The 57671-nt window shown below is 62.4% G+C and carries 38 protein-coding genes, 1 tRNA gene and 2 pseudogenes (1 of these 41 running past the window's edge); 24 read left to right on the top strand and 17 right to left on the bottom strand.

All coding sequences use genetic code 11. The features are described from left to right. Nucleotides 1-388, bottom strand: the 5' end (the start) of a protein-coding gene (gene dapD / locus HMPREF2710_RS03415; protein ID WP_049359053.1) for a 2,3,4,5-tetrahydropyridine-2,6-dicarboxylate N-succinyltransferase. 578 nt of this gene lie to the left of the window's left edge; the window shows 388 of its 966 coding nt (coding positions 1-388); the start codon lies at nt 386-388; its stop codon lies off the left edge, out of view. 101 nt (nt 389-489) lie between these two features. Between dapD and dapE the strand changes: the two genes are divergently transcribed. The 4 genes from dapE to HMPREF2710_RS03395 all read left to right on the top strand — a co-directional run bounded on the left by dapE (nt 490) and on the right by HMPREF2710_RS03395 (nt 4238). Then, nucleotides 490-1683, top strand: a complete 1194-nt coding sequence (dapE, locus tag HMPREF2710_RS03410) for a succinyl-diaminopimelate desuccinylase (protein WP_049359056.1) — start codon at nt 490-492, stop codon at nt 1681-1683. An 89-nt stretch (nt 1684-1772) separates the two neighbouring features. After that, the gene (locus HMPREF2710_RS03405) at nt 1773-2171 is read left to right on the top strand and encodes a taurine ABC transporter substrate-binding protein (protein WP_070599514.1); all 399 of its coding nucleotides are present in this window, start codon (nt 1773-1775) and stop codon (nt 2169-2171) included. After that, nucleotides 2171-3544, top strand: coding sequence for a hypothetical protein (locus HMPREF2710_RS03400; RefSeq protein WP_070599512.1), 1374 nt, complete (start codon nt 2171-2173; stop codon nt 3542-3544). The genes HMPREF2710_RS03405 and HMPREF2710_RS03400 overlap by 1 nt, the downstream gene beginning before the upstream one ends. Before the next feature lie 316 nt (nt 3545-3860). Then, nucleotides 3861-4238 (top strand): twin-arginine translocase TatA/TatE family subunit, encoded by a 378-nt coding sequence (locus HMPREF2710_RS03395; RefSeq protein ID WP_012903155.1) that lies wholly within the window; start codon nt 3861-3863, stop codon nt 4236-4238. Between the two features lie 88 nt (nt 4239-4326). Here the strand turns inward: HMPREF2710_RS03395 and HMPREF2710_RS03390 are convergent, their stop codons facing one another. The 3 genes from HMPREF2710_RS03390 to HMPREF2710_RS03380 are packed head-to-tail and all read right to left on the bottom strand — an operon-like array spanning nt 4327 to nt 7730. Beyond that, nucleotides 4327-5529 carry a P-loop NTPase gene (locus tag HMPREF2710_RS03390; protein ID WP_070599509.1) on the bottom strand — a complete coding sequence of 401 codons (1203 nt, stop codon included), beginning with the start codon at nt 5527-5529 and terminating at the stop codon, nt 4327-4329. Continuing rightward, complete coding sequence (locus tag HMPREF2710_RS03385; protein ID WP_070599507.1) at nt 5519-6409, bottom strand: DUF1003 domain-containing protein; 891 nt, start codon at nt 6407-6409, stop codon at nt 5519-5521. Before HMPREF2710_RS03385 ends, HMPREF2710_RS03390 begins: the two co-directional genes overlap by 11 nt. After that, nucleotides 6402-7730: a magnesium transporter MgtE N-terminal domain-containing protein gene (locus tag HMPREF2710_RS03380; protein WP_070541581.1), complete on the bottom strand. Its 1329-nt coding sequence runs from the start codon at nt 7728-7730 to the stop codon at nt 6402-6404. Before HMPREF2710_RS03380 ends, HMPREF2710_RS03385 begins: the two co-directional genes overlap by 8 nt. Before the next feature lie 131 nt (nt 7731-7861). Here HMPREF2710_RS03380 and HMPREF2710_RS03375 point away from each other — a divergent pair, with 131 nt between their 5' ends. Continuing rightward, nucleotides 7862-8821 (top strand): hypothetical protein, encoded by a 960-nt coding sequence (locus HMPREF2710_RS03375; protein ID WP_070599503.1) that lies wholly within the window; start codon nt 7862-7864, stop codon nt 8819-8821. Between the two features lie 149 nt (nt 8822-8970). On the opposite strand, the gene HMPREF2710_RS03370 is transcribed toward HMPREF2710_RS03375, so the two are convergent. Continuing rightward, nucleotides 8971-10500, bottom strand: coding sequence for an aminopeptidase P family protein (locus HMPREF2710_RS03370; protein ID WP_070599501.1), 1530 nt, complete (start codon nt 10498-10500; stop codon nt 8971-8973). Nucleotides 10501-10715: 215 nt separating this feature from the next. On the opposite strand from HMPREF2710_RS03370, the gene HMPREF2710_RS03365 reads away from it, so the two are divergent. After that, entirely contained in the window at nt 10716-11684 is a 969-nt protein-coding gene (locus HMPREF2710_RS03365) for a PHP domain-containing protein (protein ID WP_083303480.1), read from the top strand. A gap of 89 nt (nt 11685-11773) precedes the next feature. Here the strand turns inward: HMPREF2710_RS03365 and HMPREF2710_RS03360 are convergent, their stop codons facing one another. From HMPREF2710_RS03360 to HMPREF2710_RS03345, 4 genes are all read right to left on the bottom strand, one after another. Further along, nucleotides 11774-13045, bottom strand: coding sequence for a DNA-methyltransferase (locus HMPREF2710_RS03360; protein WP_049362559.1), 1272 nt, complete (start codon nt 13043-13045; stop codon nt 11774-11776). Between the two features lie 8 nt (nt 13046-13053). Beyond that, a complete protein-coding gene (locus HMPREF2710_RS03355; protein WP_070599499.1) occupies nt 13054-14787 on the bottom strand; it encodes a DEAD/DEAH box helicase in 1734 nt (577 codons plus the stop codon). 506 nt (nt 14788-15293) lie between these two features. Beyond that, a complete protein-coding gene (locus tag HMPREF2710_RS03350) occupies nt 15294-15521 on the bottom strand; it encodes a DUF3107 domain-containing protein (RefSeq protein WP_005505268.1) in 228 nt (75 codons plus the stop codon). A 275-nt stretch (nt 15522-15796) separates the two neighbouring features. Continuing rightward, nucleotides 15797-17059: a glutamyl-tRNA reductase gene (locus HMPREF2710_RS03345; protein ID WP_070599498.1), complete on the bottom strand. Its 1263-nt coding sequence runs from the start codon at nt 17057-17059 to the stop codon at nt 15797-15799. 222 nt (nt 17060-17281) lie between these two features. Between HMPREF2710_RS03345 and hemE the strand changes: the two genes are divergently transcribed. The 8 genes from hemE to HMPREF2710_RS03305 all read left to right on the top strand — a co-directional run bounded on the left by hemE (nt 17282) and on the right by HMPREF2710_RS03305 (nt 26605). Next, nucleotides 17282-18481, top strand: a complete 1200-nt coding sequence (gene hemE, locus HMPREF2710_RS03340; protein WP_070599496.1) for a uroporphyrinogen decarboxylase — start codon at nt 17282-17284, stop codon at nt 18479-18481. 140 nt (nt 18482-18621) lie between these two features. After that, the gene (gene hemG / locus HMPREF2710_RS03335; RefSeq protein ID WP_070599495.1) at nt 18622-20172 is read left to right on the top strand and encodes a protoporphyrinogen oxidase; all 1551 of its coding nucleotides are present in this window, start codon (nt 18622-18624) and stop codon (nt 20170-20172) included. 134 nt (nt 20173-20306) lie between these two features. Next, nucleotides 20307-21128 (top strand): hydrogen peroxide-dependent heme synthase, encoded by an 822-nt coding sequence (gene hemQ / locus HMPREF2710_RS03330; protein ID WP_070599493.1) that lies wholly within the window; start codon nt 20307-20309, stop codon nt 21126-21128. After that, a complete protein-coding gene (locus HMPREF2710_RS03325; protein WP_070599491.1) occupies nt 21125-22573 on the top strand; it encodes a ferrochelatase in 1449 nt (482 codons plus the stop codon). Before hemQ ends, HMPREF2710_RS03325 begins: the two co-directional genes overlap by 4 nt. A 177-nt stretch (nt 22574-22750) precedes the next feature. Then, a complete protein-coding gene (locus HMPREF2710_RS03320) occupies nt 22751-23884 on the top strand; it encodes a hydroxymethylbilane synthase (RefSeq protein WP_070599489.1) in 1134 nt (377 codons plus the stop codon). Nucleotides 23885-23889: 5 nt separating this feature from the next. Continuing rightward, entirely contained in the window at nt 23890-24780 is an 891-nt protein-coding gene (locus tag HMPREF2710_RS03315) for a uroporphyrinogen-III synthase (RefSeq protein ID WP_083303478.1), read from the top strand. Between the two features lie 55 nt (nt 24781-24835). Then, the gene (gene hemB, locus HMPREF2710_RS03310) at nt 24836-25837 is read left to right on the top strand and encodes a porphobilinogen synthase (protein WP_070599487.1); all 1002 of its coding nucleotides are present in this window, start codon (nt 24836-24838) and stop codon (nt 25835-25837) included. Between the two features lie 573 nt (nt 25838-26410). Next, nucleotides 26411-26605, top strand: a complete 195-nt coding sequence (locus HMPREF2710_RS03305; RefSeq protein WP_070541620.1) for a hypothetical protein — start codon at nt 26411-26413, stop codon at nt 26603-26605. A 112-nt stretch (nt 26606-26717) separates the two neighbouring features. On the opposite strand, the gene HMPREF2710_RS03300 is transcribed toward HMPREF2710_RS03305, so the two are convergent. The 6 genes from HMPREF2710_RS03300 to HMPREF2710_RS03275 form a co-directional block, all read right to left on the bottom strand. Then, nucleotides 26718-27365 carry a hypothetical protein gene (locus HMPREF2710_RS03300; RefSeq protein ID WP_246822898.1) on the bottom strand — a complete coding sequence of 216 codons (648 nt, stop codon included), beginning with the start codon at nt 27363-27365 and terminating at the stop codon, nt 26718-26720. A gap of 65 nt (nt 27366-27430) precedes the next feature. Then, a complete protein-coding gene (locus tag HMPREF2710_RS03295; RefSeq protein WP_070541623.1) occupies nt 27431-28624 on the bottom strand; it encodes a carboxylate transporter in 1194 nt (397 codons plus the stop codon). 146 nt (nt 28625-28770) lie between these two features. Next, nucleotides 28771-29952 (bottom strand): hypothetical protein, encoded by a 1182-nt coding sequence (locus HMPREF2710_RS03290; protein WP_049349425.1) that lies wholly within the window; start codon nt 29950-29952, stop codon nt 28771-28773. Between the two features lie 32 nt (nt 29953-29984). Further along, on the bottom strand, nt 29985-31334 hold the full coding sequence (gene hemL / locus HMPREF2710_RS03285; RefSeq protein WP_070599484.1) for a glutamate-1-semialdehyde 2,1-aminomutase: 1350 nt from the start codon (nt 31332-31334) through the stop codon (nt 29985-29987). Between the two features lie 225 nt (nt 31335-31559). Continuing rightward, entirely contained in the window at nt 31560-32927 is a 1368-nt protein-coding gene (locus HMPREF2710_RS03280) for a threonine/serine exporter family protein (RefSeq protein ID WP_070599482.1), read from the bottom strand. A 152-nt stretch (nt 32928-33079) separates the two neighbouring features. Then, nucleotides 33080-33775 carry a 3'-5' exonuclease gene (locus tag HMPREF2710_RS03275; protein ID WP_012903182.1) on the bottom strand — a complete coding sequence of 232 codons (696 nt, stop codon included), beginning with the start codon at nt 33773-33775 and terminating at the stop codon, nt 33080-33082. Between the two features lie 171 nt (nt 33776-33946). Here HMPREF2710_RS03275 and HMPREF2710_RS03270 point away from each other — a divergent pair, with 171 nt between their 5' ends. Together HMPREF2710_RS03270 and HMPREF2710_RS03265 are read left to right on the top strand one after the other, a co-directional pair. Further along, a complete protein-coding gene (locus HMPREF2710_RS03270) occupies nt 33947-37780 on the top strand; it encodes a UrvD/REP family ATP-dependent DNA helicase (RefSeq protein ID WP_070599480.1) in 3834 nt (1277 codons plus the stop codon). A 79-nt stretch (nt 37781-37859) separates the two neighbouring features. Continuing rightward, entirely contained in the window at nt 37860-42614 is a 4755-nt protein-coding gene (locus HMPREF2710_RS03265) for an ATP-dependent DNA helicase (protein WP_070599478.1), read from the top strand. A gap of 1060 nt (nt 42615-43674) precedes the next feature. Here HMPREF2710_RS03265 and HMPREF2710_RS03260 read toward each other — a convergent pair. After that, nucleotides 43675-44676: a phosphotransferase gene (locus HMPREF2710_RS03260; protein ID WP_070599476.1), complete on the bottom strand. Its 1002-nt coding sequence runs from the start codon at nt 44674-44676 to the stop codon at nt 43675-43677. Between the two features lie 327 nt (nt 44677-45003). Here HMPREF2710_RS03260 and HMPREF2710_RS03255 point away from each other — a divergent pair, with 327 nt between their 5' ends. Then, nucleotides 45004-46938 (top strand): ATP-dependent helicase, encoded by a 1935-nt coding sequence (locus HMPREF2710_RS03255; protein ID WP_070599474.1) that lies wholly within the window; start codon nt 45004-45006, stop codon nt 46936-46938. After that, entirely contained in the window at nt 46922-47560 is a 639-nt protein-coding gene (locus tag HMPREF2710_RS03250) for a M48 metallopeptidase family protein (RefSeq protein WP_049362521.1), read from the top strand. Before HMPREF2710_RS03255 ends, HMPREF2710_RS03250 begins: the two co-directional genes overlap by 17 nt. 148 nt (nt 47561-47708) lie before the next feature. Here the strand turns inward: HMPREF2710_RS03250 and HMPREF2710_RS03245 are convergent, their stop codons facing one another. Beyond that, nucleotides 47709-49172 carry a zinc-dependent metalloprotease gene (locus tag HMPREF2710_RS03245; RefSeq protein WP_049362518.1) on the bottom strand — a complete coding sequence of 488 codons (1464 nt, stop codon included), beginning with the start codon at nt 49170-49172 and terminating at the stop codon, nt 47709-47711. A gap of 321 nt (nt 49173-49493) precedes the next feature. Between HMPREF2710_RS03245 and HMPREF2710_RS03240 the strand changes: the two genes are divergently transcribed. From HMPREF2710_RS03240 to HMPREF2710_RS03215, 6 genes and pseudogenes are all read left to right on the top strand, one after another. Continuing rightward, nucleotides 49494-50717 (top strand): YlbL family protein, encoded by a 1224-nt coding sequence (locus HMPREF2710_RS03240; protein ID WP_049362516.1) that lies wholly within the window; start codon nt 49494-49496, stop codon nt 50715-50717. A gap of 273 nt (nt 50718-50990) precedes the next feature. Beyond that, nucleotides 50991-54143: a UPF0182 family membrane protein gene (locus tag HMPREF2710_RS03235; protein WP_070599472.1), complete on the top strand. Its 3153-nt coding sequence runs from the start codon at nt 50991-50993 to the stop codon at nt 54141-54143. Between the two features lie 318 nt (nt 54144-54461). Continuing rightward, a tRNA-Met gene (locus HMPREF2710_RS03230) sits at nt 54462-54538 on the top strand. A 639-nt stretch (nt 54539-55177) separates the two neighbouring features. After that, a pseudogene (locus tag HMPREF2710_RS03225) lies at nt 55178-55891 on the top strand (IS256 family transposase); the annotation flags it as partial. A 53-nt stretch (nt 55892-55944) separates the two neighbouring features. Further along, nucleotides 55945-57294 (top strand): IS256 family transposase, encoded by a 1350-nt coding sequence (locus tag HMPREF2710_RS03220; protein WP_049341892.1) that lies wholly within the window; start codon nt 55945-55947, stop codon nt 57292-57294. A gap of 33 nt (nt 57295-57327) precedes the next feature. After that, a pseudogene (locus tag HMPREF2710_RS03215) lies at nt 57328-57671 on the top strand (transposase); the annotation flags it as partial.

The following is a 57671-nucleotide window of genomic DNA, read 5'->3' as shown; positions in this document are numbered from 1 at the left end:
GCTTCTGGAACTCGGCGGCAAGCACCGGGCCGTGGTTGGTCCACGCCACGTTCGCGAGGGTGCCGAACAGGCCGTCCAGGTTCAGCTCGTTGGGGCGAACCAGGGTGTGGGAGAGCAGGTGCAGACGCAGGTATGCGTCGAGTGCGTCTTCGGGTGCCTCATCCAGGTTGATGGAGGCGCTACGCACCTCGGTACGGGCGTTGCGCGCCGGATGCTCAACGGCCAGGTCCTCCAGCTCGTCCGCGATGGATAGGTCGGGGGTCTGGGTGAGGGAGGGGGCGGGGAACCAAGCATCCAGGACGGTGCCGGCGTGCTCGCCAGAGATAACAACATTGACCAGTGCAACGCCGGAGGCGTAACGGGGAGTGTTTTCAGACATGCCTCCCATTATAGTTTTGGGAGTGAGAGCCCCTTCAAGACCGTCTCATATGCTCGATATGGAAGTTGCGGGCGCGGGTGTGTGTACCGGGGAACCTGTAAGGTGGAAGGATGAGCGTTTCCCCGAATACTTCTGAACGTCACCCGGTTCCGGCACCGCCCCTGAATTTGGACGTGTCTATGCCCGAGCTGACGCGTGCCCTGCTGGATCTTGAGTCGGTTTCTGGTAACGAACGAACGATTGCTGATGCCGTGCACACGGCGCTGTCGTTCTGCCCCCACCTGCACCTGACCCGTGACGGGGACGCCATCATTGCCCGCACCGAATTCCCGCCGCTGCCTGGAGCTGAGGGGGAGAGTGCTGAGGGGGAGCGTACCCGCATTATCCTCGCCGGTCACCTGGATACCGTGCCCCTGCCTACCGTCGAGGGTTCCCTGGGTACTGTGCCCTCTACGGTGCGTGAAGAGGACGGGCACAGCGTGCTGTACGGTCGCGGCGCAACCGATATGAAGGGCGGCGTGGCGGTCCAGTTGAAACTTGCCGCCGAACTGACCGCGCAGGACACCGACTACAACCTGACCTATATCTTCTACGACAACGAAGAGGTCGCCAGCGAGCTCTCCGGCCTGGCGCGTCTGATCCGCAACCACGGTGAGCTCATCACTGACGCAGACTTCGGCGTGCTACTTGAACCGACCAACGGCACCATTGAGGGCGGCTGCAACGGCACCATGCGTTTCTTCGTGCGCACCCGCGGCCTTGCCGCCCACTCGGGGCGTGCATGGCGTGGCGAGAACGCAATTCACGCCCTGGCACCGGCGTTGGCGGCGCTCGCCTCCTACGAGCCGAAGACCATCGCGGTGGAGGGCCTGGACTATCGTGAGGGTCTGAATGCGGTGCAGATTTCTGGTGGCGTTGCCGGTAACGTGATTCCTGATGCGGCGGCAATGCACGTGAACTACCGGTTCGCCCCGGATAAGACCCTGGACGAGGCGGTCGCCCACGTGCGTGAGGTCTTCACCGGTTACGAGCTGGATTTTGTGGATCTTTCCCCGGCGGCTCGCCCCGGACTGGACACCCCGCTGGCGGCTTCCCTGATTGAGGCGGTGGGGCAGGAGCCTCAGCCGAAGTACGGTTGGACGGATGTGGCTCGCCTGAGCGAGATTGGTATTCCCGCCGTGAACTTTGGGCCCGGTGACGCCCTGCTGGCTCACACCGATAATGAGCATGTGAGCTTTAGCCAGCTGACCCGTTGCCACGCGGATTTGCGTGCCTGGCTGCTCAGCGACCGTGACGAGGACTAACCGCGACGCTGATTCTGCCGGTGCTGGCGCTACTATTTGAATTTAGGTGACCGTCAGGGGTTGACGGTCCTGCATGATATGAGATTGACATGAACTTTCTTCTGATTCTGCTTGCCCTGCTGATTTCGGGCATTGCGGTGCTCTCCGTTGTGGCGCTCTCCGGTGAGCGTGCCGTGCCCGGTGCCGCGTTCTTCAGCGGCGTGGGCCGTGACGGTTTAGGAACTTTCGACCGTGTGGAGGATTTGACTACCTCGGTTCGTTTCTTCGGCAATCCCGAGGGCGAAAAGGTGTCGGCGAGTGAGTCAGCATCCAGTGATGCTTCTGCCGAAGCAGCCGCAGAATCCGCTGAGGGTGCTGCTGAGCCCGTGCGTCGCGTCGCGGTTCCGCTGGCTGATGATGCGGAGAGCACCTTGAGCGCCCATGACTTTGTGGAGAAGCGAAAGAACCCGCAGGCTGAGGGTGCGCTTTCGGTGGCTGAGGGGAGCTAGTGCCGGTGAGTGTTCCTTCTGCGCACACTAGCCCTGTTCCGCCTGCCCGCGCTGACTCTGCCGCTGACTCGGTACCTCGCACCGCCTCCACGAAGGAGCAGAGCGAGTCCTTTGATGAGCTGCTGACCTGGGCGTACACCGCCGCCGGTGAGCGCCTGCACCGGGTGGGGGAGCGTCTGCGTGCCCTGCCCGCGTGGCTGTCAGTACTGTTGATTTACGGTCTGTCCCGCGTGTGGGGTTTCATCGTGTTTGCCGTGGTCGGTCAGCAGCAGCTGCGCAGCCCGTGGGGTCAGCACCTGGATTACCTGTCGTTCATTAGCATCTGGGATGCCGGCTGGTATGAGCAGATCGCGGTACAGGGCTACCCGAGTGAGCTGCCGGTGAACGCGGCGGGTGTGATTCAGCAGAATCAGTGGGCGTTTTACCCGATTTTCCCGCAGCTTTCCGGCGCTATTAGCCATGCGACGGGCATCGGGTACTACCCGGTGGCGGCGACGGTTGCTCTGATTGCCGGTTTCGCGGCGGCGTGGGTGATTTACCTGCTGTTTGAGGCGTCGTTGAAGGCGACCGGTTTCAAGAGCGAGGAGTCGCCTTCTGCGCTGTCCATGTGGGCTGTGGCGTTGGTGTCGTTCTTGCCGGTGGCGCCGGTGCTTCAGGTTCCGTATGCGGAGTCGCTGAACCTGGTGTTCCTTGCCGGTGCCTTGCTGTGCCTGGTTCAGGGACGCTACGGCCTGCTGGTTCCTGTGGCGGCGTTGGCGTGCCTGTCCCGCCCGGTGGGTGTGCCCCTGGGCGCGGCTGCCGGCCTGTGGTGGTTTGCATGCTGGGTGCGTTCGAGCCGCCAGTCGGGCATGGGCACGGCGTTTGTGCGTCATCTGGGGCAGCTGGTCAGCGCCTTGGTGGTGTGTGCGTGTGCGCTGGTGTGGCCTGCGATTGCGTGGTGGGCTACGGGCCGTGTGGATGCGTACACCGCCACGGAGACGGCGTGGCGCGGTACCCATTTGGCGCCGATTCAGCCGTGGCTTTCGCAGGGGTACCTGTACTTTGGGTATGCGGCTCCGGTGCTGCTGACTGTGCTGATTTTGGGTTTTATTGCTTTGTGTTTGAGCCCTCTGGTGCGTAGGGTTTTGGCGGCTCCGTTGAACCTGTGGTGCCTGAGCTATTTTGCGTATTTGATTCTGTTTTTGAATCCGCAGTCGTCGACGTTCCGTCTGCTGTTGCCGTTGTTCCCGTTGGTGATTGTGGCGGCGGCGGCGAGCCGTTCGCGGGCGTATCGTTGGGCGTTGCTGGTGGCGGGTGCGTGTGCGCAGTGGGGCTGGGTTGGCTGGCTGTGGCATTGGAAGCAGCTCCCCGGCGGTGGGGACTACCCGCCGTAAACCGCTGATTCTTTCCAACAGGTGCTTGAGACCGCCGGTGTGCTGCCGGCGGTCTTTTGCGTTCGGGAGGCGGGCGTGCCTGCGGCTGGAGCCGCAGCGTTTTAACCCGGCGGTGGAGAACTACCCGCCGTAAACCGAATATTGTGTCAGGAGATCGCCGGTGTGCTGCCGGCGGTCTTTTGTGTTCTTAGCCGTGAGCGCAATGCTCCTCCGCGGTGCTGTAGCGTACGCCTTCTGCTTGTCCAGAGCTTAAAGACACGTCCAGAAAGCGCTGCGGGTTCGGCGGTGCTGGCTCGGAACTGATAATCTATATTCTGTGTTTGGTATTAGTGGCACCGAGTTGATTATTTTGGCCATCATCACGTTTGTGGTGATTGGCCCCGAACGCATGCCCGAATACGCCCGACAGATCCGTGAATTCGTCAAGACCGTGCGCCGCATGGCGTTCGACGCGAAGGACGACTTCAAGGAAGCCCTGGGCGAGACGGGTCTGGAAGATATTAACTGGCGCCAGTACGACCCCCGCCAGTACGATCCGCGCGTGATTGTGAAGCAGGCGTTCGCTGAGGATGACGCCGAGCGTGAGCGTGAGGCGAGGGAACGTGAAGAGGCGCTGCTGAAGGAGAAGGAAAAGTCGGAGAGCCGTGCTCTTCCGCGAGGCGCATACGCCCCCTTCGACGTGGACGCCACCTAAGATTTTGAAACGAAAGAACCCCGCACCGTGATGGTGCGGGGTTCTTTCTGTTCTCAGCTTTTGCCGTCAGCTTCTAGATGCTCAATCTCTAGACGAAGAGCGGCAGGCTCTGACCCGCCCGCGACTCGCCCGACTGCAGCAACTGCGAGGCGATGGACTGAATCTCTTCGGCGGTGGGGGAGTCCGGGTGGCTCCAGACCACCGGGGTGCCCTCGTCGCCGCCGGTACGCAGGTTCACATCCAGCGGGACGGAACCGAGCAGCGGTACCGGGTAGGAGAGCGCCTCCGAAAGACGCTCAGCGAGCACCTGACCGCCGCCAGAACCGAACATGTCGAGCACGGTACCGTCCGGCAGGGTCATGGCAGCCATGTTCTCCACCACGCCCACGACCTTCTGACCGGTCTGTAGGCTCAGGGTACCGGCACGCTCCGCCACATCCACCGCGGCGTGCTGCGGGGTGGAAATGAGCACCAGCTCCGCATTCGGCAGCAGCTGAGCCATAGAGATGGCAATATCGCCGGTGCCGGGCGGCAAATCGAGTAGCAACACATCCAGGGCGCCGAAGTGCACGTCCATGATGAACTGCTCCAGGGCACGGTGCAGCATGGGGCCGCGCCACGCCACCGGCTCGTTGCCCTTGAGGAACATGCCGATAGAAATCACGCGAATAAAGCCGCCGCTGACCTTCTGCTCACCCCAACGCTGGGCGGGGGCGGGAACATCCACGGTCGGCGGAAGAATCAGATCATCCAGGCGGGTCGGGGCGTCGGTAATACCCAGCAGACCCGGAATCGAGAAGCCGTGCACATCCGCGTCAATAATGCCCACCGCAAGCCCGCGCGAGGCGAACGCGGCGGCAAGATTCGCGGTCATGGAGGACTTACCCACGCCACCCTTACCGGACACCACACCGAACACGCGGGTCAGCGAACCGGGCGCGGTAAACGGGTTGGAACGCTCCGGTTTGAGCATCGAACGCAGGGCGGAACGCTGCTGCGGGTTCATCGCACCCACCTGCAGCTGCACACGCTCGATACCCTCAACGGTGGCGGCGGTGTCACGAACCTGCTGCTCGATGGTGTTCTTCAGCGGGCAACCCTCAATGGTGAGTAGCACCGTGACCTCAGCCCAGTGGCGGCCGGGAATCGGCTCACCGTGCTCATCCAGTTCAGGATGCACGAGCGCAGTCTCCACCATGCCCAGCTCCGTAATGGGGCGGCGCAGTTCGGGGTCCTCGACGCGGGCGAGTGCCGCGTAGAGCGCATCCTGCAGGGGTGAATTAGCGGTCACGGGCGCCTCCCTCACGGGTGCGCTCTGCCTGCTGGGATTCGCGGCTCTGAGGCTGGCTCAAATCGCCTCGGTGGGAATCCTGTGTGGAGTCCTTCGCAGAGCGTTCAGCCTTGTCAGAAGCCTGCTCGGTACCGTTCTCGGTGCCCTCGGAGCCCTGCTCCTCAGCGTCCTTTTCCTCGCCCTCGGAGGTATCAATATCGTCGATAGCCTCCTCCAGGTCCTCAATGTCCTCACTGATGTCCTGCAGCTGCTCGGCGTGACGCTCCTGCTCCTGCGCAATGTTCTGCAGTTCCTCAAGAATGTCACGCAGCTCGCTACGAACGAAGTCACGGGTCGCAACCTCACGCAGAGCAATACGCAGCGAAGCAATCTCGCGGGTCAGGTACTGGGTCTCCTCCAGGTTCTGCTGGTCACGCTTACGGTCCTCAGAGGCCACCACGCGGTCGCGGTCATCCTGACGGTTCTGCGCCAACAGCAGCAGGGGAGCAGCGTAAGAAGCCTGCAGGGACAGCATCAGGGTCAGCAGGGTGAAGTTCAGGCTACGCGGGTCGAACTGCATCTCCTCCGGCGCCAGGGAGTTCCACGCCAGCCACACGCCACAGAAAATGGTCATCCACATCAGGAACTGCGGGGTACCCATGTAGCGTGCAAAACCCTCGGTCATGCGGCCGAAAGCGTCCGGGTTGGGGCTCGAGAACAGCTTCGGCTTGCGGGTGCCGGGGGTGCTCAGCTGCGAGTCGCTACGCTGCGGGCGGGAGTCGCCGCGCTCGCGGTTGCGTTCAGCGTACTTTTTCTCCAGGCGGTCCTTGAGGATGCGCGCCTTATCGATGCGGGGGTTCTCTTCGGTACGGTTTGCGTCGCGGCGGTTCGATTCAGGCAAAGCGTCGTCCTACCTTTCGTACGGGAGTTCCATCATCGTAAGTGCGCCAGTCTTCGGGCAGGAGCGCATCGAGCACGTCGTCGATGGTCACTGCGCCTACCAGGCGGTGCGATTCGTTCACAATGGGAACGATGGTCAGGTCATAGGTCGCCAGCACGCGTGCCAGCTCTTCCAAACTTGCCTGGTCAGAGACAGGCTCAGTGTCAGTATCGAGGATGTGACCAATCGGCTCACTCGGCGGCACACGCAGCAGCTTCTGCATGTGCACCAGACCCAGGTACTTGCCGGTCGGCGTTTCCAGGGGCGGGCGCGTCACCATGACGGCAGCCGCCATCGCCGGAGGAATCTCCTCGGCGCGGATGTGTGCGAGCGCCTCCGCAACGGTCGCCTCCGGGGAGAGGATGATTGGCACCGGGTTCATGAGCGAACCGGCGGTACCCTCGTCGTATTCGAGCAGTCGACGCACGTCGTCTGCTTCGTCGGGTTCCATGAGCTCGAGTAGCTTCTCGCGCTGGGCGTCGTCCAGCTCGATGAGCAGGTCGGCGGCGTCGTCCGGTTCCATCTCTTCGAGGACCTGCGCGGCACGCTCGTCGTCCAGGTGCGAGAGAATCTGCACCTGGTCCTCGGCGGGCAGCTCCTGCAGAACGTCCGCGAGGCGTTCATCCTGCAGCTCGGCGGCGATTTCGACCATGCGCTTATCGCTCATCTCGTGGATAGCGTCCGCAAGGTCGGCGGGCTTGGAGTTCTCATGGTTCGCCACGAACGCGGTTGCCGCCTGCGGCTCCACGTCGGTGGAGAGCAGAGCCTCGTCCCAGTCGACGATGAGGGTCTCCTTGGAGCGGCGGCGCCACGTGCTGGAGGAGGAGCTGACGCGGGAAACGAACAGTTCGGTCACGCCCCAGTCGCCGTTGCGGCGCTGCTCAATGGCGACGTCCTCAATGACGGCGTCGCCGCTGCCGTCGAGCAGACGCACGCGGCGGTCGAAGAGCTCACCGACGATGAGAGTCTCAGAGTTGCGCTGTTCGAAGCGGCGCAGGTTCACCAGGCCGGTTGAAATAATCTGGGAGGCGTCGATGCTACGCACTCGGGTCATGGGCATGAACACGCGTTTCTTGCCGAGCACCTCAACGATGATGCCGACAACAATGGGTTCGCTGCCCTTGGCGGGGCGGGCGCCCGCAATGGATGCGCCCAGGCCGCGTTTGAGCACGACGACGTCTCGGAGACGGCCGAGGCGGTCACCGAAGGGGTCAAAAACGTCGAGGCCCAAAAGGCGGGCAATGTAAATCTTGCTGGGGGTGCTGAACTTCGAATTGCTCACCTCTCTAGGGTACGCTCCGCCGCGGGGATTCGCACTTTGAGAAGCCGAAATTGAACGGGTGTTCGCTACGCCTATAGAGGAGCTAACTGCCCACCGGGTCCAGGGTTGGGGCGGGCGGTAGAATAGAAGCCATGACTTCTAACCTGCCGAATATTCCCTCGACCCCGACTTCTTCTTTCGTTGCCTCGCGCCTGGCGCAGGCTCAAGGCAAGCCCCTGCCCGCCGGTGAGGCGATCGCCTCCTTCGTGCGTCACGATGATGCGCTCGCCGCTTTTGATGTGCTCAGCGAACAGGATTACCCGGTCACGGCGCTGTACCTGGTCAATGACGGTATCCGCCAGGTGGAGTACCCGGTACCGTTGCCGTATGGCCGTATCTTGACTTTTGCATCGCTTCGAGGGGCAGGATTCGGTGCGTTTTTTGCACTGCTGGTTATAGCCTCGACTAATGACTCCTCTGCGTTTGAGGTAATAAAGTATGTGCTGCTGTCGATGGCTATGTTTGTGCTCTGGCAGATGTTCGTTTTGCGTCGCTCTCATGGGAGCCGCCATCCGATGCGTGCCGAATCAATTCCCTCGCGTACCGTGATGTACGCTCTGCCGGAGTACGCTCAGGATGCGCGCCGCGTGCTGGGTGCGCATCCTCGCTTTTCGGCGGCGGTTGCGGCTGCTCGTGCGGCGGCTGCCCCGGAGGCTTCGCAGGCTCGTGCGGCTCAGAGCACCGTCTCGATGAATGGTGCACCGGTTCCGACCGGTGCGCCGAAGGCTCCTTCGTACCGTGCGCAGGCGGGTAGCCAGCCGGCACCGAACCAGACCCTGCCCGAGCGTGACACTACCGCGCAGAATGCGGTGTCTCAGAGCGCGGCGCAGAACATGCCCGCACAGGCTGCACAGTCCACTCAGCCTGCAGAACAGGCAAGTACTGGCCAGGTGACCGCTCAGAAGTCAGATACGCAGAAGCGTCCGGCTCAGCGGTACGGTCTGCGCGTGGACGACCCGGAAGAATACGCGAAGCTGATTCAGCCCAAGCCGCAACGTCCGACTCCGCGCCCGCAGGGCCTGCAGGATAAGTCCTCGAAGGACTCCGAATAGCCGTAAGGCACAACGGCGGGAAACAGGCATAGAAGATACGCAGCGCAGAAGATACGCGAAAAGCCCCTCACCGAAACGAATCGGTGAGGGGCTTTCGCTATGCACATACAACCGGCACTAACCGGTGCTGGTGGTGTGAAGAGTCAGGCTTACTTCGCCAGCTTCGCCATCCACTCCTCAATGCCCTCAACGGTGCGGGGCAGTGCAGCAGACAGGTTCACGTTGCCGTCCTTGGTGCAGAGCACGTCGTCCTCAAGGCGGATACCGATACCGCGGTACTCCTCGGGAACCGACAGGTCCTCGTCCTTGAAGTACAGGGCCGGCTCAATGGTGAAGACCATGCCCGGCTCCAGCTCAGCCCACATGTACAGCTCAGCCTTAGCCTGTGCGCAGTCGTGCACATCCAGGCCCAGGTGGTGGCTGGTGCCGTGCGGCATCCAGCGGCGGTGCTGACCGCCCTCAACGGTGAGCGAAACATCAGCGGAAACCGGCAGCAGGCCCCACTCTTCCAGACGGTGCGCCAGAACGTTCATGGCTGCCTCGTGAATCTCGTAGAACTTGGTGCCCGGCTTAGCCACAGCGAATGCAGCGTCAGCGGCATCCAGCACAGCGTTGTAGACCTTCGCCTGAACCTCGGTGAACTTACCGTTCACGGGGAAGGTGCGGGTCACGTCTGCGGTGTACAGGGTGTCGTCCTCAACGCCTGCGTCCAGCAGCAGCAGCTTGCCGTCATCGACGGTGCCGTTGTTACGGATCCAGTGCAGGATGGTTGCGTTGTTACCGCACGCTGCGATGGTGTCGTAGCCCAGGTCGTTACCGTCGGTACGTGCCACGGAGAAGAACGCAGTCTCAACGACGCGCTCACCGCGGTGGTGCTCCTTAGCCTTCGGCAGTGCACGAATGACCTCTTCGAAGCCCTTGACGGTCATGTCAACGGAACGCTGCAGGTTCTCAACCTCGATAGCGTCCTTAATCAGGCGAGCCTCGGAGAGAGCCACAGCCAGCTCGGAGTCCAGCTTGTCAGCCTGCTCCAGCTCCACGCCGGTGTTGTAGCGGGAGGTGTCAACCAGCGCGTCAACAGCCGGGTCAACGTTGCGGACCAGGCGGATGTTCACGCCGCCCAGGCCCTGGTTACCGGCGTTCTTGGTGATAGCAACCTCAAGCTCGGACAGGTCGCGGGTACGCAGACCGAAGCGCTCGGAGAATTCCTTCAGGGTGGGGCGGGGACCAACCCAGAACTCGCCGTAGCGTGCATCCGCGTAGAACTCGGTGGTGTCGCGGCCAGCCAGCGGGCGGAAGTACAGGGTGACCTCGTGGTTGGAGCCGTTGTCGCCGGTACCCTCTTCGACGGGCTCGAAGATCAGCACGGCGTCAGGCTCGTGGTCGATGCCCAGGCCGGTCTGGTGCGCAAACGCCGAGTGGGGGCGGAAGCGGTAGTCGCAGTCGTTGGAGCGGACCTTCAGCGGGCCTGCAGGCAGGACGAGGCGCTCGCCGGGGAATGCCTTGGAGATCTTGGCGCGGCGCTCAGCTGCGTAGTCTGCTACGGGCTCGCGGGTGTAGCCGTCATCTTCGGCCTTGGCCCAGTCCTTAGCAATGAATTCGGTGAACGCAGACGCCTTAGGGGTGCTGCGGTGGTCGTTCTTCTGAGCTTCGGTGCTCTTCTCGTTGTTCTCAGTCATGGGTTAATCATATCTCCTTCACCACAGGTGGGCAGGTGTTTTAGCGCTTTTGACCATAAGAGGGGCGCGGTGGGGCAGAATATATCTTTGACTTGCGACCGGGTGCCTGATATTGCGCCGCCGATATTGGTAGGGTTGAATCAGAAGAGTAGATGACATACCTTAAAACCCCGCTGAGGTGGCGACGAACTAGCAGGGGCGGGGAAGGAGAGAATATGACGCAGACAGAACACCGAAATAGTGCACCTAATGCGCAGCAGGCACTGCAGCCCGCTGAATCGGGTGCGCCTGAAAATCTGAACCGTGCCGGGCGTTACGATTTGCATATTCACTCCGCTATTTCTGACGGCACGCAGAGTCTGACCGAGCTGGTGCCGCTGATTGCTCGCGCCGGGTTGGCTGGGTTTGCGCTGACTGATCACGATACGACGGCTGGTTGGGCGCAGGCGGCTCAGCTGGCGGATGAGCACGGTCTGGATTTTCTGCCGGGTGCCGAGTTCTCCTGCCGTTATCGGTACACCGATGGTGAGGGCCGCGCACGCACGAAGACTATTCATCTGCTCGCTTATGGTTTTGACCCGGTGGGTTCGGAGTTGGCGCGCCGTGTGGAGGCGATTCGCGCCAGCCGTGAAGGTCGTGCGCAGGCTATTGTGAGCCGTCTTGCCGCTGACTACCCGCTGACCTGGGATGACGTGTTGGCGCAGGTGGGGGAGGGGAACACGGCGGTGGGCCGCCCCCATATTGCTGATGCGCTGGTTGCTGCTGGTGTGGTTGCTGATCGTTCTGAGGCTTTTGCGAAGCTGCTGTACACGGGCAGCCCCTACTATGTGCCGCAGGACGCGCTGGACCCGTTGGAGGCGGTGCATCTGGTGCGTGAGGCTGGGGGTGTGCCGGTGATTGCGCATCCGATGAGTACGATGCGTGGACCCGCGTTGAGCCTGGAGTACCTGGGTTTGATGGTGGAGGCTGGCCTGGCGGGCGTGGAGGTGTATCACCGTGAGAATTCGGTGGAGGATCGCGCGCGCCTGCTGGAGTTCATTGAGCGTCAGCGTGCGGCGGGCCGTGAGGTGCTGGTGACGGGTTCGAGCGATTATCACGGCGCGGGTAAGCCGAACCTGCTGGGTGAGAATACGACGGATGCGGCGACGGTGGCACGTATCCGCGAGCAGCTGGCTTCTCAGTAGTAAGACGAAAGAGTGTGGGGCGGGTTCCTTATTGGGAATCCGCCCCACACTCTTAACACGTGCTCTCACGAACGCGCAGACAAGACAGCCTAGACGCTCTCACGCGAGGCATGATGCTGCAACACCGCACCCGCAGCCGCCGCATCCATCTGAGCAGCCGCCCGCGCCGCACGAGCCTTAGCCCGCGCCTGATGCTGACGCTGACGACGCAACTCATCACGCCCATCAATACGCATCTTCTTATCCACCGCATCCATCGACCAGTGACGCACAAACCGGCAGGACGCACCCTCAACCGGTTGCGTAGTCTCCGTGAGCGTATCCAACACGGCCTTCAACGCATGACGGCTCGCCGCCGTCAACGCATCACGACTCGTACCGCCACGAACACCCACCGTACGCTTCGGCGTGAACAGCACACTCGCCCCACGCGGAACACCACGATACTCAGCGAACGACACCGGATCCACACCCAGGCGCTTAGCCATCACCTCAATAGCCGGCGGATTCTGATCCACACACACGAACTTACGACCCAGCTGAGCCGCCGCCGCACCCGTAGAACCAGAACCAGCGAAGAAATCCAACACCCAATCACCCGGACGGGAACTCGCCGCAATCATACGACGCAACAGACCCGTAGGCTTCTGCGTAGGATAACCCGTCTTCTCCTTACCCGTAGGCGACACAATCGTATGCCACCACACATCCGTAGGGAGCTTACCGCGAGAAGCCTTCTCCTCAGTCACCAGACCCGGAGCCATATACGGTTCACGATCAACCTCCGCAGTATTGAAGTAATAGCTACGGTGATCCTTCGCATACACCAGAATATTGTCGTGCTTCGTCGGCCAGCGGCGCGTAGACTTCGCACCGTAGTCATACGCCCAAATCAGCTCATTAATGAAGTTCTCACGACCAAAAATCATGTCGCACATAATCTTCACATAATGAACCTCACGCCAATCCAGGTGCAGGTACAGGGTGCCGTCCTGCGCAAGCAGACGATGCGCCTGCTCAATACGCGGCGCTAGGAACGCCCAATAATCCTCGAACGAGTCGTTATAGCTCGCCAGAGTCTGCAGGGTGCTCGAATAGCTCTTGCCCTTAAAACCGGTGCGGTCACCCTTCTCAGAAGCCTCCGCGCTCAACGTGCGGCGCGTCTGCTTCTTACCCGTATTGAACGGCGGGTCAATATAAATCACGGTGAACGCACCATCGGGTAGTTCACGCAGATACTCCAGGTTATCTGCCTGCACCAGCAGCGACGGGCCCTGCGGATCGAAAACAGTCGAATCCGTGCGGTTCGCCTCAGCGGCGGGGGAAGGCGCGGCGGGCGCCGGGGATGCTGAAATACCCAACCCCGGCCCTAGCCTTCAGAACCAGCACGGTCAGCGCCACGGCCCTTACCGCGAGAACCCTCAGAACGAGAGCCCTCAGCACGCGAGCCTTCAGAACGGCGACGGGTACGGCGGCGACCCTCACCCTCCACGGGCTGACCCTCAACACGGCGGGTACGGCGACGCTGACGAGGTGCACGCTCAGAACGCTCAGCAGAACGTTCGGTACGCTCGGATGCGGCCTGCTCGTTACGCTCGGAAGAACGCTCAGTGCGCTTGCGGCCCTCGGAGCGGCTACGGCGCTCGCCGCGGCCCTCACCGGAACGACCCTCACGGCCACCGTCACGACCGCCGCGAGAACGGCGCGAACCCTTCTCACCGTCACGACCGCCAGAACGACCACCCTCACGGGAACCGTCGCGGCCACCGCGAGAACGAGCCGGGCGGCCATCACGCGAGTCGCGGGCGCCCTCAAAGAACTCATCGCCCATGCCCTCAGCCACACGCTCCTCGCGCGGCAGGCGGCCCTTAGTGCCAGCCGGAATGTTCAGGTCGTAGAACAGGTGCTCAGAGGAAGAGTAGGTCTCAACCGGCTCAGGAACACCCAACTCCAGGGCGTCGTTAATGACCTTCCAACGCGGCAGGTCATCCCAGTCCACCAGGGTGATGGCGGTACCCTCATTGCCCGCACGACCGGTACGACCGGTACGGTGCAGGTAGGTCTTCTCATCCTCAGGCACGCGGTGGTTAATCACGTGGGTCACGTCTTCAACGTCAATACCGCGAGCCGCCACGTCGGTCGCGACCAGAATGTCGACCTTGCCGGTGCGGAACGCCTTCAGCGCCTGCTCACGCGCAACCTGGTTCAAATCACCGTGCAGGGGAGCGGCAGCGAAGCCGCGGTTCACCAGCTCCTCCGCCACGCGGGCAGCATCACGCTTGGTCTTGGTGAAGATGACGGTACGGCCGCGGCCGGTAGCGCGCAGAATGCGGCCAATCATCTCGTCCTTATCCAGGTGGTGCGCACGGTAGACGACCTGGCGGATCGACGCCTTAGTCTTTGAGGCGTCCTCGGGGTCAGCGGCGCTAATGCGCATGGGCTTGGTCATGTACTGGCGTGCCATCGCAATGACCGGGCCGGGCATGGTTGCGGAGAACAGCATGCTCTGGCGGTCCTCCGGCAGGTAGCTGAGGATCTTCTCAACCGACGGCTGGAAACCCAAATCCAGCATCTCGTCAGCCTCATCGAGGACCACAATCTTAACCTGCTTCAGGTTCAGGAAGCCCTGCTGGTACAGGTCGATAATGCGGCCGGGGGTGCCCACCGCAACCTCCAGGCCGCGGCGCAGCAGCTCAGCCTGAGGCTCAATCGGCACACCACCGTACAGGGTCGCGACGCGGGCGTTGCGCAGCTTCGCAGCAATCGCCAGGTCCTCGCCCACCTGAATGGCAAGCTCACGGGTCGGAACCAGAATCAGCGCCTGAGGTGCGCCGGGGTGCTCCAAATCAGCCCAACCCTCATCCTCGCGGCCGACCACACGCTGAATAGTGGGCAGACCGAAGCCGAGGGTCTTACCGGTACCGGTCTTTGCCTGACCAATGATGTCCTGGCCAGACAGAGCCACGGGAAGAGTCAGCTCCTGGATGGGGAAGGGGGAGGTAATGCCAACCGCCGCGAGGGCGTCGCTAATATCCTGGCGAACGCCGAAGTCGGCGAAGGACTTTGCAGTCTGAGTGGTTTCCTGCGTGTTCGTTTCAGTCACTGGACCGTATCTTTCTACCCCTGCTCGGGGTGTGTTTCTCCCCGTAATGGGGGATGTACCAGCCAGCGCCTCGGTAGTGGAGGCGGTGACGGGCGGGCGTCGAAAGCCGGCCGCGGGAAATTCTTACACGGGAAATTCTTACCGAGACGCCGCCTGCACGCATGGTTATTACTCATGGTTCATTCATGATGAGAAGGCGGTGCAGCCTCGGGGTCTTGAAAGGGGTACGACCGGTCATTCACTTAACCCCTCAATATTAACCTGGATTTGCTTCCGGCGCACCCCCGACCGGTTGTGGTTTGCGCCCGTGATGGGCGATATACCGCCTCAAAACCGGGTATCGCAAGGTTTTTGTGTAGGCGGTTTAAAACGCAAAACCCCGCATTCGGCACGGCGTAACCACGTGGTGCATACAGCGCACGCACACAGCGCATAAAGCGCGGTTACGCATCGTGACGGATGCGGGGGAAAGCTCAAGCTAAAGGGTAAACAGCTACCGAAACTAATTAGGCGCCGATACCGAAACCAACGTGACGCTTAGCGTCGGAACCCAGCTCGACGTAGCCAATCTGAGCGCCAGAAATCAGGGTGGTGTTGCCCTTATCATCCATAATCTGCAGCAGCGAGCCATCCTCAATAGCCTTCGAGACCTTCTCCATGAGGATTTCCTTAGCCTCACTGGTCTCAACAACGATTTCACGAGCAATGTGGCGAATGCCAATCTTGATTTCCATGAGTCTCCTCGCAGAATAGTCCGGCGCAACCAAACGTGCGCCGGGTATGGGAACTGTCTTATCTAGCATCTACTCTAGCGTGAATGCGCCCATCGGCACCGTGAACGGGCGGTACTTCGCCGGGGGCTAATAAAATACTCGCCGCCGGATGCGTGAAAATACGCGCAAAACCCCACGCAAAACCCGTGTGAAAACGGGGGTGGGCATGCGAAAAACGCCAGAAAAATACCGGAAAACGCCGGAAAATACCGGGAAGAGCGGGGGAGAAGAAGCTCTTAAGAGTCCTCCACCTGAATACCGTAGAGAGTCTCCAGCGCCTGCACGTAATCCTCTGCGCGGCCCTCCGACGCCAGCTTCTTGGCGCGCACTGTCGGGGTGTGCAGCAGGGACTTCACCATGCGGCGCATCGCCAGCTCAAACTGCTCCGTCGCCGCACCGCAACCAAACTGGTTACGTACCTTCTCCAGCTCAGAATCCAGCACATCCATAGTGTGCGAGCGCAGCGCAACAATCGCGGAGTCAATCGTGCGGGAACGCTGACGAGACACAAACGCCGCCAGCTCAGACTCCACAATGCGCGTAGCCGTCGCCACGGATTCCTCGGTCTCCTCGGGGGCGGCAAGGCGCACCGACTCGAGCGTAATCAGCTCAACATTCGGCAGGTCAGCGACCGACGGATCAAAGTCACGTGAAAGAGCAAGGTCAAGAATCGTGTGGTGACCGCCCGGAATCTGCTCGGGAAGCAGCGGGTCGGATCCGCCGGAGCAGCCAATAATGACGTCGGCAGAAGCCATGGCCTGTTCCATGCCGTCCACCGGCACCGCAGAAACTTCGCGCTTTGCCGCGAATTCGGCGGCACGACCCGAACGGGAATTGACCCAAATATCGGTGCAACCGCGCTCACGCAGAGCCGCAATGGTCGCGCCCGCGTAAGCACCTGTACCAAAAATCAGGGCGCGTCGGGTCGACCAGTCCTTCTCGGCAACCTCATCCGCAAGATCCAGGGCAACAGACACAATCGAGCGGCCCTGGGCGCCAAGCGCCGTATGCTGACCCACCTGACGAGCCGTATGCGCCGCATGCTCAAACAGCTGAACCAGCTCACCGGGAAGGGGTACGCCGTCCTCTTGCGCCTTCGCCTGCGCGGCGGCCAGGGCACGGCGTACCTGACCGGCGATTTCGCGCTCGCCAACCACGGCAGACTCCAGGCCGGAGGCGACCGTCAGCAGGTGGCGTGCCGCCTCCTCATCTTCGAACAGGTCGAAGCTGGAGGCAACTAGCTCCTTATCCAGGCCGGAGGTTTGCGCAATCGAATCAACAATCAGCTCACGAACCATGTGCACATGCGCAGAGACGTGCAGCTGAACATACATTTCAAGGCGGTTACAGGTGGCAAGAACTACTGCACCCTTAACACCGAGTTGACGTGCGATATCCGCCGCCAGAACATCGGGTACGCCAGAGGCACCGGCGCTCAACGCAGCGACGGTGGTCAAATCAACGGTGTGGTGCGATGCCACAAATGCATAAGTACTCACTAGAGACTAATCATAACCACGCCGACTAAGCCCCTGTAAAGCTCATAGAACCTAAGTTCCATCATCGTAGGGGGCAAGAAAATCTGCGCGGTGGGGGATGCGGGCACGAAGAGTAGGCACGAACTAAGGTGTCCCTCACTGCTAAGAAAGCCATCATTAGGTAAGAGTCACCATGACATAGTGTCGCAAAAACGCCCACATAAACCTGTCACACTAGAGACTATGAGCGAAAACCAGCACACCACCCCCGCATCGGAAAAGGGCCCCGCGTCGGCACAGGGCACCGCACAGGCACCTTCCCTGCCCGCACACCCCACTGACGCCCAGCGACCCCTGCTCACCGACGAGCAGCTCGCACACCTACCCGCCAACCACCCCCTGCGCGCAGGCACTACCGCCGACTCGCCCATGCTCCGTGCCCTCACCGGCCGCCCCTCCAGCCACCGACCCGTCTGGTTCATGCGCCAGGCAGGCCGCTCCCTGCCCGAATACCGCCAGGTACGCGAAGGCATCCCCATGCTGGACGCATGCCTCACCCCCGACCTCGCCGCAGAAATCACCGTGCAGCCCGTCCGTCGCCACAAGGTCGACGCCGGCATCTTCTTCTCCGACATCGTCATCCCCATGAAGCTCGCGGGCGTCAACGTCGACATCGTGCCCGGTAGGGGCCCCGTGCTCGATCAGCCCGTACGCACCCTCGACGAGGTGCGCGCCCTGCCCGAACTCAAAGACAGCGACCTCGACCCCATCCGCGAAGCCGTCGCCGCCACCGTAGAAATGCTCGGCGACACCCCGCTCATAGGCTTCGCTGGAGCCCCCTTCACCGTCGCCGCATACATGGTCGAAGGCGGCCCCTCCCGCGACCACCTGCGCCCGCGCACCATGATGCACTCCGACCCCGCCGCCTGGCACGAACTCGCCGCCTGGGCAGCCCGCACCGCAGGCCAGTTCCTGCGCGCACAGATCGAGGCAGGCGCATCCGCCGTGCAGCTCTTCGACTCCTGGGCTGGTTCCCTCGGCGAAAGCGACTACCGCCGCTACGTGCAGGCGCACTCCGCAACCGCCCTCGATATGGTGCGCGAATACGGTGTGCCGCGCATCCACTTCGGCACCGGCACCACCGCGCTACTGCCCGCCATGCACGAAGCCGGCGCAGACGTCATCGGCGTGGACTACCGCCTGCCGCTCTCGGCAGCGAACACCCTGCTCAACGGCGCCGTACCCCTGCAGGGCAACATCGACCCGGCACTGCTCGCCGCAGGTAGCGAAAACCTCTACGCACACGTGGACGAAGTGCTCGCAGAAGGCAATGCCGCCCCCTCGCACGTGGTCAACCTCGGCCACGGCGTACCCCCGACCACCGACCCGCAGGTGCTCACCGACCTCGTGGCATATATCCACGAACGCACCGCGCAGGCCTAGGATAAATAACGATAAATAGACGGCGCAGATGCCGGACACCCCCCCCGGCATCTGCACCGAACATCTGCACCCCGAACCAACCACCACACCCGTTACCGCAATGGGCAACTCCACTGCAGGCAGACCAAAGGAGAACCACCATGGGCCACACCAACCAGGCACCGCACCGCACCGCACAGGTCAGTTCCTCCGCCGCGCCCCAGAACGCACGAGCTTTCACCCGCAACGAGAAGGCACCCACCGCCATCGTCATCGGCGGCGGCCCCTCCGGCCTGATCTCCGCACGCCGCCTCGCCGCAGCCGGTATGCGCGTCACCCTGCTCGAACAGCGCCACCACCTCGGCGGTGCCGTTGGTGCCCACGAAGTTGGCGGCCTTCTGCTGGACTCCGGCGCAGAATCCTTCGCAACCCGCAGCCCCATTGTCAGCGACCTCGTCAAGGAACTCGGCCTGGGCGACCAGATCGTCACCCCCAACTCCTACGGCTCCTGGCTGTACCTGCCGCAGGGCGCCCGTCGCACCCCCAGCACCGGCATCATGGGCATCCCCGGCAATGTGAACGATAAGTCGCTGATCCCCGTCATCGGTAAGAACGGTCTGCGCCGCGCCCAGGTGGACAAGTTCCTGCCCGTCTCCGCAGGCGAGAACGCGAAGACCCTCGGTGAGCTCGTGCGCATCCGCATGGGCCAGAAAGTGCTCGACAACCTCGTCGCACCCGTCGTCTCCGGCGTGTACTCCACCCACCCCGATAAGCTCGACGTCGATGCGACCATCCCCGGTCTGCGCGAAGCCTTCCGCAAGCACCGCTCCCTCGCCGCCGCAGCGCACGCTTTCCGCTCGGCAGCCCCCGCAGGCTCACAGGTCGCCGGTATTGTGGGCGGCATGAACCAGCTGTCCGAACGTCTCGTCGAAGACCTGTACGCCTCCGGTGTTCGCATCGTCACCGGATTCGATGTCATCGCCGTTGACCGCGACGAATCCACCGGCCAGTGGTTCATCATCCAGCGCCACACCACCGACGGCGAAAACACCCCCCTCTACGCCGACTACCTGGTGCTCGCCACCGACGGCCCGACCGTGGCACGACTCATCGGCCCGCACGTCTCCACCGCCCTACCCGCCATGGAACCCGGCCCCGAAGTCGCCCTCGTCACCCTCGTCGTTGATGCCCCCGCCCTGGACAAGCACCCCCGCGGTACCGGCCTGCTCGTCTCCGAAGAAGCCACCGCCGTACGCGCCAAGGCACTCACCCACGCCACCGCCAAATGGCAGTGGGTCGCCGAGGCCGCAGGCCCCGGACGCCACGTGGTACGCCTGTCCTACGGCCGAGGCGGCGAAGACTCCCGCTTCTCCGAAGTCGCCCTCGCAGACGAGCAGCTCATCACCCTCGCCCTGCGCGACGCAAGCCGCATGATGGACGTAGCCCTCACCCACAACAACCTCGTCGACGCGGACGTCGTACGCTGGCGCGGTGTACTACCCGCCTCCACCCCCGGCCACCGCGACCGAGTCAAAGAATTCCGCGAACGCGCCAGCGAACTCGGAACCCTTAGCACCGTCGGCTCCTGGGCGGCAGGCTCCGGCCTGGTCTTAACCGTCAAAGACACCTACGAGCAGATGGACCGCCTCATCTACCACGCGGCGCAGGACTGGGAAGGCGTCACCTCCCCGAAAGCCGCAACCGCCAAGTAGACGGCGCAGCGGCGGCAGAAGCTCAGCCAATAACTCAGCTCAGCCAGTAACTAGACCAAAAAATTGAGAAAACGCGCAGCTACGGAAGCCGCGCCTCCAGCACAGCGAACCCTCGCTGAAGAAAGGAACACACAATGTCTCACGATCACGCAGCACACGGCCACGGCGGCGCACACGGCGCAGGTCAGGGCGGCTACACCCACGCAGGCCACGGCTACGGCGGCGCACCCAAGGGCTACGCAGTCCAGCACTCCGCAGCCGACGAGAACCGCCGCGGCCGCGAAGAAGGCGAAACCCTGCACTACGCCCTGTACACCGTGTTCGCACGCTCCGGCGCACGCCCGGCAGAGGCTAACACCGACGAGGCTCGTGCCGAATTCGAGAAGGTTGTTGAGCAGCTGGCCGCCGAGGGCGTGACCCTGCGCGGCATCTACGACGTCTCCGCAATGCGCGACAACGCCGACATCATGATTTGGACCCACGGCCAGAACCCCGAAAAGCTGCAGGCAGCAGTCCGCAAGATTCGCCGCACCGCACTGTTCGCAGGCACCACCATCGTCTGGTCCACCATGGGCGTACACCGCGAAGCAGAATTCACCCGCAACCACGCCCCCGCCTACGCACGCGGCAAGGCACCTGAAACCTGGGTCTGCGTCTACCCCTTCGTACGCTCCTACGACTGGTACTACATGAACCCCGAACGACGTGCAGAAATGCTCAAGAACCACGGCATGAAGGCAATCGACTTCCCGCAGGTTCTGGCAAACACCGTCGCATCGTTCGGCCTGAACGACTACGAATGGGTCCTCGCCCTCGAAGCACCCGAACTCGTGGACCTCGTCGACCTGATGCGTCACTTCCGCAACACTGAAGCACGCCTGCACGTTCGCGAAGACACCCCCTTCTACACCGGCCGCCGCATCGGCGCAGACGAAGTAGCAGAGGTCCTGGCGTGAGCCATCAGCCGAACGACGGCGTAACCCTCAACGGCACGCTCCTGCCGGACGACGTGGTACCCAACCGCACCGACCCGGCGAACACCGCCTCCAACGGCCCCGCCGCGCTCAACGAGCAGACCCTCGGTGACTACCGAAGCGAACGCAGCATCACCCGTGAACGTGCCGAAGAGGCGCGCCCCTACGACCTGGTGATTCTCTCCTCCTTCGGTGGCCCCGAGGGGCAGGAGGACGTCATCCCGTTCCTGCGCAACGTCACCGCTGGCCGCGGCATCCCGGATGAGCGCCTCGAAGAGGTCGCCACCCACTACCGCGCCAACGGCGGCATCTCGCCCATTAACGAGCAGAACCGTGCCCTGCTCGCCGCACTGCAGCAGGCGCTCGCTGAACGCGGCCCGCACATCCCGATCACCTGGGCGAACCGCAACTGGAAGCCCTACGTGAAGGACGTGCTCGCCGAAGCCTACGAGAACGGCCACCGCAACGTGCTCGTGCTGGCGACCAGCGCCTACCCGGGCTACTCGAGCTGCCGCCAGTACCGTGAAGACTACGGCATGGCGATCGAGCAGCTCGGCCTGGAAGGTCGCGTACACGTGGGCAAGATTCGTCAGTTCTTTGACGTGCCCGGCTTCTCCCGCGCCTTCGCTGACGGGCTGAAGGACGGCCTCGCCACGGTGCGTGAGCAGCTTGCCGCACGCGATAGCGGTTCGCTGAACCCGCGCCTGCGGATCATGTTCTGCACCCACTCGGTGCCGACCTCCGCAGCGAACGAGGCTGGCCCGCGCGGCGTGAACTATGAGGGCGGCTCCGCCTACGTGGAGAAGCACCTGCAGGTCGCCCGCGCCGTGCTTTCGCTGGTTCGCGATGAGGCTCCGCAGCTTCTGCAGAACGTCGAATGGGAGCTGGTGTACCAGTCCCGCTCCGGCCCGCCGTCCATGCCTTGGCTGGAACCGGACGTCAACGACGCCCTGGAGGCGCTGCCCACCCCCGCCAACCCCGGCGAGGACGGCGAGGCCCCCGTGGAGGGCGTCGTGCTGGTGCCCCTCGGCTTCGTCTCCGACCACATGGAAGTCAAGTGGGACCTGGACACCGAGGCGCTGGACACCTGCGAGCGCCTGGGCGTGGTCGCCGTGCGCACCCCCACCCCCGGCACGCATCCGGCGTACGTGGAGTCGCTGCGCCGCCTCATCGAGGAGCGCGTGGAGAACGGCGTTTCAGCCGACCTGCGCCCCGAACGTGAGAGCGTCCTCGCCCTGAGCGCGAGCGGTCAGTACGGCTGGTTCGACGAGTGCGAACCCGGCTGTTGCAAGCCCGGTCGCGGCGCGCCGAAGCCGGTCATCGCAGAGTACGCACCCGGCACTACCGGCGCTGAGGACAGCGCTTCTGAGAACGCACCCGCCAGCCGCTCCGGTGGATGCGGCTCCGGCGGATGCTGCTCCCACTAACACCACCCCTGTAGCTCCGGCTCGCCCCAGCACCCCCTGACCGGGGTGTGCGGGCGGGTCGGAGCCGCACTGCCTACAAGCCCACACACAGCTGCGGCGCACACAGTTGCAGGCACAGCTCAACGCACAGACACACACGCCTACGGGCTATCACACACCTCACCGAAAAGGAGAGATATGAGCCATCACGAGTACATCTTGGGCACCCGCGGGTCTGCTCTCGCCCTGACCCAAAGCCGTATTGCCGCTGAAACCGTCACCTCCCTCTACACCGAACACCAGGCACACCACGGCGCCGCAGATGCCGAGGTCGTGGATTTCACCCTGCGCACCGTCAAAACCGAAGGCGACGTGCTCACCGGACCCCTGGCGACCCTTGGCGGCACCGGCGTATTCGCTGCGGCACTGCGCCAGCGCCTGCTCGACGGCGAGAACGCCTCCGAAGAAAACCGCGTGGACATGGCGGTACACTCCCTCAAGGACCTGCCCTCCGCGCCCTGCCCCGGCCTGGTGGTCGCCGCAACCCTCAAGCGTGAAGACCCCCGCGACGCCCTCGTGGCACGCGACGGCCTGACCATCGACACCCTGCCGGAAAGCTCCCGCGTGGGCACCGGCTCACCCCGCCGCGCCGCACAGCTGCGCGCCCTGCGCCCCGACCTGGAAATCGTCGACATTCGCGGTAACGTGGGCACCCGCATCGGCCGCGTGAAGGGCCTGGAAGAGCACGCCGGCAAGCAGGTCGTGCTCCGCCAGAACACCGAAACTTCCGAACGCGCCGACCACGGCGTAGGCACCGAACGCAGCGGCGACTGCGACGCCGTGGTGCTCGCCGTCTCCGGCTTGAAGCGCCTGGGCAAGGAAGAACTCATCACCGAGTACCTAGACCCCACCCGCATGTTGCCCGCCCCCGGCCAGGGCGCGCTCGCCTTGGAAGTGCGCGAAAGCGAGTTCGAGAACCCGGACCCCGCCGTGCTTGCCGACCCCGAGGTGGCGCGCCCGGTGCGTGCCCTCGGCCGTGCCCTGCTCGCCGCAAACCACCACGAAACCCGCCTCGCCGTCAGCGCCGAACGTGCCCTGCTGCGCCGCCTCGAAGCCGGATGCGCCGCCCCCATCGGCGCGTACGCGCACGTGGTTGAAGGCGACCTGGTGCTTAACGTTGTGGTGGCGTCCCCCGACGGCACCGACATGCTGCGCCACACCTCGGCAACCGCCGAACTGGACGTGCCCGGCGCCGAACGCTTGGGCGTGCGCGTGGCGGAAGACCTGTTGCAGATGGGTGCCGCCGCACTGGCTGGATTGGACCTGAAGTAGGCATCATGTCTGCCTCGTGTTCTGAACCTCAGCTGGCTGATGCCCCGCAGGTTGATGCCCCGCCTTCTGAAACCCCGCGCACGGTTCTGCTGACCCGCTCCGCCATCCAGGGCGCCGCCTTCGAACGCGCCCTCGCCGAAGAATGCGCACAGAACGGGCTGGGGGAGTGCCGGGTACTCTTCGCACCGCTGCAGCAGGCACGCACCGTCGAGCCCGGCGAAGACCACGCCGCCGCGCTGGAGGCGCTCGCCTCCGGCCACTATGCGTGGGTGAGCTTCACGAGCGCCAACACGGTTCGCGCCTGCGCCGAGCTGTGGGGTGACAAGTTCGCCCGCGCCTGCGCGAGCGGTGGAGTGTGTATCGCTTGCGTGGGTACGGCAACCGCCCGTGCCGTACACGCCCAGCTCGGGCTGGATGCAGATTTTCAGCCGCAGGTGCAGAGCGCCGCGGGAATGCTCGCGGAGTTCGAGCAGCCCGTAGCTGAAGCCCCCGCTGTGCTGGTTTTGGAGGGCTCCAACGCCCGCCCGACCCTGCGGGAAGGCCTCAAGGACCTGGGCTGGGACAGCCGCCGCTGCGTGCTCTACGACATGGTGCCCGCCGAGCAGGTGGCGCCCGGCGAGCTGAGCCTCAGCACCGCCCGCGCGCTCGTACAGGGGAATGCCGTAGATGCCGCCGCCCCGGAAACCCCCTCGCCGGATGTGCTGGTGGTGACCGCCCCCTCCCGCCTGCACGCCCTACTCGACGGCGCACCCGCGCTACCGCCCGAATCCGTGCCGCCGGTGGTGGCAATTGGGGCGAGTACCGCCTCCGCATGCCGCGCCCTGAACCTGCGCTACGTGCAGGCCGATTCGCCGTCACCGCAGGATTTGGCGCGCGCCGCCGCGTCCCTCATGTAGGCGCATCCCTCATCTACTAAGACCACATATTTTTATCGAGTTTTCAGGAGAGATCATGAACCTCACCCGCCGCCCGCGCCGCCTGCGCACCACCGCAGCCATGCGCTCCCTCGTCGCCGAGACCACCCTGCGCCCCGCGCAGCTGATTCAGGTGTTCTTCGTTCGCGACGGCATCGACGAGCCGCAGCCGATTCGTTCGATGCCCGGTCAGTACCAGCACACCCTGGAGAGCATCATCCCCGCCGTGCGTGAGGCGTACGAGGCGGGCATCCGTTGCATTGACCTGTTCGGCATTCCTCGCGATGAGGATAAGGACGAGGTCGGCTCGACCGCCTGGGATCCGCAGGGCATCCTGAACCGTGCCATTGCGGTGTGCCGTGAGGAGTTCGGCGACGACCTGGTGGTTATGGCTGACACCTGCCTGGATGAGTTCACGAGCCACGGCCACTGCGGCGTGCTGGTCGATGACGGCCACGGCACCCTCGTGGTGGATAATGACGAGACTGTGGAGCTGTACTGCAAGATGGCGGTTTCGCAGGCTCGCGCGGGTGCGCACACGGTGTCCCCGTCGGGCATGATGGACGGCCAGATCGCGGCGATGCGTGCTGCCCTGGACGAGGCCGGCTTTGAGGATGTGTCGATTCTGGCGTATTCGGCAAAGTACGCTTCGGCGTTCTTCGGCCCGTTCCGTGACGCGGTGGAGTCCAGCTTCACGGGTGACCGTAAGACCTATCAGCAGGACCCGGCGAACCGCCGTGAGTCTCTGCTGGAGGTGCGCGCTGACCTGGAGGAAGGCGCGGATATGGTCATGGTGAAGCCTGCCGGCAGCTACCTGGATATTGTGCGTGAGGTGGCGGAGTTTTCGCCGGTGCCGGTGGCGGCGTATCAGGTGTCGGGTGAGTACGCGATGATTGAGGCGGCTGCGGCGAACGGCTGGATTGACCGTAAGGCTGTGGTGTTGGAGTCGTTGCGTTCGATTCACCGCGCCGGTGCGGACGTCATCCTGACTTATTACGGTACGGAGGCGGCGGGCTGGCTCCGCGAGCTGGACGCCTAACCCCCTCCCTCCTTGAACGCTGAGAAGCCACATGTGTTTCGAAAAGCCACGTCTTTGGTGGCTTCTCGAAACACATGTGGCTTCTCGCTTTCCGTGACTAAAACTGGGAGTAAAAATAGAAAAATATAATAAGATTTTCAGGTTGTATTAGGGTGCAACCGGATGAGATGAAAATGTAAAAAATCTGTTGCAATGAAGATGTAGGCGGACTACTGCAGTATGAGTGCTTTGCGGCGTTGGGGATGTTGGATGCAAAATTATTTATCTTACGAGAGAACTAGTCAGCGGATGAGATCTAACTCGTAACCTCTGGAAGGAAGTGTGGGGTCTAAGGGGAATTAGTCACTTTGCAGAGAAGCGTGGGCCATTTCCGCGGGAGGCTCCGAGGAAGATATCTCACTAGAACCAGGTTTAGGGGCCTAGGGAGCATAAATGTATTTCTATAGTAATTGCGTTATCGTAACTCTGGTTTCCCCCGAGCTATTCATGGTTGACTTGGGGATATGTTCATAGTAGACTTCAGATGTGGTTGCGATATGTAACTGCATCTCAACTTCAAAGGAGAACAATATCATGGCAGATTTGCAACGAGGCGACGAAGTCATCGCTGTACAGGATATTTCTGTAGGTATCTTCAGCAGTGTCCCCAAGGGTACGCGTGGAGTAGTGACTGATACCAGCGGTTTCTTTACTACTCAGTACACCGTTTCTTTTGAGAATGGTCAGAAGGCTGAAAACGTCGACGGAAATGCAATTCGAGCTATTTAAATTTAGCTAATACGTTTGCATTTAGTTGGTTGTATATACAACTGGCAAACAAACTTGGTTTTTAACCGAGAGAAGCCACATGCTGTACGAACAGCATGTGGCTTTTCGCCGTTTATGCTTGTTCTTCGCTGACTGGCTTGTACCCGAGGGAGGTGCACACAATGTTGCCGTTGGTGAAGTACTCCGCCAGCATCTCGCGGTCGGCGGGGGAGCGCAGGTCCGCCCAGCGTTCCTGCTCCAGGTAGAACGCAACCTGGGAGGTCAGGCAGACGACACGCTCATCGTGCACCGCCACAATGTGCCTGCGCAGCCACGGCATGCGCTGAGCGAGGTTCGGCGGGATTCTGGACGGCACCTTGATTTCTATCTGCCATTGCGAGGGCTCGTAGAAGGTCGGCTTGATCTGTTTGGGGTTCTTCGGGAAGACGCAGAACTCCTCAATATCGGTGTAACGGTACTTCTTCGCGGGCAGGAAAAGCCGCCCGACGTAGAACGAATCGGGGTTGAACAGCAGGTACCGCCTCTTGCAATACCAGCGAGTCGCAAAGGTTATAGCGGCGACAAGCCCCAACATGATGGACGCGTCACGGCGAGACATCGGGCGAACACCCAGAATGGTCCAGCCAACGAGTGCATAGAAGAAAACACAGAAAGCCAGAAACAGCACAAAGTGGGTTTCAAAATAGAACTGGTTTCTTTTCCAGACTCGTCTGGCTCGGGGAGGAATCTCCTCCAGGGGTGCGGAAGCGCTTAGCTCCATGAGTCGTCCTCTCTACGGGTCTCGGTGATGGTGTGTGGCTTTTCGCCGTTTATGCTAATCAGCCGCTAATCCACTGCGCGGAAGGACGCGATACGCGCCGCCTTTTCCGTGAGCTCATTCGCCGGCTTGTAGCCCAGCGTCAGGCAGATAGCGCGCCCCTCCACGAAATACAGGGGCAGTTTCTCGCGGTCCGCCGGGGAATCCACATCTGCCCAGCGTTCCTGCTCCAGCTTGAACGCAATATGTGCCACCAAACAATCGATGCGGTAATCCCCGAAGCCAAAAGTCTCTAGGGAACCGTTAGAGAAAGTGACGGCAATACGCCAATCACTGGGCATCTGCTGATCAGGGTCTATATCCTCGGGATCGCCCGTGTACCAGGGGTAAACCTTGAACCGCTCAATATCGGAGTACTGATAGACCTTGGGCGAACGGAAAATACGCCCACGCTTCACCACGGTCGGCGTGAACCGGTAGTACGAACGCACCGTACACCACAGGTACGGAATGGCGAACACGTAGACAACAAGAAACGCTATTGAGGTCTTGCCGATGTAGGTGGGTACATACTCGAGCAGCTCGGTGTTCGCGAGCGAATGAAGGTAGCAGAGCAGGAAGAAACCACCGACAGGAAGAGCCACAAAGAGGAAGATTCCCTGCCCCTTCCAATCAACTTGAATGGGCTCACTACTGGGCATGGCAACCGTGCCGCGGAACGGGGCACTGAGCCGACCCAGCGTCCTGGTGTAAATAGCGGGCATGCCCAGATGACGTTCATTGGGGCTGAAACCGCGTGCGACGCGCCAGCCGCGGCGACCCCAGCGCGCCGCCCAATATACCATGAGGAACGGCAGAAGCAGCCCCGGAATTAGGATTCCGTCGTACGCCATATCCCAGTACAGAACGAACGTCGAATAGACGATGACACACGCCCAGCCGTACACGAGGATATGCCCGAAATCCATAATGGCGTTTGAGCCTTTGATGCTTTCCAGCTGGGCTTCAGCCCTGCGGAATGCCGCTTCTTCCTGCTCGGACGTGAGGTGAGTGCCAGCATCCGCGAGCTCTGTAATTGCCTCCTTCACATCCTCGACGGGGGAACCCATGACCGAGGTGTAGACTTCGCGCGCTCGCGAGGCGCTAATGAGCGTCGGGTAGGCGACCTCCACCAGCAGGCAGCACGCCAGGTAGATGAAGAACGCCACCAGCCACACGTTGCGCACCTGCTCCAGGGGCAGGCCCAGGGCTGCAAGGTCCATGAATTGTCCTCTCTATCGGTGTCTCTTTACGGGGGATCGGTGATGGTGTGTCTACGGTGCTGAGAAGCCACATGTGTTTCGAAAAGCAACATAAAACGTGGCTTCTCGAAACACATGTGGCTTCTCGCGGTATTAAAGCAACTCGCTTACTTGTACTGCGCCTTCTGGAAGGACGCGCGGCGTGCCGCCTCCTCCGCATGCTTACCGGCAGGCTTGTACCCCATGGTCGTGCAGATGACGCGGCCGTCCACGAAGTACTTCGCCAACATTTCACGGTCCGCCGGCGAATCCAGCTGCGCCCAGCGTCCCTGCTCAATGTTGAACGCAATCTGCGCCACCAAACAATCAATCTGGTGCTCATTCAGCGAATAGTCGTGCTTGCGGCCGCCGGGGAGCAGAATCTCCAGCGTCCACTGGCTCGCGTCCTTTGGGTTCAGCTTGATAGCGTCCGGGTTCTTCGGGTACACACGGAATGCGCGAACCTCAGAGTAGGGGCGGGACTTCGCCGGAAGGAGCAGACGCCCAGCCTGGAACGAATCCGGGTTGTACAGCACGTAATCGCGGCTACGCATCAGCAATATGATGATCAGCAGAACGCCCGCCGCCAGCAAGAACCAGGATGCGTGACCGATATAGATCGCTTCCCAATCCTCGTCGATGCTCCAGCCCGCCAGCGAAACTAAGAAGACCGAGGCGAGCAGGAACGCAATACCGCCGAGGATCCAGTAGGCGGTGCGGTCGTCACGGATCGGCTCTACACCCGGCACCGTGCCGCGCACACGGAACGGTGCGCTCAGCTTACCCAGCGTCGCCGAGTAGATGCGCGGCATGCCCAGCACACGGTCGTCCTTGCTGTATCCGCGAACTGCACGCCACTGACGGCGGCCAATACGCGCACCCAGGTACACCATGAGGAACGGCAGAATCAGCGCCGGTAGTACAACACCGTCGTACACGATATCCCAGTACAGGGTGAAGATAGAGACCGCCACAATCCAGCCCCACAGGTACATGACCACGTGGAACCAGCCGCTAAACACGCCGGCGCCCTCAATAGAATCCAGCTTCTTCTTCGCCTTCTTCGTGGCGCTACCCTTGCGGGAGGAGCTCAGCGGCGCACCCATCGCGGTGCGTTCCGCGGTGGCGCGGCGCGCCTCATCAACGGGCGAACCGGACACCTCAAGGTACAGTTCGGCTGCCTTCTCCTTCTTGATGGGCACCGGGTAGGCGATATCCACCAGCAGGCACAAGCCCAGGTACACCATGAAGGCGATCAGCCACACGTCGCGTAGCTGCTCCATAGGCAGTCCCAGAGCGCTCAGATCCATGAGCGGCTCACCTCCTTACGTCTCTCGAACCCCTAAGCGGATGCGGCAGCAGCTGCGGCAGCCGGAAGAGCCGAGATGATACGGTCCATCGCCTCATCATTGTGGGCGGCAGAAACGAACCACGCCTCGAACGCGCTCGGCGGCAGGTACACGCCGGATTCGAGCATGGAGTGGAAGAACGCGTTGTAGCGGCTGGTTGCCGACGCCTTGATGTCGGCGTAGTTGTGCACGCCCGCCTCGGAGGTGCCGAACGCGACCGAGAAGAGGTTACCGGCGCTCTGGATGGAGTGGTCCACACCGGCGGCGTTGAACGCCTCGGTCAGAGCCTGCTGCAGCTGGGCGCTACGCGAATCCAGGTGCGCGTAGACGGCAGCATCAGCCAGGGTCAGGGTCGTAATGCCCGCCGCAACCGACAGCGGGTTACCGGAGAGAGTACCCGCCTGGTAGACCGGACCGACCGGCGCCAGGTGCTCCATGACCTCACGCTTACCGGCCAGCGCCGCGATGGGCATACCGCCACCAATGACCTTGCCGAACGTGAAAATATCGGGAACCCAGCCGCCATCCTCGGGAGCCGCGTAACCCCAGTAACCAGCCGAAGACACACGGAAACCGGTCAGCACCTCATCAAAAATGACGAGCGCACCATTCGCGTGAGCAATCTCGTGCAGGCCACGGTTGAAACCGGGCTCGGGGGTCACCACGCCCATGTTGCAGGGCGCCGCCTCAGTAATAATTGCGGCAATCTGACCCTCGTGGTTTGCGAACGCCTCACGTACAGCGTCCAGGTCGTTATAGGGCAGAACGATGGTCTCCGCGGCGGTTGCGGCAGTCACGCCAGCAGAACCCGGCAGCGCCAGGGTAGCCACACCCGAACCAGCCTCGGAAAGCAGCGCATCCACGTGACCGTGGTAGCAGCCCGCAAACTTAATAATCTTGTCGCGACCGGTCACACCACGCGCCAGACGAATCGCAGTCATGGTCGCCTCAGTACCGGTCGACACCATACGCACCTGATCAATAGCGCCGGGAATCGCCGCGTTAATACGGTTGACCACCAGCTCAGCCAGCTCAGCCTCCGGCGCGCTCGCCGCACCAAAGGACAGGCCGCGCTCAGCCGCCTGCTGAACCGCCTCAACTACCTGCGGATGCGCGTGACCCAGAATCGACGGACCCCACGAGCAGACCAGGTCAACGTACTCGTTGCCGTCCGCATCGTACAGGTACGCGCCCTTAGCCTTCGCGGCAAACGCGGGGGTGCCGCCCACAGAATTGAAAGCACGCACCGGGGAATTCACGCCACCGGGAATCACCGCGCGAGAACGTTCAAACAGCTTCTCGCTGGCTTCGTGGTGCAGCGGGTGGGTAGAGGAAGGAGTCATCGTATCGGTGCCTTTCAAACGAGACGGCGAACTAAAGAATTACAAGGGACGATGCGCACCAGGCAACGGAGCCCGCACGCTATGAGCGTCCCGTACCCTAACCATCATAGGCGCTACAGATGAACCGCAGGTGACAAGCACCTGAACGTACCGAAAGGTGACGATAAAACACAACAGACAAGTTAGGGAACAGAGAAAAATAAAGAACAGGGGGGGCGCAACGCGCTAACGCAGGTGCCGGTCAGTGTCCAGACGGTTCAGCACCTGAGTGTCCTGATCGAACAGCCAGTTCTTATCAAAGAGCAGACGCACAAACGCCAGGCCCATACCCAATGCCATGAAAATCAGCATGGATTGCACAAAACCGGTCGTCGCCGAGTACATGTCACCGCTGGCAAAATGCGACATCGAACGGTAGAACGGAACACCCGGAACCATCGTCACCACCGCCGGAACCGACAGGGAAATACGCGTGTACTTACGCTGATGCAGCGGCGCCACAATCTCAGCCAAAATACCCACACCAAACACGGCAATCGTTGCCGCCATATGCGCGGGCATGCCCGCCTCCACCATGTGGATACGGGCGGGGTTCGCCACCGCAGCAATCACGCCACCCCACAGGCACGCCACCGGGGATGCGGCAAAAAGCATCGCGAAGCCAGCCGCCGCAACACCCGAGGAAAGCACCTGCAACACCAAATACAGGATTGGATCCAGGTTAAGAGGCGCCGGGGCAGCCAGCGGCAAATGGAAGAGCGAGCCCAAAACCCACACCGCAAACGACGCACTCAGCAACAACAAACCCACATAGGTTAGACGCGAAATACCCGCCAAAAAGTCCATGCGGGAAATATCGAGCATGCCCGTCACCATGGGGAAACCGGGCACCAAGAACAGTACCGACGAAATGAAACCAATCATATGGTTCGGGCTAATCCAACCCGCCGCGACCAGCACATTAACAAGCGCAATGTACAGGCCCGCCGCCAGGAAGCCGCACGCCATCCACGTTGCCAAATGGCTCACCCCGCGCTTGAGCAGGGTCGAACGCAAAAACTGGCCGGCACCCGCCGCGAAGAACACCACCGTGCACTCCACCAGACCGCCACGGTTCAAGAACGCGAACCCGGCACACGCCACCGCCGACGCCAGCGCCAACATCCAGCGGGTGTACAGAGGCTTCGCCGAATCGATACGGTCCAGCTCAGCATTCGCCTCCGCCGGAGTAATCTTTTCAGGAAGCTCAGAAATGAACTTACCCAACTGATCCAGCTTATGAGCGTTAATGCCCATCGTGCGCTGCTCAGCCACCTCAGTACGGAAATTACCGTCAGTGTACGAAGAAGTCGAAATTTCGGTGAAGGTCACCTGCGCGTGATGCTCCTTCAACCCCACAGCCTTCGCCAAACGCGCCATCGACGCCTTAATACGGTATGCGCTCGCACCCGACTTCATCAGGATGCGGCCCAGGCGGAGCACCACCTGCGACTGCGCCACCAAATGCTCATGAGCCAGACGGGTAGACCCCAGATAAATACTGCGCGTATTAGTGTCAGGGTACGGCTCGGTAGTGCGGGGCTGATCATCCATGAGAGGCCTTCCGGGTCGTGCTATTCACGTGCTATTCGTGTAGGTGTGGTTCCTTATCTAGCATAGGGGAGAAGCCCAAACGGGGATAGTGTCAGCCCGTCAGCAAAGGAGAAGTGTTTGGGGATGCTGCCTAGGTTTTTAGCGGCGCAGTTTTATCGGCGCACAGGCCAGCGGCCGTCAATAACCTCAGATTCCTTACCCGGCTGCGTACGCAACCACGCCTGGAAGCTCGCCGCCTGCTCCGCCGCCCACTGAATCTGCTGCTCGTGCAGCTGGCGCGCATCCACGTTGAGGACCTCGGGGAACTGCTCGGTCAGCTTCACCAGCAGACGCTCCGCCGCCAGGGCATCATCAGCGGAGGTGTGGGCGTTCTCCAGGGAGACACCGTACTCGGCGGCAAGAACCTCCAGGGTGCGCTTGCCGCGCTTACGCGGAATCACGTGCTTATGCAGAACGTACGGGTCGAGCACCACACCCGGCGGCAGCTCACCATTGGCAATATTGTGGCGCAGCATCTCGTGGTGCAGCACCGAGAAATCGTAGGCGGCATTGAACGCAATAATCGGCACACCGTCAAGGTTCAGCGCACCAATCGCGCCGGCTAGCTCCCACACGACCTCGCGGGCGGGACGGCCGTGCTCACGCGCGTACTCAGTCGTAATACCGTGCACGGCGGCGGCACCGGCAGGGATCTCAACGCCGGGGTCGGCAAGCCACTCGCCACGGCGCACCACATTACCCTGAGGGTCCAGCAGGATCAGGGAAGCAGTCACGATGCGGGCGGTGGTGACGTCCACACCGGTGGTTTCAAGGTCAAAAGTGGCGCGCAGGCCGTTCATCCAGGTCATGCTATAAGACTAACCCAGCGGAGAAGGAGGCGCGCGCCTGGTCGTCACCCGGCTGTGGATAAGCCCTTGGCGAGGCGGCATATTAAGTCACCGAGGCGGCACATAAGTAGCTGACGAGCCCGAATGACCGTCGACAAGGTACAACCGCGCTACAGCCGATAGACTGAAACCATGACAACCCAACTTCTCACCGGCATCCCCGGAACCGGTAAAACCCACCACCTCACAGAGCGCGCCCTGCGCTACCTCGCCGACGGGAACGACCCCGCCCGCCTGCTCATCCTCGCACCCACCCGCACCGCCGCGACCCGCATGCGAGACACCATCGCCGCATCCAGCGACCGCAGCCTCTCCGTAGCGCCCACCCGCGCCTGGGCAGCCTACGCCTTCGACCTGCTCAAACGAGCCCAAACCCGCGGGCTGCTCAGCGGCGTAGAAGGCAACCTCAAACTCCTCTCCGGCCCCGAACAAGACGTCATCATCGGCGAACTACTCGCCAACCACGCCGAAGGCATCGCCCCCGGACCCGCCTGGCCCGACGTACTCCGCGACGCCCTCGCAACCCGCGGATTCCGCCACGAAATCCGCGACTTCTTCGACCGCATGGCAGAATACGACCTCACCGCCGAAGACGTACACGCCCTCGCCACCGAACACAACCAGCCCGCCTGGCACGCCCTCGCCCAACTGCACACCGAATACCGTGCCGTGCGAGCCCTCCGCGCCAAAAACGCCTACGACCCGGCAGTACTCATCAACGACGCCTGCCGGCTGCTGCTGCGCGCCCCCGAATTCCTCGCCGAAGAACGCCGCCGCTACGACCTGATCCTCATCGACGACGTGCAGGAACTTAGCCCCTCCATCTACCGGCTGCTGCGCCTCATCGCCGCAGAAGTCGCCCCCGCAGACGCCGCGCACCTGACCGAAACCTACCCCGACCTCTTCGCTGAAGGCCCTCGGGTTGTCATGACCTACAGCGACGAAGCCGTCGTCCAGGGCTTCCGAGGCGCCCGCCCCGACCTCGTCACCACCCTGCAGGCGAGCTTCCCGAGCATACGCACCCGCACGCTCACCACCTCATACCGCCTGCCCGCACTCATGATGCCGCTCGTGGCGGATATTCGCCGCCGCCTGCCGCGCTACACCCGGTTCGTGCCGCTCACCCCCGAACAGGATGGGGGCGCGCAGGAGGGGGTCAAGAACGGTGCGCCCGCAACCTTCGGACGTATCAACACCACCCCCGCCGACGAAGCCCTCACCTGGGGTGCCGCCGACGAACCGCTGCTGCACCTGGGCGCTGACGGCAAAATCCTCGACCCCGCACACTACCGCACCGCACCCGCCGGCGTGTATAAGTATGCGCTCGCCAGCTCGCAGGACGAGGCGAACCTCATCGCCCAAATGCTGCTCGAAGAACGCATCTACGGCAACCACCCCTACCGCGAATCCGCCATCATCGTGCGTAGTAGCGCGGACGTGGCGCGCATCCGCCGCGTGCTCTCCTCGAACGGTATTCCGTCGCGTACCTCCGCGGCGCTCGTGCCGGTGCGCGACGAGCCAGCCGTACGCCCCTTCCTGGACGCGCTCAGCCTGCTCGTCTACGCCCGCAAGCGCGGCGAGAAGGCGCTCAACCCCGCCGTGCACATGCCCGCGGCAGAAGGTGCGGAGGCGGGGGAGCGCGGCGGCTACGAGGCCCTCAGCGCAACCGAAGCTGAAGAGCTCATGCGCCGAAGCCTCGACGACGTCATCGCCGAAGAAAGCCGCGCCAACCCCCTCGGCGGCGCGCAGAGCGCCATCACCCTGCTCACCTCTCGGCTCGGCGGCGCATCCAGCATGGACGTGCGACGACTCCGCCAGCAGCTACGATCCATCGAACTGCAAAGCGGCGGCCACCGCCCCAGCGACGACCTGCTCCTCGGCGCCCTGCTGCACCCCGAAACCCTCCCCGAAGAGGGCGTAGGACGGGCCGTGCACCGCATCGCAGCCGTGCTCTCCGCCGGACGTAAAGCACTCGCGCGCCCCGAATCCACCAGCACCGAAGTGCTCTGGGCACTCTGGGAAGCCAGCGGCCTCGAAAAGACCTGGGTCGCCCAGTCGCGCGGTGCAGGCCCCGACGCCGATGCCGCCCACCGCAACCTCGACGCCATGATCGGTCTCTTCGAAGCCGCCGACCGCTTCGACGAGCAGATGCGCGGCGCCGGTGCCGAGCAGTTCCTCGACTTCATCGACGCGCAGGACCTGCCCATGGACACCCTCGCCGCCCGCGGCGTACGCCAAGACGCGGTCGAGATTCTCACCCCCGCACTCGCCGCCGGTCAGTCCTGGCGCACCGTATATGTATGCGGCCTGCAGGAAGGCACCTGGCCCAACACCACCGTGCGAGGCTCCCTGCTGAGCACCGGCGACCTTACGGACCTGTGCGATGCACGCCTCCGCCAGCGCGCCCAGCAGGCAGAACAACATGCGGGGGAGAGCGAGCAGCCTGTGCCGCCCGCCCGCATCCGCAGCTACCCCGAACGCGTGCGTGACACCCGCCACGACGAGCTGCGCATGTTCGCCGTCGCCGCCACCCGAGCCAGCGCCCGCCTCGTGCTCACCGCCGTACGCAACGACAATCAGGCACCCGGCGAGTTCTTCGACTTCGTGCTACCCACCGACGCGGTCGGCGACTCCACGGAGGTGCCCATCACCCGCGTGCGCCGCCCCGCCACCCTGCGTTCCCTCGTGGCGGAGCTTCGCCGCACCCTCGTTGAGGAGTCGCTGAACGCGATGCGTGCCGAAGACGCACAGGACGGCGCGCCGGCTGGAAGCATGCCGGAGGAAGAGGCTCTCACCCCGGAGGCTTCCACGTACCGACTCGATGCCGCATCCCGCACTCTGGCGCGCCTGGCGAATGCGCAGGCACCCGGCGCCGCACCCGACGACTGGTGGGGGCTACTGCCGCTTTCTAGCACGGAGCTGCTCTTTGCGCACCGCCCGGCAGGCCACGCTGAGCTGGACGAAAACCACGGTGAAGAGCCTGCCGAAAACCCAGCAGAAAACCCCGGCCGCCGCACGATTACGCTTTCGCCCTCGCGCCTGGAAACCATTCACAGCTCCCCGCTGGACTGGCTGGTTTCCGCCGCCCGCGCGGAAGCCCAGACCGACCTGTCCCGCTCGCTCGGAACGCTCGTGCACGCCATCGCCGAGGAGTACCCGACCGGCACCCTCGAAGAGCTCCAAACCGCCCTCGACGAGCGCATTAGCTCCCTCGGCGTGCCCGCCCGCAAGGAGGACGAAACCGACGAAGAGTACCGCGAGCGCGTGCCCTGGGAATCCTACGCCCTCTACGAGCGCGCCAAGCGTATGATTCTGCGCCTGAGCTACTACTACCGTCAGCACATGGGTGACGCCGGCTGGCAGAACCTCGGTGTTGAAGGCTCCTTCGCGGTGCGTGTGCCCGTGCCCTTCGACCCCGCCGGTGAGGTTGGCGAGCTGGATGCGCTGCTCACCGGTCGTGTGGACCGCCTCGAGGGTACCGCCCCGGCGGAGGACGGCACCCGCCGCTACGCCATTGTTGACTTGAAAACCGGTAAGTCTAAGCCGACCGGCTCGGAGATGGAGACGCATCCGCAGCTTGCCGCCTACCAGATCGCGGTGGAGGCTGGCGCGGGCGAGCAGCTGGAGGAGCGTTACCGCGCCGAAGCCGCCGCCCTGGAGGCGGGCGAACCGCTACCGGATGCCCGCCCCCAGGAGCTGGAGTACACCGGCTATACGGGTCATTCCGCAGGCGCGGCGCTGGTGCAGTTGGGCGCCTCGGGCGTGAACGATGAGAGCAAGACTCGCCTGCAGGTTCAGCCCGCTCTGACGGAGCACGATTCGTGGGCGGCTGAGCTGGTGCAGCACGCCGCGGAGCTGATTGCTGGCTCGCAGGTGCAGGCTCGTCACCGTGAGGGCGGCTATGGGTGCCGTCTGCCGGAGATCTGCCCGATTTGTACGCGCGGCCGCCAGGTGACGCAGCCCTAGTAGCCGCGTACCCTACGTTTACTTTCGATATCACTCACCCCGAACCTCCCATGAGAATGATCCATGAGGAAGAGGAATCATGACTGACTCTGGCGCATACGGCGCTGATATGCAGGGCGCTACTACCCCCGGCGCTCACCCCGGTTCTGGCACCGGCATGCTCACCCCCGCCCAGTGGTGCGAGCACAATAGCTGGCAGCTGCCCAACGGCGTGCTCTTCTCTGCTGAATCCGCCGCGAATGACCCCGCGCTGAAGCCTGCCGACTACCGTAGCGCCCTCGACATTGCCGAGATGCTCAACGGCGCCGACGGTAAGAAGCCGACCCCCGAGCAGGTCCGCATGATTGAGGCGGGCCCCGCCCCGACCCTCGTCATTGCGGGCGCTGGTTCGGGTAAGACCGCGACCATGGTTGACCGCGTGATTTGGCTGGTTGATAACGGTTTTGTGCGCCCTGAAGAGGTGCTTGGCGTGACCTTTACCCGCAAGGCGGCAACCGAGTTGCGCAGCCGTATGCGTGCGGGCCTGAACACGCTGCGCCGTAGCCGCCGCGTCGCCCCGAGCGATGAGGAGCTGCGCGAGGGCGTGGCTGACCCGACCGTGCTCACCTACCACTCTTACGCGAATAACCTCGTCAAGGAGTACGGTCTGCGCCTGGGCGTGGAGCAGGACGCGCAGATGCTGGGCGATGCGCAGAAGTGGCAGCTTGCCGCGCAGATTGTGCAGTACTGGGAGGGGGAGCTTCCCCTCGATAAGGACGGCGTGCCGGTGTCTGCGGCGACCATGATTAACCAGATGCTGCAACTTTCTGACGAGTGCGCGGAGCACCTGGTGGAGCCGCAACAGGTTATTGACTTCTGCACCGAGCAGTTGGCGGCGTACGCGGCGGTGCCCGAGCCTCGCCGTGAGACGAAGACTGAGAGGGACATTCAGAAGGTTCAGCGTCTGCTGCGTAACCGCCGAGTGTACGCGCGCATGGCGATGAGCTACGCCCGCGTGAAGGCGCGCATGCAGGTGCTGGATTTTGGTGACCTGATGCGCTTTGCCGCCCGCATTGCGGAGGCTGACCCGGCGATCCGCGAGGGTGAGCGTGCCCGCTTCAAGGTGGTTCTGCTGGACGAGTTCCAGGACACTTCGCACGCGCAGATGAGCTTGTTCTCCTCGATTTACGGTGCCGATGAGGCGGCGGGTATTCCGGCGCATCCGGTGATGGCTGTGGGCGACCCGAAGCAGTCGATTTACGGTTTCCGCGGCGCTTCGGACGGCCAGATGTTCAGCTTCTACCGTCATTTCCCAACTAAGCATGTGCAGCCGCTGTTCCTGTCCATTGCGTGGCGTAACGACATTTCGGTGCTGAACGCGGCGAACCACGTGGCGGAGAAGCTGAAGGAGGTTCCCGAGTGGGTGCGTGCTGCCGACGGCGATATTACCGCCGCTCAGGTTCCTGACCTGCGCCCGCGCTGCGCCCTGGTGGGCGAGCCCGGTTCACCCGCTTTTGAGCAGGCTGCCGCGGGCATGGTGGGGCGCGTGGATTTGACCTACCACGACTCTGACCGCGAGGAGGCTGTGGCGATTGCCGAACGTATTGCGGCGATGCGTGCGCAGGCGGTGCGCGAGTATGAGCGCGCCTACGCGGCGCATCGTTCCGGTGATGGTTCGGTGCGTCCGCGTCTGAAGATGCCTGAGATTGCGGTGTTGGCACGTGTGCACGGTCAGCTGGACCCGATTCGTGTGGAGTGCGAGCGTCTGGGTATTCCGGTGCAGCAGGTGGGGTTGGGCGGTTTGCTCTCCCAGCCGGAGGTTGTGGATTTGGTGTCGGCGTTGCGTGTGCTGGCTGATCCGAACCGTTCGGATGCTCTGGCGCGCCTGCTGACGGGTGCGCGTTGGCGTTTGGGTGCGGCGGATATGTTGGCGCTGGGTGATTGGGCTCAGTCGCTGGTGCGTGAGCGTGAGCGTGCCCTGCGTGAGCAGATGGCGTTGCGTATGCTCGCCGAGGCTGAAGACACCGGCAACGCCGAAGATATCCGCTTGGAAGCAGAGCACCTGCGCGCCGCCCAGGAGCGTCTGGACGAAACCCTCAAGGGCGCGGTGGAGGATTCCTCTGGCTACGCCTCCCTGATTGAGGCAGTGGAGAACCTGCCGCAGGACGGCGCGGACGGCGAACCTCTCTACGGTGAGCAGTACCGTGGCCGCCGCTTCTCCCCGGCGGCGCTGGAGCGTCTGCGTGCTTTTGCTGAGCAAATGCGCGTGCTGCGTGCCGGTTTGAGTGAGGATTTGGGCACGCTTCTGTACGAGATTGAGCGGACCATGCTACTCGATATTGAGCTGGCGGTCCGCCCGGGTACCGACCCGCTGGGTTCACGCGCGAACCTGGACGCTTTCCACGAGGTGGCCGCCGCCTACGGCATGTCGGCGCCGCGTATTAACGCGATGATTTACGCCGGCTCTGACGGCGTGAGCGCGGAGGAGGGCGACCCGGGTGCGCGCCGCTTCCTGCTGTCTTCGGGCGGCGTGAGCTACGTGATGGGCTTCCTCGCGTGGCTTGAACGTGCCGATGATGAGGAGAAGGGCCTGGCGCTGGGCGCTGTGGAGCCTGACCCGAACGCGGTGCAGCTGATGACCATGCACGCGGCGAAGGGCCTGGAGTGGGATCATGTGCTTCTGCCGGGTCTGTGCGGTAGTGCGACCGGCGGGCAGACCCCGAACCTGTGGCAGATGTCGGCTAATGCGGCTCTGCCCTGGCCGCTGCGTGGCGACCGCGAGTACCTTCCGTCGATCCTTGAGACCCCGGAGGAGATTACCGCTTTCGAGAAGGCGAAGGACCTGGAAGACTACCTGGCCGAGCACAAGGATGATGCCGCCGAGCATGCCGGCATGGAGGACCGCCGCCTCATGTACGTGGCGATGACCCGTGCCCGTAACCTGCTGGCGTTGAGCGCCTACCGCTGGAAGAGCGCCGCTATGCTCCCCCTGCCGGTGCAGCCCTTCTGGGAGGAGCTGATGGAGATGCTTTTCAAATCGCTCTTCGGCCCGAATACGCCCATGGTGGATGCGCCCTCTGTGCGTTTCGAAGAGACAATGGATACCCCCTGGGCGGCACCGCAGCTGGTGGGCATGGGCCTGTCGTACACGATGCCGAACCCCGCCGATAAGCGCAAGAAGGTGCACCTGAACCATGTGCGTCGCTGGGCTGAGCAGCTGGCTGAGTCGAAGTACCGCCTGACCGAGCCGGTGGCCCTGGTGCACGGTACGGTCGTGGATCCCTCGAACCTGCCGCCTGCCCCCGATGAGGAGGCACTGCTGGAAGAGCTGGAACTCTACCCCGTAGACGCTGACGAGCTCACTCCCGTACAGGCGGAGGCGCGCGCGAATGCTCGGGCAGCCTACGCCGAGCAGGTGCAACGCTACGCGTGGGCGCTGGTTGAGGTCATGGCCCCCGCCCTCGCGCAGGATTGGCAGCTGGCGGCTCCTTCCGTACGAGCACGCACGGTGGCGGAGAACTGTACCCGCCTGAACCTGCCGGTGCCCGAATGGATTATCGAAGCCACCGAGCGGGAGAAATGGCGTGAGGCGCAACCGCCTCAGCCCGGTTTCTCGCCTACGGTAGCGGCGGCACTACCGATTGAGGTGCGCGGCCAGTTCGCCCAGAAGAACTACGAGGACAGGAACCCGAACATGGGTGCGGTGCTGACCGCCATGTGGCCTTTTGACCCGCTGGAGCGCCCCGTGATTTGGCGTTGGGCTTCTGACGATGCCCTCAACCGGGGCACGGAGGCGGTGCTTCGCCGCGGCCAGCATGAGCAGCTGGAACGTGAGATTGCGATCAACTCCTCGAGCCGTCGCGAGGCGGTGGAGCGTGCCGCCCTGGCGGTGGAGCTTGCCGTCGGCGCGGGGGAGGATAATCTGCACCAGAGCGGGGATGCAGCGGGGGAGAGCGCAAGCCACCTTGCACCCGTCGAACCCGCTGCATCCGCTGTACACGGCGAGTCCGCTATTCCCGAATCCCTGCGTCAGCAGGCGGTGGACTGGGAACGCGAAGCCGACCTGCTACTGCTCATGATGGGTCAGACCGACCCGGTGCTGAGCAATCAGCTGCCGGGGCACCTGTCCGCATCCACGTTCATTCGCCTGAGCGAGGACCCGCAGGGCACGGTGCATCAGCTGATGCGCCCGGTGCCTCAGCGTCCCTCGCGCGCGGCAACGATTGGTACGGCGGTGCACGCGCTAATTGAGGAGCACTTCGGGGTGGCGTCGAGCGCTGACCCGCTGGAGGCACCCGACGCGGAGGACACGGTGGGCGTTGACCTGCCTGGTTCTGTTGCCGCCTCCACCGCGCCCGCAGATCCCGCTGACCTGCAGGAACAGGACCAGTTCACCTTCGAGGACGCCTTCGAGGAGTCCGAGAGCGAACTGGACGCCTCCGTTCAGCGCCTCTGGGAGCGCTTCGCCACCAGCGAGTGGGGTAGCGACGAGTGGAAGGACCGCATCTGGGCGGTCGAATACCCGGTCGAAACCCACATCGAGGGCGTAAGCCTGCGCGGCCGTATCGACGCGGTGTTCCGCACCGAGGATGAAGACGGCGAACGCTGGGTCCTGGTGGATTGGAAGAGCGGCTCCCGCCCGAAGATGGCGACCATGCAGTCTCGACGCTTCCAGCTGGGCCTGTACCGCATCGCGTTCTCCCGCATTATTGGCGTAGACCCGGAGCGTATCAGCACCGTGTTCGTGTACCTGGGCGGCAAGGGCGTTGCGGAGGTGTGGGACCACCAGATCCGCGGCGGCCTGCCCACGGAGGCGCAGCTGGCGAAGGTGATTCGTGAGGCGCGCAAGGGCTAAGCAACAAGGCTAAGCGGCAAGGCTAGGCGGCGGAGACATGCGCTCGCGCGTTAGCTTGAGCTATTAACCGCATATAGAAAAGCAGCTCACGGAGGCATTACGTCTCGTGAGCTGCTTTTCTGTGTGGACTTTTCGTGTTAACGGCAGAGGACGCCTCGTTACCCCACTGCATTAGGGTAAGAGGCGTCCTCAGCCGCTGAAGAACTATAGAGGTACTTCGTGCCCTCGCACGCTCCGGGAAAGAATCGCGCCGAACGACTGCCGCTCTCGCGACCTCACTCGCGCCGCCGGCGCCCCGTGGGGTTTGCGTGCGTCTTTACTCTCAAACACAACCTCGAAAGTAACTCTATAGATTTCTGCCATCGGTGATTGGTTGCGCGGTGCATGAATCCGGCTCGGGTCTGACATGACCGGTCAGGGTCCCGTCCAATCTGTCTCCCCAATTTATCGCTGCCACGATATCAGCGCTGGTCAGTGCGCTATGGGGAGTGTGTCCGCTGGTTTTCTCGCGGCACAGCAAAAGTATTCCAGGAGTTTTTGAAAAAATCTACAGGGTAAGTTTTTACCCTAAAATGCACTATTTTGAGCATAGTTCAAGGTGAAGTTGATGCTCTGTGGACTCTTGAAATCAAAAGTTGGTTTATGTGGGTTTGTGGCGTATTAGCACCTGGGAAATATTGTGAATAATACCTTTAGCACACCTTCAAGTCTCAGCCTTAATCTGAGTCATTCATGCACAAAAATGCAAAACTGGTGCTCAAAAGGTGAGGGGAAACACTTAAAGAAATTTTGGTAAAAAGCCCACTAAAGCCCCTCCACTAGCCCTTATAGGCATCATCCCGTCGGTTTGACAGACAGCCAGTGACAGACAGTCAGGAGAGCTGGTTTCACCGGGCGCGAGGCAACGGATTACAACCTAGCGGATATACAGCCCAGTAGATACAGCTCAGCCCCGCAGCGCAGTACTGCGGGGCTGAGCTGAAAACCTAGCTGAACCGAAAACCTATGCGGCAGGTAACACCCTGGCTGGCAACAACCTGGCGGCTACTTACCTTATGAGCTACTCGGCGGGACCGACCAGCGGGCCGACCTCTTCCTGTCCGAGCAGTTCGCCGGAGGCACGCAGGTCGTCCTGAATGTCCAGGAGCATGGACACTGCGTGGGTTGCGCCGTCGCGGTCGCCGACCTCCACAGTGTGGGTGAGCCACTGGGCGATCGCGAACTCTGCGTAGAAGTTCGCGCGCTGCGCCAGGTAGGCGTCGGGCAGCTGAGGCATCTGCTGGCGGTACACCTCGATGGCCTCATCGGTGAAGTCGATGTCCTGGCAGGAGTACAGCCACGCGAAGTCCTGCGCGGGGTCGCCCACGTGCACATCGGACCAGCCGGTGACCTCCACGATGCGCGCCTCCGTAGGAGTCACGTGCAGTACGAGGTTCTCGGCACCCATGTCGCCGTGGACCACGCGCGGGCGGAACTGCCACATGGGGCCGGGGGAGAGCACGGTACGCCAGTGCGCGAGCAGGTCGGCGGGCACCTTGCCGGTTGCGGCGGCACGCTCGAGCTCGGCGTTCTTGCGCAGGCGAATCTGCTCCGAGGAGTAGGAGGGCAGGTCGGCTTCGTAAATAATGTCTTCGGGCATCACGTGCAGGGTCGCGATGTCCTTGGCGATGATGGACGCCAAGGAAGGGCGGTTCGCCGCAACTTCGCGGCGGCTCAGCTCGGCGAGCTGGTCCACGTCGTAGATGGTGCCGGGGATGTGCGTGTACACGAATACGTTGCCGCCCGCGTAGGGTACGGTGCCGGCGACGGTGGGTACGGCGAAGGGCAGTCGGGCGCGCAGGCCGGGGCTGAACGACTGCAGGATGAGGTGTTCAGCTTCAAGGCGCATGCTGGCGTCGGGGCGGCGCGGGGCGCGCACTCGCCAGCGGCGACCGGCGGAGTCGGCGATGATTGCCGAGTCGAAGTCGTCGCTGTCTTCGCGAACCGGTTCGGCGCCGACGGGGTAAATCCCGGGCACTCCGGCGGAGACAATGGCTGCTAGCTGAAGGGGAGATAAAGTCACGGGTTAAGGTTACCAAACCAATGTGTGCCGTTTAGTAGTTTTTGGGATCTTTATGCCAAGTGGTGAAGATACTCGTGGACAAGCCTAAACGTGCTCGCTTGCGCAGCCCGTTGAGCTTCTACTTACCCACTCCAAAAGAGGCGGGTTCCTCACGCCCTGAATGAAAGCAACAGCTAAGAAGCCGCGGCGGGTCTGGGGAACACAGTCTGGGAGAATACAATGGAAGACCGGCTATCACCGCCTCGCGCACCCGCATACACACATGTCCGTATGCCCGCGCGAGCGCACGCCGCCTGCCCGTACCGCCCGCCTTACTGATGGAGCATTATGACCGCCACACCTCAGCAGCCTCAGCATATGATCTCCGCAGACGATATTCTTGCCGGGCTTGACCCGGATCAGCGTGCGGTCGCCACCGAGCTGAACGGCCCCATGCGTGTGCTGGCGGGTGCGGGTACCGGTAAGACCCGCGCGATTACGCACCGCATCGCCTACGGTATTGCGATCGGTCGCTACCAGGGCCCGCGCGTGCTCGCCCTGACCTTCACCCTGCGTGCGGCGGAGGAGATGCGTACCCGCCTGCATCAGTTGGGTGCGCACGGTGTGCAGGCGCGTACCTTCCACTCGGCGGCGCTGCGTCAGCTGGCGTATTTCTGGCCGCAGGTGGTGGGTGGTACGTTCCCGTCCATCGTGCAGAATAAGGCAGCGCTCATTACGGAGGCGGCGAACCGTCTGCGCATCAGCACGGATCGTTCCCTGCTGCGTGATTTGGCGTCGCTGATTGAGTGGGCGAAGGTTCAGCTACTCACCCCGGATACCATCATGCAGCGTCTGAGCGAGAAGCAGCTACCTTCGGCGATTACCCCGCAGAATATGCAGCGTATTTTCCAGGCGTATGAGGATTTGAAGGATGAGCGTAACCTCATTGACTTTGAGGACGTGCTGCTGCTGACCATCGCCATGCTGGAGGAGGACGAGAAGCTCGCGGCGACCGTCCGCAACCAGTACCGCCATTTTGTGGTGGACGAGTACCAGGACGTGTCCCCGTTGCAGCAGCGTCTGTTGGATGTGTGGCTGGGCGGCCGCGACGATATTTGCGTGGTGGGCGACGCCTCCCAGACGATTTACTCTTTTACCGGTGCGACCAGCCGTTACCTGCTGGATTTTGCGCGCCGGTACCGTGGCGCGCACACGGTGAAGCTGACCCGCGACTACCGTTCCCATTCGCAGGTGGTGGAGTTGGCGAACCGCCTGTTGGCGGCGCGTCGTCCGCATCCGGATTCGAGCCCGCATTCGTGGGCGCCGCCGCTGGAGCTGATGTCTCAGCGTGGCCCGGGCGTGGATGTGGAGTGGTTCGGCTATGCCGACGATGAGCAGGAGGCGGCCGGTATTGCTGAGGATATCCGCGACCTGATTGAGAAGGACGGCGTGCCGCCTTCGGAGATTGCGGTGCTGTTCCGCACGAACGCGCAGTCGGCGGCGATTGAGTCTGCGCTGGCTGCCGCCCACATTCCGTACCAGCTGCGCGGCGCGGAGCGTTTCTTTGAGCGCCCCGAGGTCAAGCAGGCGATGCTTGCCCTGCGCGGTTCGGCGAAGTCCACGGACGGTACCGAGGACGTCACCCGCTACACCCGCGATGTTCTCGGCGGCCTCGGCTATAAGGAGGAAGGCCCCCTTTCGGGAGGCGCCACCCGCCAGAAGTGGGAGTCTCTCGCCGCCCTGGTGCACATGGTGGACATGATGGCGCAGCACCGCCAAGAGCAGCTTCAGGAGCACCGCGCGAACCCGCGCCCGGGCGTGCCCGAGCCGCTCCCTTTGACCATGCACGAGGTAGTGGCGACCCTGAACCACCGCAGCGAATTCAACGACGCACCGCAGGTCAACGGCGTAACCCTCGCCTCCCTGCACGCGGCTAAGGGCCTGGAGTGGGATGCCGTGTTCCTGTGCGGCCTGAACGAGGGCCTCATGCCCATCACTTTTGCGACCACCCCGGACGAGGTGGATGAGGAGCGCCGCCTGCTGTACGTGGGCATTACGCGCGCCCGCAAGTACCTGTGGCTAACCTGGACGATGACCCGCACCGTGGGCGGTCGCGGTCAGCGTAAGCGTTCGCGTTTCCTGGATGATATTGATCCGGCGAAGCGCCGCCGCAGGGCTGAGAGCGCCGGCTCCTCGTATAGCCAGGCTCGCTCGACTCAGCCCCGTGCCGCACAGCCCCGCCGTTCATCGAAGGGAAGAGGAGACTATGGCTCAGCGTTTTAAGCGTGAGATTCTGCCCGCCACTAAGGACCGCCCGCAGATTGAGCTGGTCCGCTCGGCGCGCCGCACCCGCACCATCAGCATGCAGCGCAACGGCGTGGACGAGCACGGCGACCCCGCCTACCGCCTGCTCATTCCCGCCGCGAGCACGAGCGAAGAGATTGACGAGCATATTGCCCGCCTGCTGCCGCGCATCCAGCGTCGTGCCGCGCGCCGTGAGCGTGCCACGCAGCTGACGGTTACGGACGAGTACCTGCGCTCCCGCGCCCTGCACCTGGCGCAGAAGAACCTGCCGGAGCTGGTCGCCTCGGGCAGGCTCGAGAAGCTGTCGATTCGCTGGGTGAGCAACCAACGTCAGCGCTGGGGCTCGGCAACCTACGCGAACACACAGATTCGCATCTCATCGGAGCTGCAGGGTGTGCCCGAGTACGTGCTGGATTCGGTGATTCACCACGAGCTCTGCCACCTGCTGCAGCCGAATCATTCGGCGGCGTTCCGTGCTCTGGAGGCGCGCTACCCGCAGCTGCTGCGGGCGCAGGCCTACCTGGAGGGGTACGCGCTGGGGCGCTCGCGGGCTGAGGGCGAACGTGCTGAGGGTGAACGCGGCGAAAACAACGCCGACTAAAATCCAGCCGGCTAAAGCGCTTCCCGAAAATCAAAGAATCAAAAACCAAACGAAACACTCGAGCGGGGGTGGCTTGTACATTCACAAGCCACCTCCGCTCGAGGTATCAGCTATTTACTTTCGCCGCTCAGCTTTACTTCGCTCAGCTCTACTTCTCTTCGGGCGCGTCGCCAAAGCCGCCGTCCAGCAGCTTCTGCAACTCCGAGTCGAAGTCCACGTCGTCCAGGCTGATTTCGTTCATGCGCGCATCGTATGCGGTGAAGTCTTCCAGCTCGGCGGGGGTGGGCAGGGTCTCCGGGGTGTCCCAGAGGCCGTCGCGTGCCTCAATGCCGTGGGATTCTTCGTACCAGCGCCAGAACTGCTGTGCTTCACGCACCAGGCGCGGGCGCAGTTCCAGGCCGACCAGGTTCTCGAAGACCTGCTCGCTGGGGCCGCCGTCGATGCGGCGGCGCGCCATGATTTCGGTCAGCTGCGGTGCCTTGGGCAGGTTGCGGGTCGCGTCCTCGGTTACGACGGATACCCAGCCTTCGATGAGGGCGAGCAGACCCTCCAGACGCTGTACCGCCAGTTCCTGGTCTTCGGTGCGCTGGGGGCTGAACATGCCGCCTTCGAATGCTTCCTGTACGGCGTCGGGGTTGCTCATATCCACCTGGGATGCGGCGTCCTGCATGCGGTTCATGTCCACGCGGATGCCGCGGGCGTAGCGCGCCACGAGCTGGACCAGGTCTTCGCGCAGCCAGGGGTTTGCCTTGTGCAGGCGGATCAGCGCGGATTCACGCACGGCAAGGTAGAGCAGAACCTCCTGCGGGGGCACCTCGATGCTGTCGGCGAGCTGCTGGTAGCCGTTGGGCAGCAGCGCGGAGGAACCGGGCGCGAGGGGGAAGCCCACGTCGGTGGAGGAGTAGACCTCACCGGCGAGCTGCGCGAGTGCCTGCGCCATCTGTGCACCAAAAATCACGGAACCAATGTTGTTCAAGAAGCCGCTGTTGAGAATCTGCGAGATCTCTTCGGGCACGTCTTCGGGTGCGCCGGGCATGACCATGGACTGGGTGACTTCGGCTGCGACCGGCTCGACCATTTCGCGCCAGGAGTCGAAGGAATGCTCCACCCATTCCGCCTTGGACCACGCCTGCACCGGGTAGTTGTGGCGCTCAATGGTGGTCACTGCGTCCAGCCAGAGGTCGGCGAGGTTCGCCGCGTCTTCTACGGCGCGCTTGAGGTTTTCGGGTACGGAGGGGTCTTCACCCATGGAGGCGAGCATCTGGCGGGTCTGGTTCTTCACGTTATCCCAGTTCACGCCGCTGGGGCTGTCGGATGCGCCCGCGCCGGAGAACATCGCCTGCACCTGCGCGAACATGCTCTGCATCATGGCGGGGTCAAAGCTCATGCCCATGTTCTTCAGGTCTTCGGGGTCGATGCTGATGCCGAAGGGGTTCTGGCCGCCTTCGCCGAAGAGCGCGCCGAAGGGGTTCTGTGCGTTGGAGGAGGCGCCCTTGCCGCCCTGGCCGGTTGCCCCTGCGGAGGGGTCGAAGCCCTGCTCCTGCATCTTCTTAATGAATTCTTCGAGGGGGTCGCGCTCGTTGGAGGCGCCGCCGGTGGGGTTCTCAGACATGTAGAAGCCTTTCGTAATCCGGGGGTGGGCGTAGCTGGCCCGCTCGCTGTCCAGCCTACCGATTTTTGCTGAGAATTTCTCGTGCCATTGCTGTGGAGGCGGGTTAATCAGCTAAGGGCACACAAGCTTGTCTTTGGGGTCGGGTTTTGGGAGCTTTTTCGTGCCGCTGTCACCGTCGGGTGCTGACACAGCGCGGTGCGGGTCAGAGCATGAACGCCTCCTGGTTGCTCTATTTTTAGCGGGGTGACGGTGCCCGCCTGCGTGTTGTCACAGTGCCCGCCCGCGTGTTGAAAAGCAGGTTTATCCGGTACTGTAGAAACCATGACTAAGTCCACCCCTGATGCTGAGCAACAGTCGAACGCCGCCTCCGCGAGCGTGAAGAGTAATGAGAAGGCGGCTAAGCGCCGTTCGCGTTTTGCGCCGCGCCGCGTGAACTTGCGTTCGGTGAGCGCTGTGGCGACGTGCGCCCTGCTGGCTGGTGCTTTTGTTCTGCCCAGTTCCTATGTGAAGGAGGGCCCCGGCCCGCTCTTTGATGTGCTCGGAACGTACCAGGAGAAGGACGTCATTGAGGTTTCTGGCGCGCCCAGCTATAAGACGTTCGGCAAGATGAACATGACCACGGTGTCGGTTTCGGGCGGCCCGTACACGGAGCTGTCCGGCGCGGAGGCGTTCTACGGCTGGTTGGCGTTTGACGGTAACCGCAGCCTCGTGGTGCCTACCGATGCCCTGTACCCGCACGTGAGCCATGAGCAGGCGACAGCGGCGACCGGCGCGCAGATGGCTGATTCGCAGACTCAGGCGAAGGTCGCGGCGATGCGCCAGCTGAAGATGGCGGTGACCGAGAAGGTTCAGGTGCTTTCCACAGTGGAGGGTTCCCCGGCGGCGAGCGCTCTGAAGGCTGACGACCGCATCGTCAAGGTGGGGGAGAAGCAGATTGAGACCCTCACCGATGTTCCGAAGGCTGTGAACGCCTCGAACGGTTCGCCGATTGACGTGACCGTGGAACGTGACGGCACGCAGCAGACGTTTAAGCTGACCCCGGTTCGTTCCAGCGACGATAGCCGCTGGATTCTGGGCGCGGGTTTGAAGCAGAGCTATGATCTGCCGGCGCACGTGCAGTACAACCTGGACGGTGTGGGCGGCCCGAGCGCGGGTCTGATGCTGGCGCTGGGCACGGTCGATAAGCTGAGCGAGGGTACTCTGCTCGCTGATGAGGACGCCGGAGGCGACCCGTACCGCAGCTACATTTCGGGTACCGGCACGATTGATGCGAACGGTAAGGTCGGCGCAATTGGCGGTATCAAGTACAAGATTCTTGCGACGGGCCGTTACGGTGCGCGTTATTTCTTGGCGCCGAGGGAGAACTGCGATTCGATTGTGAAGATGCAGGCGCAGGATCCCGACCTGTTCAACTACTATCACGCCGGTCAGGTGCGCGGCACGATGGTGGTTGTGCCGGTGTCGACCCTGGATGAAGCGGTGAAGACGGTGGAGGCGATTAAATCCGGCACCCCGGATGATTCCCTGCCTCGCTGCGGTTCCTAACATAACGTTTCTCTCCGCAAGGTTCTCGCCCGTATAGCGTAGAAGTCAGCCCCGGTACTTTACGGTATCGGGGCTGTTCTGCACCCTATTCTCTGTCCTCGTCTGCGTCTCCGTAATCCTCGCCAGCACCTCTCACCTCAGCATTTCGCGCCTCAAAACCTCTCAACCCGGTCATATTTCGCCCCGAGCTTCTACGAGGTTCTGCCCTTCTGCGTTACCTCTGAGATACTTAAAGGCAGTTATTTTCTCTGAACGTATGATGAGCGAGGAATTGTGTCTGAGTCGACCAATAACACCGCGCATCCCAAGCCGAAGAAGTCAACGCCTAAGCGTCGTAGCCCCCTGCGGGTGACGATTGCTGTGGTGGCGGTGCTCATTGCTGCTTTTGTGGGTGCGTCCCAGGTGTACACGGACTGGCTGTGGTTTGATCAGCTGGGTTATAGCACCGTGTTCACTACCCAGATTTTGTTGAAGGTAGCCGTTTTTGTGGTGGCTGCCGTGGTGATTGCTGTGCCGCTGTGGGCTTCGATGTCCTACGCGGTCCGTCATGCTGATGTGGCGCCAGCGTCCGAGAAGGAGCCGCAGGAGGCGCCGAACCCGAATCAGAGCGTGCCGACGAGCGGCACGGATGCTGCCGAGCAGATGCTGCGTGACGTGTTTGGTCAGCAGCGTGCTGAGGAGAGCATGCGTCGCTACCACGAGAGCGTGGATAAGGCGCGTAAGGTTCTGCTGATTGTGGTTCCGCTGCTGTTGGGTCTGTTCATTGCTTCAGCGACGATGACTCAGTGGAGCACCGTCGCGCTGTTCTTCAATCAGCAGTCCTTCGGTAAGACTGACCCGGAGTTCGGTCTGGATTACGGCTTCTTCCTGTTTGCCCTGCCGTTCTTCCGCATGGTGGTGACTCTGGTGACCTCCGCTGTGGTGCTGTCGGCGCTCGCGGGCCTGTTCATGCACTACTTCTATGGCGGTATTAAGGTGCAGCCCGGTGGTGTGAGTACCACGTCGGCATTCCGCCGTCACGCTGCGATTGTGGTGGCTGTGTTTTTGCTGACTCGTGCGGTGAGCTTCTGGTTGGACCGCTATTCGTCGACTCAGCAGCAGGTGGGCCGTTGGGCTGGCGCGATGTACACGGATGTGAACTCGTCGATTCCGGTGAACGCTATTTTGGCGATTTCTGCTTTGCTGGTGGCGATCATGTTTATGGTGGCTGCTTCGATGAATCGTTGGCGTCTGCCGCTGATTAGCACCGCGATGCTGGTGATTGTTGCCGTGGTTGCTGGCGGCCTGTACCCGTGGATTGTTCAGCGTTTCCAGGTGGTTCCGAATGAGCAGGGCGCTCAGTCGAAGTTCATTCAGCGCAATATTGATGCGACCCGTTACGCGTACGGTCTGGACAAGATCGAGACCACTCCGTATGACGCGACGATTGATACCCGTGCCGGTGCTTTGAGCTCTTCGAGCGCGACCATTGCGAATATCCGCCTGTTGGATCCGAATGTTGTGTCCTCGGCGTTTGCTCAGATGCAGCAGTTCCGCCCGTACTACCGTTTTGATTCGCAGCTGTCGGTGGACCGCTATTCGGTGGGTAACACCACGCAGGATACGGTGTTGGCGGCTCGTGAGCTGAACCCGGCGCAGACGAGCGGCGATTCTTGGTATAACCGCCACGTGGTGTACACCCACGGTTACGGTGTGATTGCTGCGTACGGTAACCAGGTGGATTCTGCGGGTAACCCGAAGTTCTTGCAGTCTGGTATTAAGGCGACCGGTACCCTGAGCGAGGATTATGAGCCGCGTATTTACTTTGGCATGAGCTCGCCGGAGTACTCGATTGTGGGCGGTAAGGGCGACACCCTGGAGCTGGACCGTCCGCTCTCTGCTGAGGAAACCAACGCCTCCGATGCGAAGTACACTTTCACCGGTTACGGTGGTCCTCGCGTTGATTCGCTGTTGGCTCGCCTGTCCTACGCGATTAAGTTCCAGTCCTCTGACATTCTGCTGTCGGATGCGGTGCGTGAGGGTTCGCAGATTCTGTACGAACGCAACCCGCTGGATCGTGTGCGTAAGGTGGCGCCGTACCTGAGCGTGGATTCTAAGCCGTACCCGGCGATTGTGAATAACCGCGTGCAGTGGATCGTGGATGCTTACACCACGAGTGACCAGTTCCCTTACGCGCAGGGTAGCTCCCAGGATGCGGCAACCGCTGCGGGCGCTCAGCGTTCTAACTCGGTGAACTACATCCGTAACTCGGTGAAGGCTACCGTGGACGCGTACGACGGTTCGGTGACCCTGTACGCGTGGGATGAGGAGGATCCGGTGCTGAAGGCGTGGCAGGGTGTTTTCCCTGGCACGGTGAAGAGCTACCGTGAGATGAACGCTTCGCTGATGAGCCACGTGCGTTACCCGACTGACATGTTCAATATTCAGCGCACCATGCTGAATAAGTACCACGTGACGAACGCGAATAGCTTCTACGCCGGTGACGATGTCTGGTCGATTCCGAACGACCCGACCAATGATCGTAACCAGCCGATTTCGCCCTACTACCTGTCCTTGCAGATGCCCGGGGATTCTCGTGCGCACTTCTCGTTGACGACCACGTTCATTCCTCAGCAGAGCGATTCGAACTCTCGTAACGTGATGTACGGCTTCCTTGCCGCTAATGGTGATGCCGGTACCGGTAAGGACGGCGAGCGTAGTGCTGATTACGGCAAGCTACGCCTGCTGGAGTTGCCGCGTTCTTCGGTGGTTCCCGGCCCCGGCCAGGCTCAGAATATTTTCAACTCTGATGCTGAGGTGTCGAACCAGCTGAACCTGCTGCGCCGCGGTTCGTCTGAGGTTATTAACGGCAATATGCTGACTCTGCCGGTGGGCGGCGGCATGCTGTACGTTCAGCCGGTGTACGTGCAGTCGAGCGGTGACGCTAAGTACCCGCGTCTGCAGCGTGTGCTGGTGAGCTTCGGCGATAAGGTCGGTTTCGCTCCGACTCTGGAGGAGGCGCTGAACCAGGTGTTCGGTGGCTCTTCGGGTGCGAAGCTGGACGGTTCGGCGGCTAGCCCCTCGGCTTCTGCCTCTGGCTCCTCTGGTACTTCTGGTTCTTCGGGCGCTTCGACCGGCGGTTCGTCGGCTTCGCAGTCTTCGGAGCTGAAGCAGGCTCTGACGGATGCCTCGAAGGCGATGACCGATGCTGATGCGGCAATGAAGAAGGGCGACTGGGCTGCCTACGGTGAGGCTCAGAAGCGTCTGGAAGCAGCCGTGAAGAAGGCTCTGGAGGCTGAGGAGGCGCAGAGCGCGGCTTCCGCTAAGGCTTCGGCAGCGCCCAGTGCCTCTGCGGCTCCGAGCGCCTCTGCAGCTCCCAGTGCCGCGGCTTCTGCAAGCGCCCCCGCAAGCGCGAAGCCCAGCGCCAGCGCCTCGGCTTCTCGCTAAGACTAAGAGGCTAAGCCTAAGAGACAGCGGGGGAGTAGCCCATACCGGATGCTCACGGGTCTAGCGTCCTCGCTCTAGATCCGGGGCCTGCACTGGATACGGCTCCTACCGACTAGCTCTAGCGGTCTCTGCGGGAACGGGGTGGAAGTGATTCACTTCCACCCCGTTCCTGTATGTTCTACCCCTGGCACTGCCCCGTAGCCCCTATTCCTACCCAACTGCTTTCTACCCAACAGCCCCTATTTTTGTGTGCTTGGTTACAAATCGCGTTTTTGGCTTGCATGCCCGGTTTGGGGTCTGTATAGTTGTATGAGTCGCCGCGGGGTGGAGCAGTTCGGTAGCTCGCCGGGCTCATAACCCGGAGGTCGCAGGTTCAAATCCTGTCCCCGCAACCAGAAAAACCCGGTATCTCAACGAAAAGTCGCTGAGATACCGGGTTTTGTTTTGCCCTGACGAGACCGAATCCCTATGTTATTCCCTACCTTTCAGCCAAACTCAGGCCCGTCGTCGAGGTGGGGGGAGGGGGGACTATCACCCAACATCGAGGACTATCATCCAACGCCCCTTCGGGGCGTATGACTATCTTCGCTCGTGCATGATCTCGTGGGAGGGAGGTTGCAGAGGAGGATTTTCACCGCCTAATCGGCGTTGATACCGGCTGTTTACCGCCTGAAAATGCAAAAGCGGTATAGCATTTTCCCTCGTATCTCAACCGAATCCCAACCCTTCACCGCCTAAAACCGAAAACTTTTATATATACACACGCATATGTAGGAAGATGAACACTCGCGTGTACACTTTTTAGAAATTAGGCGGTAGAGGCGGCAACACACCATGTTTTGACTGATATACCAACGTTTTCGATATACCGCTTAGCCTCAAACAGGCGGTAACTAAGCGGTTGAAAGAGTAGCGTCCCGCATAGTGGTGTAACCGTGTGGTGATCGGCCCGTTGCTTGTGATGGGTGCGGTCACCGTGTGATCCTTCGAGAAAGCTCTCTACTTCTGACTCGAAATGATTTGGAGGCACAACGATGACCGCTCCTCATATTATCGACCCTGCTGGCCTGCTTGGCGAGGCGTTGTCCCAGGCATCCCCAGATTTGATGCGTTCCCTGCTCCAGCACGTCATTAACGCGTTGCTATCAGCGGACGCTGACACCGTGTGCGGGGCCCAGTGGGGCCAACAAGACCCGCAGCGTCACACCAGGCGCAACGGGTATCGCTACCGGCCCCTGGACACCAGGGTCGGCACCATCGACGTGGCGATCCCCAAGCTGCGCTCAGGCACCTACTTCCCAGAATGGTTACTGCAACGGCGCAAACGCTGTGAAACCGCGTTGATCACAGTGGTCGCTGACTGCTACCTGGCAGGAGTATCCACGCGCCGTATGGACAAGCTCGTCAAAACCCTGGGGATCACAGGACTGTCCAAGTCCCAGGTCTCACGGATGGCAACAGACCTCGACGAACACGTGGACCAGTTCCGCAACCGGCCCCTCCACGATGCCGGGCCTTTCACCTTCGTCGCCGCTGACGCACTGACCATGAAAGTACGCGAAGGAGGACGCGTCGTCTCGTGCGCGGTTCTGGTTGCCACCGGAGTCAACAATGACGGACACCGCGAAGTGCTGGGGGTGCGCGTGTCCACCAGCGAGACCGCTCCAGCCTGGAAGGAGTTCTTCGCCGACCTGGTCGCCCGAGGCCTGACCGGCGTGCGCCTGGTCACCAGTGATGCCCATCTGGGCCGGGCGTGTTCAATTGTCTGTGTATCCGTCTTTTTGTTTGAAAGGATTGATGCATGATGAATGATGATGATGTTGTTGTGTCTGGCGCTAGTGGGCGTGAGGCTGTGGAGGAGCTGCGTCGCTCGGGGGCGTTGGATGCGTTGTTTGAGCGTCTTGATGCTGGCGAGGTCGAGATGACGGGCAGCCAGGGGTTGTTGCCCGCGTTGCTGAAGGAGGCTTTGGAGCGCGGGCTTGCCGCTGAGCTTTCTGAGCACTTGGGGTATGAGAAGGGCCAAGCCAGCACGCAGGCGCGCTCGAACACGAGGAACGGCACGACGAAGAAGACCGTGATGTCGGAGGTGGGAGCCTTTGAGATCGAGGTTCCCCGGGATCGGGCAGGCTCTTTCACCCCACGCCTGGTACGCAAAGGACAGCGGCGCCTTGATGGCTTGGATGCGATGATTATCAGCTTGTATGCCGGGGGAATGACAGTGCGCGATATCCGTCATCACCTGGCTTCCACCATCGGCGTGGAGGTCAGTGCCGGGACGATTTCCACGATCACTGACGCGGTGTGCGACGCCGTGCTGGAGTGGCAGCACCGCCCCCTAGAAGCGTTCTACCCGGTGATCTACCTGGACGCGATCCGCATCAAAATCCGACGCGATCACACCGTGGAGAACCGGGCCGCTCACTTGGCGGTGGGAGTGGACATGGAGGGCGTCAAGCATGTGCTGGGCATCTGGGTCCAAGCCGATGAAGGAGCGGCTTTTTGGGCCCACGTATGCGCCGAGCTGGCCAACCGGGGCGTGCGCGATGTCCTGATCGTGTGCTGCGACGGACTTGCTGGCCTGCCCGAAGCCATCGAAGCGACCTGGCCCCAGTCCATGGTTCAAACCTGCGTCGTTCACTTAATCCGCGCGTCCATGCGTTTCGTGTCCTACAAGGACCGCAAGGCCGTCGCAGCCGCTCTCAAGAGCGTGTACAGCGCGCCCAACGAAGAAACCGCCCGAGCGGCGCTGGAAGAGTTTGCGGCCAGCGACCTGGGAGCACGCTACCCCCAAACGGTTGCGACCTGGCAGCGTGCTTGGCAGCGCTTCACGCCATTCCTGGCGTTCCCGCCCATGCTGCGCCGCGTCGTGTACACCACCAACGCTATCGAATCGTTGAACTACCAGCTACGTAAAATCACCAAGAACCGCGGGCATTTCCCCAGCGAAGAAGCCGCCATCAAACTCCTGTGGCTGGGAATTTGCAACATCGAAGACAAACGAGCCACCCAGCGCCTCACAGACGCAGGCAAACCCGCCAACAAACGAACAGCCCCCACACGCCTCATCCAAGGACGCACCACCACCAACTGGAAACAAGCCCTCGCCCAACTCACCACCGCCTACCCCGACCGAATCACCCCCTACCTCTAACCCCCATACACAGAAAAATTGACAGGCTCTCTGGGCCTGGTCGAAGCCATCGCAGCGAACCTACCCGGAGCCACCTGGCAACGATGCCGCACCCACTACGCCGCGAATCTCATGTCCATCACCCCCAAAGCGCTATGGCCCGCCGTCAAAGCGATGCTGCACTCGGTGTACGACCAACCCGACGCCGCCTCAGTCAACGCTCAATACGACCGACTCTTGGACTACGTGCACGACAAGCTCCCCGCTGTGTGTGATCACCTCGATCAAGCCAGGGCAGACGTCCTCGCCTTCGCGTCCTTCCCCACCGGGGTATGGACCCAGATCTGGTCCAACAACCCCAATGAGCGCCTCAACCGCGAAATCCGCCGACGCACCGA

It is taken from the genome of Rothia sp. HMSC069D01 (genome assembly GCF_001810135.1).
In the GTDB taxonomy this organism is placed as follows: domain Bacteria; phylum Actinomycetota; class Actinomycetes; order Actinomycetales; family Micrococcaceae; genus Rothia.
Note: the sequence above shows the minus strand (reverse complement) of the source record. Positions and strands in the feature narration are given on the sequence as shown.

Excerpts from the sequence above, each read along its gene's own strand:
- HMPREF2710_RS03270 (WP_070599480.1), top strand. The coding sequence starts at position 33,947 with ATGACAACCCAACTTCTCACCGGCATCCCCGGAACCGGTAAAACCCAC.
- HMPREF2710_RS03315 (WP_083303478.1), top strand. The coding sequence starts at position 23,890 with ATGTCTGCCTCGTGTTCTGAACCTCAGCTGGCTGATGCCCCGCAGGTT.
- HMPREF2710_RS03280 (WP_070599482.1), bottom strand. The coding sequence starts at position 32,927 with ATGGATGATCAGCCCCGCACTACCGAGCCGTACCCTGACACTAATACG.
- HMPREF2710_RS03320 (WP_070599489.1), top strand. The coding sequence starts at position 22,751 with ATGAGCCATCACGAGTACATCTTGGGCACCCGCGGGTCTGCTCTCGCC.
- HMPREF2710_RS03350 (WP_005505268.1), bottom strand. The coding sequence starts at position 15,521 with ATGGAAATCAAGATTGGCATTCGCCACATTGCTCGTGAAATCGTTGTT.
- HMPREF2710_RS03265 (WP_070599478.1), top strand. The coding sequence starts at position 37,860 with ATGACTGACTCTGGCGCATACGGCGCTGATATGCAGGGCGCTACTACC.
- hemL (WP_070599484.1), bottom strand. The coding sequence starts at position 31,334 with ATGACTCCTTCCTCTACCCACCCGCTGCACCACGAAGCCAGCGAGAAG.
- HMPREF2710_RS03250 (WP_049362521.1), top strand. The coding sequence starts at position 46,922 with ATGGCTCAGCGTTTTAAGCGTGAGATTCTGCCCGCCACTAAGGACCGC.
- HMPREF2710_RS03240 (WP_049362516.1), top strand. The coding sequence starts at position 49,494 with ATGACTAAGTCCACCCCTGATGCTGAGCAACAGTCGAACGCCGCCTCC.
- HMPREF2710_RS03305 (WP_070541620.1), top strand. The coding sequence starts at position 26,411 with ATGGCAGATTTGCAACGAGGCGACGAAGTCATCGCTGTACAGGATATT.
- HMPREF2710_RS03290 (WP_049349425.1), bottom strand. The coding sequence starts at position 29,952 with ATGGATCTGAGCGCTCTGGGACTGCCTATGGAGCAGCTACGCGACGTG.
- HMPREF2710_RS03405 (WP_070599514.1), top strand. The coding sequence starts at position 1,773 with ATGAACTTTCTTCTGATTCTGCTTGCCCTGCTGATTTCGGGCATTGCG.
- HMPREF2710_RS03365 (WP_083303480.1), top strand. The coding sequence starts at position 10,716 with ATGACGCAGACAGAACACCGAAATAGTGCACCTAATGCGCAGCAGGCA.
- hemE (WP_070599496.1), top strand. The coding sequence starts at position 17,282 with ATGAGCGAAAACCAGCACACCACCCCCGCATCGGAAAAGGGCCCCGCG.
- hemQ (WP_070599493.1), top strand. The coding sequence starts at position 20,307 with ATGTCTCACGATCACGCAGCACACGGCCACGGCGGCGCACACGGCGCA.
- HMPREF2710_RS03220 (WP_049341892.1), top strand. The coding sequence starts at position 55,945 with ATGATGAATGATGATGATGTTGTTGTGTCTGGCGCTAGTGGGCGTGAG.
- HMPREF2710_RS03295 (WP_070541623.1), bottom strand. The coding sequence starts at position 28,624 with ATGGACCTTGCAGCCCTGGGCCTGCCCCTGGAGCAGGTGCGCAACGTG.
- dapE (WP_049359056.1), top strand. The coding sequence starts at position 490 with ATGAGCGTTTCCCCGAATACTTCTGAACGTCACCCGGTTCCGGCACCG.
- hemG (WP_070599495.1), top strand. The coding sequence starts at position 18,622 with ATGGGCCACACCAACCAGGCACCGCACCGCACCGCACAGGTCAGTTCC.
- HMPREF2710_RS03370 (WP_070599501.1), bottom strand. The coding sequence starts at position 10,500 with ATGACTGAGAACAACGAGAAGAGCACCGAAGCTCAGAAGAACGACCAC.
- HMPREF2710_RS03275 (WP_012903182.1), bottom strand. The coding sequence starts at position 33,775 with ATGACCTGGATGAACGGCCTGCGCGCCACTTTTGACCTTGAAACCACC.
- HMPREF2710_RS03300 (WP_246822898.1), bottom strand. The coding sequence starts at position 27,365 with ATGGAGCTAAGCGCTTCCGCACCCCTGGAGGAGATTCCTCCCCGAGCC.
- HMPREF2710_RS03245 (WP_049362518.1), bottom strand. The coding sequence starts at position 49,172 with ATGTCTGAGAACCCCACCGGCGGCGCCTCCAACGAGCGCGACCCCCTC.
- HMPREF2710_RS03375 (WP_070599503.1), top strand. The coding sequence starts at position 7,862 with ATGACTTCTAACCTGCCGAATATTCCCTCGACCCCGACTTCTTCTTTC.
- hemB (WP_070599487.1), top strand. The coding sequence starts at position 24,836 with ATGAACCTCACCCGCCGCCCGCGCCGCCTGCGCACCACCGCAGCCATG.
- HMPREF2710_RS03255 (WP_070599474.1), top strand. The coding sequence starts at position 45,004 with ATGACCGCCACACCTCAGCAGCCTCAGCATATGATCTCCGCAGACGAT.